We start from the raw sequence: 43,831 nt of genomic DNA on the forward strand, positions 1-43,831 counted from the left end.
CAAATGGCCCAATACAACCTTCCTTTGGAGCTACGAACCTGGGAAGTACCGTTTACCAGTCAGGACAGGGACGATCGAACGCAGAAAAAACATGTATATGCGGCGGTAAGCAGCCAGCGCGAGGTTCGTAGTGATCTGTCTTTGATTTATTTGCGGATCATGCGTGAGTTGGCCGTAGAAAATGCCGTGCCATTTGACGAGATTGACGAGGGAGAAAAGAGACTCGCGCTGCCAGACGAGCTCCTTCCAATTTACGAAAAACTCATGACCTATGCCTTGGGCAAAAGCAAAACGATTGGATTGAGCTCGCAAGAGGAAGAGTTACTTTTCCAGCGATATGTCCATCTGTCCGACAATTGGAATGCCGCCAAGAATTTGAATAACAGCGATCTAGACGTGGTCTTCATCAATCGCCCCACCGACAACTCTCTGCGCACGGTGCATCCTAATGAGTAAGTATTTGCGTATCTTCATCGTCGCTTTATTACTCAGTGCCTGCTCACTCGCCAACAGCGAATCTTTGCCTTATGACGCATGGCGTTTGGGTTTTTCGGCACCCAATTACATGGAAGTCTGGATCGAAACAGCTGATGTGGTGGATATTCAAGGACAGGTCTATAGACGAGCCATGAGTGGTAACGCTGCTATACAGAGGCCTTCCAACAACTCTGGCGATCCCAAAGGCTGGCCTGAAAGACCAGGTTGGGGTAAGGGTAAATACGTGACAGGAGCGGATCTGCCGAAAAAGATCTATGTCCGCTGGCAATCACTGGTCGAGCCGCAAACTTACCAGGTGGCTATCGACATACCCGAGTCGACAAGAGAGATCATGCGCAAGAAAGAAAAAGTTTTTTGCGCGTTTGATGGCAAATGGATAACGGACTACCGCGAAGCGTTAGTCGTGGGACTTGCCCCTGGTGGCATTGCCAAAGTCTGGGTACTTGGTCCCTGCCTGCCCCCATTCGAAGTCACACGGGTACAAGCCGAGATTGATCCGCGTGGACCATATGAAGGGGAATCTGGAGGTCATCACCGTCCCCTTTCGGCAATTTCAAAAGCCTATGTCGAGAAGTTTGGCGTGCCGTATGGTTCTTGGTAGCAGCAGTGCCCGACATTCCAGATGAGTAACTTCCTGCGTATCGCCGTCGTTGCGCTCTTGCTCGGTGGCTGCTCGCTCGTTGATAGTCGCTCTTTGCCCTATGACGCGTGGCGCTTGGGTTTTTCGGCCCCCAATTACATGGAAGTCTGGATCGAAACAGCTGATGTGGTGGATGTCCAAGGACAGGTCTATCGACGTGCCATGAGTGGCAATTCTGCAATACAAACACCTCCCAACAACTCTGGAGATCCCAAAGGCTGGCCTGAAAGACCAGGTTGGGGTAAGGGTAAATACGTGACGGGAGCGGATCTGCCGAAAAAGATCTATGTCCGCTGGCAATCACTGGTCGAGCCGCAAACCTACAAGATGGCTATCGATATACCCGAGTCAACTAGGGAGATCATGCGTAAGGGTGAAAAAACTTACTGTGCTGCCACCGGAAAATGGATGACGGGCTATCGCAAGGCGATCGTTGTAGGCCTTGCCCCCGGCGGCATTGCCAAAGTCTGGGTACTCGGCCCTTGTCTGACGCCAATCGAAGTCACGCGAGTACAAGCCGAGGTTGATCCAGGTGGGCCATATGAAGGGGAATCTGGAGCTCATCACCGTCCCCTTTCGGCAATTTCAAAAGCCTATATCGAAAAGTTTGGCGTGCCGTATGGCTCTTGGTAGCAGCAGTGCCCGACATTCCAGATGAGTAACTTCCTGCGTATCGCCGTCGTTGCGCTCTTGCTCGGTGGCTGCTCGCTCGTTGATAGTCGCTCTTTGCCCTATGACGCATGGCGCTTGGGTTTTTCGGCCCCCAATTACATGGAGGTCTGGATCGAAACAGCTGATGTGGTGGATGTCCTAGGACAGGTCTATCGACGTGCCATGAGTGGCAACTCTGCAATACAAACACCTCCCAACAACTCTGGAGATCCCAAAGGCTGGCCTGAAAGACCAGGCTGGGGTAAGGGTAAATACGTGACGGGAGCGGATCTGCCGAAAAAGATCTATGTCCGCTGGCAATCACTGGTCGAGCCGCAAACTTACCAAGTGGCTATCGACATACCCGAGTCGACCAGGGAGCTCATGTGCAAAAAAGAAAAAGTTTTTTGCGCTTTTTGATGGCAAATGGATAACAGACTACAGTGAAGCATTAGTCGTGGGCCTTGCTCCTGGTGGCATTGCCAAAGTCTGGGTACTCGCCCCCTGCCTGCCTCCAATCGAAGTCACACGGGTACAAGCCGAGGTTGATCCGCGCGGGCCCTATGAAGGCAAATCAGGGGGAGAGTACGACACGCTCTCCGACATATCCAAAGCCTATGTCAAAAAATTTGGTGTGCCGTATGGCTCTTGGTGACTAGACATGCTCCTGCAGACAATTAGCTAACAGGAGCCTGAAATGCTTCCCGGGAGAACCTCATCCGATTCCGCCTTAAAATCAGGGTTTGGTGTCAGATCGCTTGAGGCGTGGAGGTGCTCAGCTTCGTCGGCCGCAAAGCCCTCAACCAGCCGTTCTGTTTCAACATCGCACTTGCCTGCGATAGCATCACCTCGGTGTACCTGACATACCGAGGCGCCTGTATCGCGGACAAGCCCGGCTCCCAGCGCCCGTCCGGTATCTATTACCGCAAGATCAAGGATTGCTCCGCGAAGCTTCATGCTGCTCCCAACTCAATGCAAATCTTGAGGGATATGGTGAAATGAAAAACCTTCTGTTCAGCATTGGACTTGCCACATTCAGTATTCAGGCATTCGCAGCTCAACCTCAGTTAAATTCAGTCATCAACTGCGAACTGGCCGGACCAAATCATACTGCTTCACTGTTACGCAGCTCATCCATTGAAGACTCTTATGTCTATAAAATCCGCCACGACAAACAAACGAGATTCATGTACGACGACTCGACCGAATCGCGGGGAAGCGAGGTGCAGTGGCAGTGCACTTCCGGCGAGCAATATCTAAATGCACTCGTAATTTCTGGCGAGTTCACTTCAAATTTTATACAAGGTGTTTTGTTCTATTTCGACTCAGGTGACGGGAAAATAGAACGAATCGATTTCGCTGAAAGGAATCGTCCTCGTTGGGTAAAAATATCTGCAAAGGGCGCTCAAGTCATTTTTGAGAACACAGGCAATGAAAGCTCAAGCAAATATTTAAGCTATGGAAAACACGAGGCCTATCTTGAATTATCCGAGCTTCCCGCGACCTCTGCTGAAGCGGGTGAAACGCTGATTGATCTGAACAATGCAAAACAGTGAAGCGCCATTTTATTCCAGTTTAATCATTACCATCGGACATCTAGCTTCAAAGCCTACCCCACAAGAGGCAGGCTTTTCTGAAGGTACGGCGTCAGACCGGTGCCTTCCACCCCATCATCCGCTGCTGAGCAACCGTCAACAGATCGCAACCATCCTGAGTCAGCAAATAAAGCGCATGGGTAATGTGCGGAATGTCCTGAACATCGCCGTGCTTGAAGCACTGGCAATGGAGCGTTTCAAGTAACTGGCTGGAGGCTCGGATGCGCTGCAACGCAGCTTCGAGAATATCTTGCGGATTGGCTTCTGTGTCGATCACCAAGGGTTTTGAGTCGGTGACGCTGCTTTTGATTGAACGGTACCGTTCGGGGAATGGATTTATCGTTGGCATAGTAATTACTCGAGTATTAATTAGTAATCGCCAGCACCGTGACCAAACGATGGAGGCGGCTGTGTACAGGCTTGGTCAACCGCTAACACCCAAACGGCTCGCTCGAAAGCGTCCTGCACACAGCCACCATTGCAACGCACTACGAGACGTAGAAGTCCGCAGAGCGAATGATGGCACATATATGTGCAGTGTTAGTCAGGTGACCAAACCTGTTCGCTGATTTTGCAGCGAAGCCAAACAGTAAACGCTGATAACCAGCCAGCGAAAGACGACAAGGCGTCCAAGCTTGTAGGAACGAGCCGAAGCTCCCTCAGTTTTTTTACCTGCATGAAACCTCTGTCAGAAACCGCCTCACGACAGGCGGCATGCAACTGGGTTAACCATCGCTTAACCCCACGGTCCAAAACTTTACTGGACCGCACGCCCTCAGCTCCCTCTGACGCCCAGTGCGGCAGGTTCGACGTTCTTCAGTCGAACTGACTTCCCCTCTGCACTGGAGACTCACCATGAACATGCGAACACTCCTGATAACCACCGCCCTCGCCTGCACCGCGTTCGCAGGTTTCGCTCAGGCCAACGATACGTCGTCCCAGGCCGTGCCCTATCACTACGGCATGCCGCTGCACGTGGCCAAGGTCGTTTCCCTGACTGAGCCATCGACGCTGGAATGCCAAGTGGTGACGGCTGACATGAAGTACATCGACAAGTCGGGCAAGCCTGCGGAAATTACCTACCGAAAACTTTCTGACGCGTGCAGTTATCAGAACTGACAGAAGATTCTGATTCGGTGTTTGGCGGTAGGCCTGTGAGGGTTCTGACGCTATGCTTTGGCGTCTCCCTCACTGCTGAAAGGATTCGCCATGCAGTTCTCGTTTCGCACGCTGTCGACGTTCACCGCCGTCCTTTGTTTTCTGCTGGCGCTGGTCTGGGGTTTGATGCCCCAATGGTTGCTGGCGATCTGGAGTATCGAGTACTCGTCCGCGGCAGGTTTTGTCGCCCGGCGCAGTGCGGTGCTGTTCGCCGCGTTGGGGGTGATGTTTTATCTCGTGCGGCAGGCACCGCCCTCGGCGGCGAGAAGCGCGATGTGCAGCGGCTTTATGGTGGGGTGTTTCGGCTTGGCGGCACTGGGCTTCGGCGAATGGCTCAATGGTCAGGCCGGGCCGGGTATTTTGTTGGCGATTGCGGTGGAGTTGGCACTGGGCCTGGGGTTTATCCAGACCCGGCGCGTGTCGGTCGAACTGGGTGAAACGGCCGGTTAATGGGCTTTTGACTTTGGACAGAACAGCTGGCTGTGCGTGCTATGCGCAAGGTCGGTGCGTAACTCGGCGATCAGATTGTTGATCTCCCTACATCCATTGAGGCGTTGAGCATCTATGCCGGTAACAAACAGGTCCAGATGGTCAGTCTCAACGTCCGAATACACCTTGACGGTCATCGACAGGTCCGGCGACAGCGTGCATTGGCAGCGTTTCGGGAGAAAACTGCTTTCAACGATATTGCGTAGTTCCAAGGCAGAAAGAAACATGGCCACCCTCTCGGTAGTGTGCGATTGCCAATCGAAAATCAATGTCGGTCGGAGCTCAAATCGCCCGTTCTTTTTCTTCCGTGCGGGCCTCATCGTTCCAACGTCCGACCGCTTTCTTGTTTCAGCGCTGACTCAGTGGGAATCGTGGTCAGCTCAAGACAGCTTCAGCATAAAACATGCCCAGAATTTCGCCCTGCGGCTCGTCGGCCAATCAAGGGTTTAACGAAGCAGGCAACACATCGCGTCATGCAAAATGCAAGAAAGGACTGTTTTCGATACCTGCATTTTGCAACCCATCTCTGATGGCGGGTTTGCATTGACCGAGGACGACAGTGAAAATGCGGCCCATCTATTCAGTATCCGCTGACCCCGCACACACGCAAGGAGGCATCATGGGTGCTTTGCCGCTTAACACGACCGTCGGGCTGATAGTTGCCGTTCTGTCGTCCGTAACCCAGGCTGCGACCCTCGAAGACGTCGCGCCCTATCCCAAACCTGAGAGCGGTTTTACCCGCCAGGTCATTCACCTCGCCCCGCAACAACAGGAAGACGGCTATCAAGTCGAGATCCTGGCTGGCAAGACCCTGGCCGTCGACTGCAACCGTCAGCGTCTGGGTGGCAGGCTCGAGGAAAAGAACCTCGAGGGCTGGGGCTACCCGTTTTACCGGCTGGAAAAAGTCACCGGTCCGATGAGCACGCTGATGGCCTGCCCGGATGGCCAGCGCAAACAAGACTTCGTACCGGTGGTCGGTGACGGTTTCAGGCTGCGTTACAACAGCAAGTTGCCGATCGTGCTCTACGTGCCACAGGACGTCGAAGTGCGTTACCGAATCTGGTCGGCGTCGAGTCAGGTCGAGAAAGCCGCTCAGGAATAACCAGTCCAGCCCTCACGCCAACGCGGCACGCTCGGCCACATGCCGCAAACTGTCGAAATTGATATTTGCGCCGGAATCGATGGCCACCAGGGTCTGCCCCCGTGCGCCGGTTCGTGCCACGTACTGCTTGATCCCGGCCACAGCCAAAGCGCCGGAAGGCTCGGTGATCGAGCGAGTATCGTCGTAGATATTCTTGATGGCAGCGCAGAGTTCGTCATTGCTGACGGTCATTACCTCATCGACGCAAAACCGGCAGACCTCGAAACCGTGGGCGCCGATCTGAGCGACGGCCACGCCATCGGCAAAGGTGCCGACGCTGGGCAGGATAACCCGCTCACCGGCCTGTAATGCTGCCTGCAAACAGGCGGAATGTTCTGACTCGACGCCGATGATGCGAACTTCAGGGCGCAGGTATTTGACGTACGCGGCGATACCGGCGATCAAGCCACCCCCGCCCACCGGAACGAAGATCGCATCCACCGGCCCTTGATGCTGGCGAAGGATTTCCATGGCGACGGTGCCCTGCCCCGCGATCACGTCCGGGTCGTCGAAGGGCGAGACAAAGGTGCGACCGGTTGTCCGTGCCAGGTCCAGCGCATATTCCAGGGCAAACGGAAAACTCTCGCCATGCAGCACCGCATCGGCACCCCGACTGCGGACACCCAGCACCTTCAGTTCCGGCGTCGTGCAAGGCATGACGATGGTTGCGGCGATTCCCAGTTCACGGGCCGCCAACGCGACGCCCTGGGCATGATTGCCCGCCGAGGCGGTGATCACGCCACGTGCCTTCTGTTCATCGCTCAGGTGCACCAGCTTGTTGTAGGCGCCGCGGATCTTGAAGGAAAAGGTCGGTTGCAAATCTTCACGCTTGAGCAGGATCTGATTGCCCAACGCCTCGGACAAGGCTGGTGCCGCTTGCAACGGCGTGCGCACGGCGAGTTCATACACCGGCGCGGCGAGGATCTTTTTCACGTAGTGCTCAAGCAAGCTCTGCTGGGCGGGGGTGCTGCTCATGGTCGTCTCCTTTACGGTATCCGGGTTTACGCGGTCGGCGCAGGAGCTGCCGAAGGCTGCGATCTTTGCGTTTCAAGATCAAAAGATCGCAGCCCTCGCAGCTCCTGCCCCGGTTGCGTGTGCCCGGTAAGCTCAAACCCAGGAGACGGAAAGTAAAAACCCGCCTCTAGGGCGGGTTGGGTGCTGCAGTCGTGAGCTAGCCCGCCAAATAAGGAATGGCGGTAATAATGCTTGGCTGGCAGCGCAATACGGTGGAAGTCATGGCTGGAAATTAGCCGGACGCTGATGGCAAGTCAACGGCCAATTTTCAAGGGCCGCCGTAGGCTGGCGATTCTGCTCATTGTCCCAAGGAAGGAAACCATGAAGTCTGTCGCCCTGCCCCTCATTGCTCGCGGGGGTTTCAACGCCGCAAGAACGCCATCGATGCCACTCAACAAGCTTGATTCAGGATTGTTGTGATTTTTCGATAGCTATCGCGAGCAGGCTCGCTCCCACAGGGAGGGCTGCGCTGGACTCGGACCTTGGGGCAACCCGGATCAAAATGTGGGGGCGAGCCTGCTCGCGAAGGCGATCTGACAGCCGCCAAAGTCACCTCGCCAGGCGCTTGAGGCCGATCACCATCACTCCCGCCCCCAGCATCATCACAGTCAGAAACAACGGATAGGAAATCCACCACGGCGTGCCGGCGGTCATCATGCTGAACTCGGACATACCGCCAATGCTCGCAATCAGGTTCAACGGCAGAAACACCACGTTGATCAACGTCAGTTTGCGCAGCAGGTTATTCATGCTGTTGTTCATCAGATTGCCCCGCGCGTCGATCAGCCCGGAGAACACCGTGGAGTAGATTTCCGCCTGCTTGTAGCACTGGTTGTTTTCGATGATCAGATCGTCGATCAAACCAATGGCTTCAACGCTGAAGTGTTCCTTCGCCGCATGATTACGCAGCCGGGTCAGGACCGCGCCGTTGCTGTGAATGGCGTTGATGTAATAGATCAGGCTTTCGCTGAGGTTGAACATCTGGATCAGATGCTGGTTCTGCATCGAGGCATTGAATTTTTGTTGCAACTCCCGGGCAACCATCTTGATCACCTTGAGGTGCCCCAGATAGTGGTGAATGTTGTTGAACAACAGGTCGAGCAACACATCCAGTGGCGTCTTCAGTGACTGCCGCGTGCCGAGGCCGCTGAGCGGCGAGTCGTCGGTGGCGATCACCAGCAGACGCCCCGGAGAAAACAGCAAGCCGCAGGACGACACCTCGAAGGCCAGGCTCCCACCGCCGGAGTAGTTTTCCGGGCGCTTCCAGATCAGGAACAGATTGTCGGGGTGGAACTCGATGCGCGACACCTCGTCGGGGTCCAGGGCCGAGGCCAGAGCATGTTCATCGAGCTTGAAATGGCTGTGCAACAGATCCCGTTCGGGCGCATCGGGGTTACTGAATAGCATCACGTCGGCGTCTAGCCGTTCGACCGCTTGCAGGGCGCCGTGGCTCAGCTCAAAACTCTTGATCATCGGCCGCTCACCACGCCTGGCCGCGGCGTTTGAGCTCCAGCCGACGGACAAACTCTTCCAGCACCAGGGAATACAAATCGTCCTGCAAGTAGGCGTCTTCGATGCCGGCGTCCATGTTCGGGTTGTCGTTGACTTCGATCACCACCACTTTGTCGCCGGACTGTTTGAGGTCGACGCCATAGAGACCGTCGCCGATGAGATTCGCGGTTTTCACCGCCAGTTCAACCACGGCTCGCGGTGCTTCATGAACCGCCAGGGTGCGGCATTCGCCGTTGATGTCCAGGCCTTTGGCCTTGTGGTTGTAGATCTGCCAATGGCCCTTGGACATGAAGTACTGGCAGGCAAAGATCGGTTTGCGGTTGAGCACGCCTATGCGCCAGTCATATTCGGTGTAGAAGAACTCCTGAGCCAGCAGCAACACCGAGTGCTCGAACAGTTCGGCAGTCGCCTCGAGCAAGGCTTGCTGGCTTTCGACTTTAATGACGCCCTTTGAGAAACAACCGTCGGGGATCTTCAGCACCAGTGGAAACCCCAGGCGCTCACCTACCCGCTCGAAATCTTCCGGTCGTTCCTTGTAGAGGATTTCAGTGGCGGGCATGCCCAGTTGATGGCTCTTGAGCAAATCCGTCAGATAGACCTTGTTGGTGCAGCGCAGGATCGACGCAGGGTCATCCATCACCACCAAACCTTCGCTCTCGGCTTTTTTGGCGAAGCGGTAGGTGTGGTTGTCGACGCTCGTTGTCTCGCGAATCAGGAGCGCGTCGTACTCGGCGATTCGGGCGTAGTCCTTGCGTTCAATCAGCTCGACGTCGATGCCTAGTGTCTTGCCGACCCTGACGAAGTTGTCCAAAGCCTTGGGATTGGAGGGCGGTAATGCTTCTAGCGGATCGTGCAGAATGGCCAGGTCATAACGGGCCAATCGCCTGGAGCGCGGCATGCGCCAGATCTTGCGACTGAAACTGTCGAGTGCATTAGCGAACTGATCCTCCTGATCTTCACGCAACTTATGCAAGGCGCCAAACTTTACACCTTCGATGTGCCAACCGTTAGTTCGACGAAACTCAACTAGCAATATAGGACAAGGGAAAACCTCGAATAACTGTCGGGCCAGATCCTGTAATGGCTCGATCGAGGTTTTTCCAAAGTACAGTGTCAGGGTAAACCCTTCGGTATCGCTGTAAAGGTGATTGCTTAGGGCCTTTTCCAGGGTTCTATCCAGATCATCCAGGGCCAGCCCATACAGGGATTTGCGGGTCAGTTCGCTGATGGTCCGCACCGTCGGAATAACCTTGTGCCCCCGCGCTTCGGCCAGCAGCGAGCAGTAATAACCGTGCCCGAGGTACTTGTAGCTGCGACACAGGTTGATCACCTGAACCCGTTTGCCCTGCTCGTTGTCGCGGGCCTGTTCGAGGTATTCCTGGGCGGTGACGATGTCTTCACTCGGAAAGTAGGAGGCCCAGTCTTCCTTGCGCTCGACGATGATCATCAACTGGCTGGAAGTTCTGATCGAGCCATTTAAATAGTTTGCAGAAGTTATTGCTGTTGGCAACTTTTGCTCAGATACTTCGCGCCAATGACCTTGTACCGCTGACATAGTGATTGATCCATTGAAGAACAAGACCATTCCTATTAAGCACGAACTTTTTTGAAAGTCCCGTTTCGTTACGCAACTTTTACGGTGGTCATATGAATTCTGTTTTTCGCTTGGCGGTCGTTGAGGACATACCGGCACTGCTGGCACTCGAACAGCAATGTTTCACCACGGACCGGCTCAACAGTCGCAGTTTTCAATGGATGATCACTCGGGCCCACGGGCAACTGTTGGTAGCCCAATGCGGCGAGCAATTGGTGGGCTATGCGGTGGTGCTGTTCCACCGGGGCACTTCATTGGCGCGCCTATACTCGATTGCGATAGCCCTTGATGCTCGCGGCAATGGGCTGGGCAAGCAATTGCTCGAACGTGTCGAGACCTGCGCCATTGAGCATGACTGCGCCTACCTGCGGTTGGAAGTGCGTATCGACAATCCGACGGCGATTGCTCTCTATGAGCGCAACGGCTACCGACGTTTTGCGCTGATTCACGACTATTACCAGGACCATGCCGACGCGCTGCGATTGGAAAAACGTATCCTCCAGCACCGCGATTCACGCAACATCAAGGTGCCTTACTACCCGCAGACCACCGAGTTCACCTGTGGCCCGGCCTGCCTGCTGATGGCCATGGGCGCGCTGCAAGAAGATCGAGCGCTGGAGCGCGGCGAAGAACTGCAAATCTGGCGCGAGGCGACCACGGTGTTCATGACGTCTGGCCACGGTGGCTGCAGCCCTCAAGGTCTGGCGCTGGCAGCGTGGCGCCGTGGCTTGCGGGTGCGGCTGCAACTGAGCATGGCCGGGCCGCTCTTTCTCGATGGTGTGCGCGATGCGCATAAAAAAGACGTAATGCGCCTGGTACACGAGGAGTTCACGGCGCAGTTGCAAGCCACCGATGTGGAGCGAATGATCGGCGGACCACTGGATCTGCCACAGTTACTGCACGATGGCGGGCAGCCACTGGTATTGATCAGCAGCTATCGCTTGACCCGTTCCAAGGCGCCGCATTGGGTGATCGTCACCGATTGCGATGAAGAGTTCGTCTACCTGCACGATCCGGATGTGGATCACAGCCAGCATCGTCAGCCAATGGATTGCCAGCACTTGCCGGTCAGCCATGGGGAATTCGACAAAATGTGCAGTTTCGGACGAGACAAGCTGCGGGCAGCGGTGATTCTCTACCGGCGGGGGTAAACCTATGGTGAGGGAGCTTGCTCCGGTTCGAGTGCGAAGCAGTCGATTGCATGGGCGCGCTTCACACCCCAGCGGGAGCAAGCTCCCTCGCCACAGGATATGCGCATTACTTCAGGCCAACTTTGTACAGCACCCCGTCATCCTCATCGGTCAGTACATACAAATAACCATCCGGTCCCTGCCGCACATCGCGAATACGTTTGTTGAGCTCACCGAGCAACCGTTCTTCGTGAACAACCTTGTCATCCTTCAATTGCAGGCGGATCAGTTCTTGATTCACCAGCGCACCGATAAACACGTTGTGCTGCCAGGCCTTGAAGCGATCGCCGTCGTAGAAGGCCATACCGCTGAGGCCGGGGGATTTTTCCCAGACGTGGTGCGGGGCCACGGTGCCTTCGGCGGTTTCGCCCTTGGCTTCCGGGATCGGCAGACCGGAATAATTGATGCCGTGGGTTGCGATGGGCCAACCGTAGTTTTTGCCTCGTTCGATGAGGTTGATCTCGTCGCCGCCCCGAGGGCCGTGTTCGTTTTCCCAGAGTGTGCCGCTCCAGGGGTTGAGCGCCGCGCCCTGCGGGTTGCGATGGCCGTAGGACCAGATTTCCGGGCGAACACCTTTTTGCCCGACAAAGGGGTTGTCGTTCGGTACCTTGCCGTCCGGATAGATCCGCACGACCTTGCCTTGCAGCTTGTCGAGGTCCTGAGCGGTGGGTCGGTCGTTATTCTCGCCCAGGGTGATGAACAGGTAGCCGTCGCGGTCGAATACCAGTCGCGAGCCGAAGTGATTGCCGACGGAGAGCTTGGGTTCCTGACGGAAGATCACCCTGAAATCCTTGATCGCCGTCAGGTCTTGCGACAACCGTCCGCGACCGACCGCCGTGCCAGCCTTGTCGCCCTCACCGCCACCTTCGGCGTAAGACAGATAGACCATGCGGTCTTGCTTGAAGTCAGGCGACAACACCACATCGAGCAATCCGCCCTGCCCCTTGGCCCAGACCTGAGGCACGCCACTGAGCGGGTCCGAGAGTTTGCCGTCGGTGCTGACCACCCGCAGGTTGCCGGGGCGTTCGGTCACCAGCATCCCTTGGCGGTCGGGCAGAAATGCCAACGCCCAAGGGTGTTCCAGGCCTTTAACGATCGGCGTGACCTCAAGGGTGCCCTGCTCGCTTTTCAAATCCTGCGTCGGCGCCGCGAAAACAGACGCCGTGGCTGTAAGCAAAGCACTGGCACAGACAGTGGCCAAGAAGGTTTTACGCAACATGCACGATTCCTTTTGTCGTCAAAATGGCTGGCAAGACCTCTGTCCTACCGTTCAACGGTAGTTGCGGTCCGAGTCCCGGGGCGCTGGATTGGGAATGAATTTCGGTTGGCTGGTGGGCGCCGGTCGATCTTGTGGATAGCGGTTGCCAATGCCGCCGTTGTCCAGGGTTGGCGGCCGTGGCACAGGCACCGTGCTCGGCCCGCGAATCACCGGGATGCTGGGTTGGGTGCCTTGCATGCTGTTGGGATTGGCCCGGTGAATCGGGCTGTTGTAAGGATTGTTATTGGTGCTGCCCGGCAGGTTCTGGGCCAGCAGCAATGACGAGGATGGCGGTGCGGTGTCGGCCAGAGCCAAAGGGCTCAACACACCACTCAATACCAGCGCGATGACGCCGAGCACACATCGGTTCATGAGGACCTCTCTAAATGAGCATGCGACGCTTCATGGATGAATAGAACCACGCTACGCCCGGGGTTCGGATTTGTTAACTAAAACCTCTTCCAGAAGATGTAACACGAGTTGACCACACCGCTGATCCGCCCGCAGGACCGGGCCGCCGCCGACTGAAACTTTTGCCCTCGGCCACAGGTCACCAGAACATCAACCGACGAGATCACGACGATGGCACGGGCAATCTGGAAAGGCGCAATCAGTTTCGGTCTGGTGCACATCCCCGTGGCGCTGGTCTCGGCAACGTCTTCCCGAGGGATCGATTTCAACTGGCTCGACAGCCGCAGCATGGACCCGGTCGGCTACAAGCGCATCAACAAGGTCACTGGCAAGGAAGTCACCCAAGAGCACATCGTTAAAGGGATCGAGTACGAGAAGGGACGTTACGTCGTGCTCAGCGAAGAGGAGATTCGCTCAGCCCACCCAGTGTCGACCCAAACCATCGACATTTTTGCCTTTGTCGACAGCAAGCAGATCCCTTTGCAAAACATCGACACGCCCTACTACCTGGCGCCAGACAAACGCGGCGGTAAGGTGTATGCGCTGTTGCGCGAAACCCTCAGCAAAACCGACAAGGTCGCCCTGGCCCGCGTTGTTTTGCATACCCGCCAGCATTTGGCGGCCCTCATGCCGCTGGAATCAGCCCTGGTGCTGGTGATGCTGCGCTGGCCCGCCGAAGTGCGCAGCCTCGATCAACTGGAATTGGGCAGTGACGTGACCAAGCCGGATCTGGCCAAAGGTGAGCTCGAGATGGCCAAACGGCTGGTGGAGGACATGAGTGCCGACTGGACGCCCGAGGAGTACCGCGACAGCTTCGAAGACAAGATCATGGCACTGGTCGAGACGAAGGCGAATGAAGGCAAGATCGAAGATGTCGAAACCGCTACGGGCGAAGAGGCGCGTAAAACTGCCGATGTTATTGATCTGACTGAACTGCTCAAACGCAGTCTGGGTGGCAAGGGGGGCGGTAAAGCGGCCAGTAAACCAGCTTCGAAAGCCAAACCTGCCGCGGAGAAAAAAACCACGAAACGGTCCAGCGGCTAACCGACTCCTGGAGCATCCATAAGTTATGCGATGGAAATACCGGCCCCATCGCGAGCAGGCTCGCTCCCGCATTGGCCGTGTGAACGACATAGAACAAAGGTGGGAGCGAGCCTGCTCGCGATGGCTTGATGCGCCACAACACAAAACTCAGATCAAAACAAAAACCGCCAGCACCCCACCAAAAATCACCCATTTCTCCAAGTAGTAGCGGGTGCGGTTCCGCTTCTTGAGCGCTTTGCCGCGCAGGCGAATCTTGTAGATTTTGGCGAACAAGCGGTTGATAGCGCCGGTCTTGTCCCCGGCATCGTTCGGTGCGCCCGCCGCCGCCATTACCGTACGGCTGAACCATCGGTTAAACGCCGCCGCCCAGCGATACTTCATCGGCCGCTCGACGTCACAGAACAGAATGATGCGGTTCTGCGCGGTGGCGTTTTCAGCGTAATGAATGAAGGTTTCATCGAACATCACCGCCTCGCCGTCGCGCCAATGGTAGTTCTCACCGTCGACATTGATGTAGCAACCGGCATCGTTCGGCGTTTCCAGGCCCAAGTGATAACGGTAAGAACCGGCATACGGATCGCGGTGACGAACCAGTTTCGAACCCGGTGGCAACTCGGCGAACATCGCCGCCTTGATAGAGCCAATGCTTTGCACCAGTTCAGTCGTGCGCGGGCAGAGCTTTGCGGCCGAAGGGTGACTGTCGCCGTACCACTTGAGATAGAAACGCTTCCAGCCACTTTTGAAAAACGAGTTGAAACCGACGTCGTCGTACTGATTTGAACGCTTGATCTCTCCGGCCTTGAGCAGCTTCTGGCCTTCAGCACGGATTTCTTCCCAATGAGCCTGCAAAGGACTCAGGTCGGAGAAATCCGCCGGATTGAGGTAAGGCTTGTTGGGAAGTTTCGAGAACAGATACAGGAAGCAATTGATCGGTGCGAGGAAGGTCGAGTGGTCGCTTAGTTGACGACCCAGCTTATGGCGCACTCGGCCGCGCAAGTGGACATACATAATGGAGATGACATAAATAGCGGCAATGAAAAGTTTCACGAAAATCGTCACACGTCAGAAATGAACACTGCGTCCCGATGGCGCGTTCTTGAGCCATGCCAACGTCCGGCACGGACTCTAAAAATGACATTTTAGCGACAGTTTGTAACTAATAGTTAACGTTCAACTGTGAAAATGTGTCTACGCTTTTTTGTAGGGCGGGTCCGCCGCTCATCCCGCGTGGGAACGTGCTCTCCCAACGGTGGCCTCCTGCCACGCCACCATTCGTCGCATATGAAAACGTGGGACGCAATACACGGCCATGTCTGGCTTGGGCCTTGCAAAAGCCGGGCGTAGCAGCCCCAGAACGACGTATTTCTGACGCGGCGGCAATCAAACTAATGCTTAAGGACTCCAGCGATACGCTTGGTCAGTCACCGGGAGATGTAACGTGTCAACTCTCAACGAAATCGCAGCGAATCACGCGAGAATGGCTAAGGCAAAAGAAGAAGAGTCGACCAGACTGAGAGAGCGACACCTTCAAATAGTGGGAAGTTTCGAAATACCATCCACTGATGAGCAACAGCACATGCCACTGCACCTCATTACTGGAGTGCAGGACAATCATCTCGGACAAGCCACTGGCTACTTGCTCTGAGTCTCTATCTGGTCAGTCGCCGGTTTGTCGAACGCAGTTCAACGTGCGGGGAAGCCAGACTTTCACCCGCGACCAGCGAGTCGTTTACAGCGGGCAGGTAGCGACAACTATATTGTCACTGCCTGCAGAGGTGATTTGCACGGTCCAGCCTTGCGTAAAACCATGTCGTGATCTTCGACGATGGCTGGAGAGACGAATCTGAACAGGTGCCCACCCTGACCAAGTGCTGGCCATTCAGCAATCCATCTGAAACACACCTGGCCGGGCAAGCGGTGATGACTTTACCCAGAGCCACACCAAGTGTCTCGAACACAACGCTGAACAAAAATAACATTGAGAGGCCTCTACGTTTCCCTGTCTATCCAGGATGAGCCCCCTCATCCAGACCCCGATTCTGCAAAAACCTGGACCGAACCTTAAAGAAGCTGGCGACACGTTATCGCCCGCCGTACAACTGCCGTCACACTTATGCGACAATATGCACAATGTCTGGCATGAATCCCGCCTTTATTGCCCAACAGCTTGGACACAACGTCCAGATGCTGCTCTCGACTTATGCGCGCTGGTTGAACTCTAGCGGTGACTGGGGAGAGATGGAGAGGAACTCCAAAATGCCCCAGGAATGGCCCAAGCGCCAAATGCGCAGCTCGCAACCCATTGATAGGTAAAGTAATTGATCTCCACAGCTAACATCACGATGCAGTTCGGCGCCAAGCCGCTATTCGAAAACGTTTCGGTCAAATTCGGCGCCGGTAACCGCTACGGCCTGATCGGCGCCAACGGTTGCGGCAAGTCGACCTTCATGAAAATCCTCGGTAGCGACCTCGAGCCGTCCGGCGGCCAGGTCATGCTCGAGCCGAACGTGCGTCTGGGTAAATTGCGTCAGGACCAGTTCGCCTACGAAGAATTTACCGTGATCGACACCGTGATCATGGGTCACGAAGAGCTGTGGAAGGTCAAGGCCGAGCGCGATCGCATCTACTCGCTGCCGGAAATGACCGAAGAAGACGGCATGGCCGTGGCCGAGCTGGAAACTGAATTCGCCGAAATGGACGGCTACACCGCCGAATCCCGCGCCGGTGAATTGTTGCTGGGCCTGGGTATCGGCATCGAGCAGCACTTTGGCCCGATGAGTGAAGTGTCCCCGGGCTGGAAACTGCGCGTGTTGCTGGCGCAGGCGCTGTTCTCCGACCCGGAAGTGCTGTTGCTCGACGAACCGACCAACCACCTGGACATCAACACCATCCGCTGGCTGGAAAATATTCTGACCCAGCGCTCCAGCCTGATGATCATCATCTCCCACGACCGTCACTTCCTGAACAGCGTGTGCACCCACATGGCTGACCTGGACTACGGCGAGCTGCGCCTGTTCCCGGGCAACTACGACGAGTACATGACCGTGGCGACCCAGTCCCGCGAGCAACTGCTGTCGGACAACGCCAAGAAGAAAGCGCAAATTTCCGAGCTGCAATCGTTCGTCAGCCGCTTCTCGGCCAACGCCTCGAAAGCCAAGCAAGCGACCTCCCGTGCCAAGGCGATCGACAAGATCCAGCTGGCCGAAGTCAAGCCTTCGAGCCGTGTGAGCCCGTTCATCCGTTTCGAACAAACCAAGAAGCTGCACCGTCAGGCGGTCATCGTCGAGCGCATGGCCAAAGGCTTCGACGGCAAGCCGCTGTTCAAGGACTTCAGCTTCCAGGTTGAAGCCGGCGAACGCGTAGCGATCATCGGCCCGAACGGTATCGGTAAAACCACCCTGCTGCGCACTCTGGTCAACGAATTGACTCCGGATGCCGGCACCGTGAAATGGACCGACGCCGCGGAACTGGGCTACTACGCCCAGGACCACGCCCACGACTTCGAAGACGACTGCAACCTGTTCGACTGGATGGGCCAATGGACCCAGGGCGGCGAGCAACTGGTTCGCGGCACCCTCGGCCGTATGCTGTTCTCCAACGACGAAATCCTCAAGTCGGTCAAGGTCATCTCCGGTGGTGAGCAAGGTCGCATGCTGTTCGGCAAGCTGATCCTGCAAAAGCCGAACGTGCTGATCATGGACGAACCGACCAACCACTTGGACATGGAATCCATCGAAGCGCTGAACCTGGCGCTGGAGAACTACCCGGGCACGCTGATCTTCGTCAGCCACGACCGTGAGTTCGTATCGTCCCTGGCCACCCGCATCATCGAGTTGAGCGCCGATGGCGTGATCGACTTCAGCGGCACCTATGACGATTACCTGCGTAGTCAGGGTGTGTTGATGTAAGACGGCTTCCAGCTGCAAGCTTCAAATGAAAAGCCCTGTCCTGGTGACGGGGCTTTTTGCATTTCAGATTCAAAACACTTCGGTGTTGAGACCATCGCGAGCAGGCTCGCTCCCACAGTAGAGCTCCAGTGAACATACATTCTGCGTACGCCGTTATCCAATGTGGGAGCGAGCCTGCTCGCGATGAGCCAAATGCTGAAGGCCTATGCTGATCTGCAATCCACTTCGTTAGCCTGCTTCCTTTTATCCCCCGCCCACGCCATGATGCAGTTCTCCTACCGCCGCCCGCGAACGAGCTCTCATGTCTGTGCAGCAGCTTCCCCCACAAAGCTCCATGGCGATCACCCTGCAGATCGTGTCCATCGTTTTCTATACCTTTATCGCCTTCCTCTGCATCGGCCTGCCGATTGCGGTGTTGCCGGGGTATGTCCATGAACAGCTGGGGTTCAGCGCCATCGTGGCGGGGCTGACCATTGGTTCCCAATACCTGGCCACCCTGCTCAGCCGCCCCATGGCCGGGCGTCTGTCGGACAGCATTGGCACCAAACGGGCGATTGTTTACGGCTTGTCGGGGATTGCATTGAGCGGCGTGCTGACATTGCTGTCGACCCTGCTGCAAAGTCTGCCGTTGTTGAGCCTGGCTATCCTGATCGCCAGCCGTTTGCTGCTGGGCATCGCTCAAGGGTTGATCGGGGTCGGCACGATCAGTTGGTGCATGGGCCAGGTGGGGGCCGAGCACACGGCGCGTTCGATTTCCTGGAACGGGATCGCCTCGTACGGCGCCATCGCCATTGGCGCGCCGCTGGGCGTGGTGATGGTCGCTGAACTGGGGTTCACCAGCCTCGGGATTGCGCTGTCGTTACTGGCCTTGATGGCGTTGCTGTTGATTCGCAACAAACCTTCGGTGCCGGTGATTCGCGGTGAGCGCCTGCCGTTCTGGGCGGTGTTCGGCCGTATTGCCCCCTTTGGCGCGAGCCTGAGCCTGGCGTCCATCGGGTACGGCACGCTCACCACTTTTATTACCCTGTATTACGTCAGCCTTGGCTGGAGCGGCGCGGCTTATTGCCTGACGGTGTTCGGGGTCTGTTTCATTCTGGCGCGACTGTTGTTCATTTCCAGCATCAGCCGTTTCGGTGGTTTCACCTCGGCCATCGCCTGCATGAGTATTGAAACCGTGGGGCTGATCCTGCTGTGGCTGGCGCCTTCGACGGGTTATGCCTTGATCGGCGCGGGCCTGACCGGGTTCGGTCTGTCGCTGGTCTACCCGGCGTTGGGGGTGGAAGCGATCAAGCAGGTTCCCAATTCCAGTCGCGGAGCGGGTTTGAGTGCCTATGGAGTGTTTTTTGATCTGGCACTGGCGATTGCCGGACCGCTGATGGGCGCGGTGGCGTTGAACCTGGGGTATTCGTGGATTTTCTTTAGTGCGGCGGTGTTGTCGATAACCGGACTGGGTTTGACCTTATTACTGAAACACCGCGCAATGGCCTGACTTCCACCCGCAGCTCCTACGGGGACCGCGTTGGATTCATTGATCTGCGGTTTGCAAGCCGGCGCGGGAGGGTTTGCCCAAGGCATGGGAGAAGAACCGTCCGGCTTCGGAAATCATGTTGCGGTGAATATCCTTGCGGTCGACGCCGTCGGCATCGGTGCACAGTGCCGGCATGGCGGCGATCTGTTCTTCGTTGCACGGCGCCAGGAATACGAAGTGCCCTGCCCCGGCCAGCAACTTGAAGTCCGGGGCGGTCGGCAGTTTGCGTGCAAGCGCTGCGGCGTTTTTATCGAACGCCACCAGTTTGTCGCCATCGCCGCTGTACAACAGCACCGGCACATGCACGTCGGCCAGGGTGTGGCGGCCGAACTTCAGACTCAGCGGCGCCATCAGCAGCAAGGCATGCACGCGCGGGTCTGCCACTGGCTGCAAATCATCACGATCGACGATCAGTTCACCTTGCGTGTTGCAAGCATCGCGATCATCCGGACGCTCATGGCAATAACGACGCAGACGATCCAGGTCCGGGGTGGCGCCGGACAGGATCAACGCCGTCTCACCGCCCGCCGAATAGCCAATCACTCCGACTTGATCGGCATTGACGAAGGGCGCGAGCATACGGTCGCTCAATGTCGCGGTAATGGCTTCGGAAATCTGGATCGGCCGCCCATAAAGGTTGCTCAAGGTGCCGAGGCGGCTGTGGTCCTTGGAGTTGTCGCCGGGATGGATCACCGCCACCACCACAAAGCCCTTGCGTGCCAGCGAGGTGGCGAGGTCGTGCAGGGCCAGCGGGGTTCCGGTATTGCCGTGGGACAGCATCAGCATCGGAAAGCGCCCGATGGCGACTTTGGTGTCTTCACCGGCTTCGACGGTGTAGTTCTCGAGCGTGCTGGAATGTTCCTTGTCGCTGGACGGGTAAAAGGCAATGGCGCGCATCGGCTGCAAATCCAGCGGATCGAGAAATGTCATCTCATGGAAGCCGACACTCCAATGAGGGTGCGGCGCAGGCATGGCGTGCACTGAATTCAGGCTGCCCAGCAGACAAATCAGTAGCGTTGCACAAAGACGCATCATGGGATGCCCCACCTTATTACCTGACCGCAGATATTAACCCTCGACTGCATAACCTGGGCCAGAAACTGATCACCGCCAGAAACAAAAAACTCCGTATCTGGCCATCACGATGACCAGAATACAGAGTTTCAGGGGTATTGCCTGAGCTGTTTACGACTTTTACGCAAGCCTTACGCGGCAGCGAACAATTGCTCGCTGATCTGCACGTGGGCGTCGCTCATGGCTTTGGTGCGCACTTCATCACCGTAGGCCAGGCCATGGGCGCGGACGAACTCGATGTCGGTGATGCCGAGGAAGCCGAACAGCACTTTCAGATAGTCTTCGTGAGCAGTGCCGGTTGGTTGGCCAACGTGCAAACCGCCAGACGTCGAAACGATGACCACTTTTTTGCCGCCGCACAGGCCTTCAGGGCCGGCTTCGGTGTAGCGGAAAGTCTGGCCGGCCACGGCAATGCGGTCGATCCAGGCCTTGAGTTGGGTCGGAATGGTGAAGTTGTACATCGGCGCGGCAATCACGACGGCATCGGCGGCGATGAATTCGGCCAGCGCCTGCGCGCTCAGATCGGCTTCGTGCTGTTGCGCGGCGTTGCGCAGCTCAGCGGCGGTGCCGGCGGCGACCAGGGTGGTGGCGGAGAAATGGCTGATGGCATCGGCGGCCAGGTCGCGGTAAGTCACCACAACGCCGGGCTCGGCGGCTTGCCAGGTTTTGACGACTTCGCCGCTCAACTGACGGGAAGCCGAGTTGTCACCCAGAATGCTCGAATCGATATGCAGTAATTTCATGTGGAATCTCCAAGGTGAGGACCGCCACCCGGCGATCTGTTGGAGACAATCCTATAGACGAAACCAATAGCTGATTAGCCAGCAATAATGCGATAGTTCGTCTCACTGATAGAACAGTCGAGTTTGAACATGCAAGACCTCAACGATCTCTATTACTTCGCCAAAGTGGTCGAAGCCGGTGGCTTCGCGGCGGCCGGGCGTTTGCTGGGGATTCCCAAGTCACGCTTGTCGCGACGCATCGCCGAGCTGGAAGAACGCCTGGGCGCACGCCTGCTGCAACGCACTACCCGCCAACTCAACCTGACCGCCGTGGGCGAGCGCTACCTGCGGCACTGTCAGGCCATGCTGCTGGAGGCCGAGATGGCCGACGAAGCAGTGGCCAGCATGTCCAGCGAACCCCGAGGGCGCTTGCGAGTGTCCTGCCCCGTCGGGTTGGCCCATGAAATCTTGCCTGGGGTAATCAGTCACTTTCTGGAGAAATTCCCTCAGGTTCAGCTGGAGGTGATGTTGCTCAACCGTCGGGTTGACCTGATCAACGAAGGCGTCGATGTCGCCTTGAGAGTGCGGGATCCGGGTGATGAAGATCCATTGCTGGTCACCCGCCGCCTGCGTCAGGCCCAAACGTTGTTGGTTGCCAGCCCCGCATTTCTGCTCGGCCGTGACATAAATCATCCCGAAGACCTGAAAAACCTGCCAGTGCTCGGCGCTCTGGAAGCCGACCGCATGGTGCACATCCGCATGCTGGATCAAACAGGCAAAAGCTACGACCTGAGTCTCGAAGCACGATTGGGCATCGACGATTTCATCGTGCGCAAAGCCTGCACCCTCAATGGCCAGGGCTTTACTCTGCTGCCAATGATGTATTGCGAGCAGGAGCTGGAAAACGGTTCGCTGGTGCGACTCCTGCCCGGCTGGTCATTGCCGGGCGGCTGGCTGCAAGCGGTCTACCCTCATCGACGCGGGGTGATGCCGGCGGTGCGCGCCTGGATCGACCATTTGATCGAATCATTCAATGACTGCGGGGACCGATTGATATGAAGGCAAGACCCATGAGCGAAGAAGACGTCGCGCAATTCTGTCTGGCGTTGCCCGGCGCGCGGGAAGACTACAAATGGGGCGGCGTGCGGGTGTTTTCGATTGCCGGGAACAAGATGTTCGCCTTGCAGAACCTGCGGGGACAGTCCCTGGCCTTCAAGGTCGACAAGGACCTGTTCCTGGGCCATTGCGACCGACCAGGCATTCACCCGGCGCCGTATCTGGCCCGGGCTCAGTGGATCATCATGGAAACGCCCTACCCGCTGGGCACCGAAGAGCTGCAAGGCTTGCTGCAACGGTCCCACCAACTGGTGGTGAGCAAGTTGCCCAAACGCACGCAGGTCGGCTTGCTGCTTTAGGCCTTAAAACAGCGCAAACAGATGGGCGCCCAGAAACAGCTGATCGATCCAGAACACTTGATGCATCAGCACGATGAGCCAAAACACCAGCTGAAAGGAAACCTTGCGGGTCTTGTGCCGAAACACTTGCTGGGCCAGCAAGGCGCCCGGCCAACCACCCGCCAGTTCCACCGCGTGCAAGACGTTCTCCGGCGTGCGCCAGCTGTCGGCGCGGGCCTTGCGCTTGTCGCTCCAGTACAGCAAAAACGCCAGCACGCTAACGATGCCGTAGGCCGCCAGGGGAATCACCGAGACCCCGCGCAGCCACAGCGACACCGAGCCAAACAACGGCACTGCGCACAGCGCAGCGAACACCAGCAGTTTCAACCGTAGGTTTTGAATGGCTCCCCCGGAGTTGCGACCGGGGTTGTTGTTGCGCGCGCTGGAGTCGTTCATGGCTTGGCCGCAGTCCAGTCGACCCAGCCAAATTGCCAGGTGGCGAGGATCACCAGACCGAACGCAATGCGATACCAGGCGAACGCTGCGTAGCTGTGGCTGGCGATGAACTTGAGCAAGGCCCGCACGGCAATCATTGCAAAGATGAAAGCGGTGACGAAGCCGATGGCGAATACCGGAAAGTCAGCCGGCACAAACAAATGACGGTATTTGTAGCCCGAATACACCGCCGCACCGACCATGGTTGGCATGGCGAGGAAGAACGAGAACTCGGTGGCCGTCTTGCGCGACAACCCGAACAGCAAACCGCCAATGATCGTCGAGCCGGAACGCGAGGTCCCCGGGATCATCGCCAGGCATTGGGCGAAGCCGACTTTCAGGGCTTCTTTCCAGGTGATGTCATCGACGCTTTCGGCATGCACGACATGCTGGCGACGTTCAGCCCACAACATGATGATCCCGCCCACAACCAATGCGGTGGCCACGGTAATCGGATTGAACAGGTACTTGTGGATCAGGTCGGCGAAAATCACCCCCAACACCACCGCTGGCAGGAAGGCAATCAACAGATTCGCAGTAAAGCGTCGAGCGCTGGGCTGCGTCGGCAAACCGATGATCACATCGAAGATCTTGCGGCGAAACTCCCAGACCACCGCCAGGATCGCCCCGAGCTGAATGATGATGTTGAAGGCCATGGCCCGCTCACCACCGAAATCCAGCAAGTCCGCCACAATGATCTGGTGCCCGGTACTGGAAATGGGCAAGAACTCCGTCAGCCCTTCTACAACGCCTAAAATCAATGCCTGAAAGGCCGTCCAAAGATCCATCAATCCCCCAAGAAGCAATGCCCCAGGCATGCCCCGTTAATATATTTTGAGCGTTCACTGCGATCAGCGTAGCTGACATCCCGCGCGCACAAAGATCCCCACAAAACCGTAAAAATTCCGTGAAAAACAAACTGGAACTCAGGTTTTTTCGCGCGGGGCCGAAATCCTATCAGACACGCCCTGTTTTCGCTGCTGCGGAATAGGACCTGAGTCGGATAGGCCCGATCGGCAAAGTGTGGTTGGATGCTGGCGATCATTTATGACAAGAACAAGAAACCGGAGTAACCGCGTTATGAACAGCTTGCGCAGTGTCTCGATCAGCCGACGCTTGTGGCTCATCCTGATCGTGGCCGTGATGATGCTATTGACGTTGGGCGTGTTGATGCTCAAGCAGATTCACGACGACCTCTATCATGCCAAGGCTCAGAAAACCCAGCATGTGGTGCAGACCGCCAGTGGCATCCTGACCTACTACCACAGCCTGGAAACCGCCGGCACCCTCACCCGCGACGCCGCGCAAAAACAGGCACTGACCGCCGTGCGCGGTTTGCGTTATGACCAGAATGACTATTTCTGGATCAACGATCTGACGCCCGTCATGATCATGCACCCGACCAATCCGAAGCTCGAAGGCCAGAACCTCTCGACGATCCGCGACCCGGACGGTTTCGCGCTGTTCAACGAGATGGTCGCCATCGCCAAGGCCAAGGGCGCCGGCATGGTCGACTACCGCTGGCCGAAACCGGGCGCCAGTGCACCGGTGGAAAAAACCTCCTACGTGAAACTGTTCGAGCCCTGGGGCTGGGTGATCGGCTCGGGCGTGTACATCGATGACATGCAAGCCGAGTTTTATACTCAGGTCTGGAAGGCCTCTTTCGTGGGCCTGGTGATTGCCCTGATCATGGCGTTGCTGGTGATCATGATTGCCCGCAGCATCGTGCGCCCGCTCCAGGAAACCGTGAATGCCATGGCCAACATTGCCAGCGGTGAAAGCGACCTGACCCGCAGCCTCGATACCCATGGCCAGGACGAAGTCACGCAACTGGCCCGGCATTTCAACGCCTTTACCGCCAAACTGCGCCTGGTGATCAGTCAGTTGCAAGCCAGCGCCAGCGCGCTGGGTCAGTCATCCAGCGAACTGGGCAACGATGCCGCGCAGGCCCAACAACGCAGTCAGCAGCAGTCCCAGCAGATGGAACTGGTGGCGACCGCGATCAACGAAGTGACTTACGGCGTGCAGGACGTAGCCAAAAACGCCGAGCATGCGGCCAGCGAAATGCGCGATGCCGAGTCTCAAGCGCAACAGGGGCAGGTCAATATCGACGGCAGCTTGCAGCAGATCGACAAGCTGTCGTCGACCATCGATCAAGCCGTTGAGGTGATTCGCACACTGGCCGCCGAAAGCACGCAAATCGGCAGCGTTCTGGAAGTGATCCGTTCCATCGCCGAGCAAACCAACCTGCTGGCCCTTAATGCCGCCATCGAAGCCGCCCGGGCCGGCGAACAAGGTCGCGGTTTTGCGGTGGTCGCCGACGAAGTGCGCCTGCTGGCCCAGCGCACCCAGAAGTCCACGGCAGAAATCCAGTCGATGATCGAACGCCTGCAAAGCCATTCCGAAGCGGCGGTCAAGGTGATTGGCGACAGCAGCCGGGCCTCGCAACTGACCATTGAACAGGCCGGTCTGGCCGGTGCCAGCCTGAATGCCATCGGCCAGGCCTTGCGCAACCTCAACGGCTTGAACGCATCGATTGCCAGCGCGACCTTGCAGCAGGCCCACGTGGTGGAAGACATCAATCAGAACGTCACCCAGGCAGCCGGGTTGTCTCATAGCACGGCACTGGCGGCCGAGCAGTCAAGCGTGGCCAGCGTTCACCTCAAGGAATTGAGTGAACAGTTGAACGGGTTGCTCAAGCAGTTTCGGGTGTAACTCTTCTCCGTACCTGGCACTGTCCCCCTGTAGGAGCGAGGCTTGCCCGCGAAGAACGCACCGCGGTTTTTCAGGTACTGCGCGTCATCGTTCTTCGCGGGCAAGCCTCGCTCCTACAGGTATTGCGTTTGACTGGCTGCCATTGGCAAACCTCATTCCTCGCAACAAGCCCATTACCCACAATCCGGGTACAATTCGCCCCCCTCATTTTTACGACACCAAGGAACCTCCATGTCCGGGCTTGAACTGTTTGCCGCCGCCCTCGGTGTGATTGCCGTCTGGCTGACAGTCAAACAGAACCCCTGGTGCTGGCCAATCGGTCTGGTCATGGTGTTGCTGTATAGCTGGATTTTTTTCGAGGTAAAGCTGTATTCGGACATGCTGCTGCAAGTGATTTACGCCGCGTTGCAGCTTTATGGCTGGTGGCAATGGACTCGTGCGGACGCGGTTCGTGGCAAGCGGCAAGTCAGCACGCTCGATGGGAAATCAATCGCGCTCGGTCTGGCCATCGGCGCGCTTGGCAGTCTGTTGCTGGGCGCCGCAATGGCTCACTGGACCGATGCCGCCCAACCCTGGCTCGATGCCGCGCTGACCGGCTTCAGTCTGGTGGCGCAGTTATGGATGGCGCAAAAACGTCTGCAATGCTGGCCACTGTGGATCGCACTGGACATCATTTTTGTAGGCCTGTTCATCTACAAAGCGCTGTACCTGACCGCTGGCCTCTATGGATTATTTGCGCTGCTGGCCGTGCAAGGCTGGCGCACATGGCGTGCCGACCCGGCGTTGCGCACATGAAGGTTCTGGTACTCACAGGCCCTGAATCCAGTGGCAAAAGCTGGCTGGCCGCCGAACTGCAACAGCAATTCGGCGGCGTGCTGGTGGGCGAATACGTGCGCTGGTTCATCGAGCAGCAGGCGCGGGACACCTGCCCCGCCGACATCCCCGAAATCGCTCGCGGCCAGCTGCAATGGGAAGACGAAGCCCGCGCCCTGAAGCCACGATTGCTGATTCTCGATACTCACTTGCTGAGCAATATCCTCTGGAGCCAGACCCTGTTCGGCGATTGTCCGACCTGGATTGAGCAGGCACTGCTGGCCCGGCAGTACGACCTGCATTTGCTGCTGTCACCCGAACAGGTCGACTGGACCGATGACGGTCAGCGTTGCCAGCCCGAACTCGATGAACGCCGGGCTTTTTTCAACGCGACCCAGGCATGGCTGGAACAGCATCGGCAGCCTGTTCAAGTGGTTCAGGGCGATTGGGCAGAACGCCGGGTTCGGGCATTACAAGCCGTCACTCTGCTGCTCGGACGCTGACCTTATTAGAACCAACACCAATCCCTGTGGGAGCGGGCTTGCCCGCGAAAGCGGTGTGTTAGGCGACATCAATATTGGCTGTGCCGCCGTCTTCGCGAGCAAGCCCGCTCCCACACTGATTGCGCTGAACTGACGGGCACCGGCCAAATACTCCAGCATTTGTTGCGGTATTTTTGCAAATGCGTCCGTTTCTGAAACACACCTCCCCTCTCGAACAGCCCGTTTCAACGCCCGTCATCTTCTTGTCATGCGATGTGTTAAAAAGCTGATACATCCCCGAACACAGCTTGGATCCAGAGCTTTTATGATCCCTTATCCCATTGCCGCCCGGGCGGTTGTCTCAGACCTGAAACACCTCACGTTATCGTTCCCTCGCCTTGATCGATAACCCTTTGAATCAAAACAACAATCAAAAAGCGGCACAGCTTTCGCTCTCTCCTTCACAAGGCTGACTAGGGCCAGCCCACATCAAAGAAGGAATCGCCGCCGTGGGGACTTTTTATAGAGGCTTGACGCGCCTCCTGCTGCTCGGATGTGCCGCCGGTTCGGTACTCAGTTTTAACGTTCAGGCTGAAGGCAATGGCGTCATTGTGCTCACTCGTGATGTACAGCCCCACACCGTCGGCAGGCCGCCGTTTCAGAAAGACCCCTACCCGACCACTGTCAACGCCAACCCTTCGGATCGTGTCAACACGACACTCAGCAACACCGAGTTAAGCGATGGTGAGTTCGCCAGCGTGGCGAGCGGTTCGTCCATCCGCAACAACATCAACCAAAACGGTGCAAGTGTGCCTGGCAGCCTCAGTGTCATCACCAATCCCAACGGCATGCCCGGCATGAGCGCCGGTCACGGGGGCGGCAGTGGTGGCGCGATTTCGGGAACCATCAACCGTTCCATGACTTCCGGCCTTGCTCCGTTGGGCAGACTGGCGGGAGGTCAATGACATGAGCCGTTCCCTGATCCTGCTCGCCCTGCTCGCCAGTGTAGGTACAAGCGCCGTGGCCGACTCCAGCGTTCCGGTGGTCAACACCGCCAGCATCCTGGATTCCGGCGCCCGGTACAAAGGCAACTTCAACGTTAACCAGGCATCCGGCGATCAACAGCAACAGGCCAACACCCGCGCTATCGCCATCGGCACCGATGCCTCGGCGACCACTCGCGTAATCCAGAAACTCGACACACCCGCCAACCCGTCGATGAACGCGACGGCCACCATCGGCGGCACCTCTTTCAGTCATGGCAACGGTGCACTGGGTGTCAACCAGGGCGCCGGGGCCAATAACCAGATGGCCAACGCAATGCGCATCAGCATCAGTGCTGCGCCGCAAAGCGTCGACGATAGCGCCCTTTCTCAACAGAACGTGGCGTTGCTACCAAGCTCAGGGGCAACTGACGCTTCAAAAGGCAGTCGCCAGGTCGTGACAAGCGACCAGGCCTTCACCGGCAGCCGAGGAGTGATTCAGGTGAACCAGAGTGCCGGGGTGGGGAACCGAATGGCTAACACCCTGAGCATACGGGTCGCTGACTGACCCAAACGCAGTGCGATTAGAAAGTAACCAACACTTAACCAACTAATAAGCACGGAGAAACACCATGAAACCCACAATGGCACTCAAGCCGCTGGTTTTCGCCCTGGCAGCCGTCATGGCGATGGCGGCACAAGCCGGCAATAACGATCACGACCGCGATCACCACCATCACGGGCCCACAGGACCCACCTGGGAACAACAACTCTCCATCGACTCCGCCGCAAGCGCCTATGTAGGGGATACACAGGACAGCAGCGGCAACTCGGTACTCAACCAAGGCACCGAAAACACTGCCGAAGCTGACAACTCACTCAACGGCTCCAACGGCAACATGGGCGCCAACGTTGCGGGTGGCGATGGCAACCAACAAGACAACGCCGCGGCGCTGGCTACCGCTGATGAAAGTTTCATCTTCGGTTCTGCCGAGGCGACCTCCACCGCGTATCAGTACAACACCAACAATTACGTTAAAAACCGCTCTACTCAAAATAACGCCACGCTCAACAATGCTGGCAACAATGGCTCCGGCAACATTGGCATCAACGTGACTGCCGGCAACTTCAACCAACAGAAAAACAACCTGGCAATTGCCGTGTCTGGCGGGCGCGTGGCAACAGCCTCGGCTGATGCTTACCAGTCAACCACCGGTCTGGATGTAGACAACAAAGCTGACCGGACCCACGTCATCAACACGCTCACCGATACCACTACCTCCTCAGGCAGCTTCAAGGCCAAAGGTACCGGGACGATCGACGATAGTGGCTGGGGTCACAGAGGTGACGACAAGTTCAAATTCACCGCTGTGGGCACCTTCGATCTGGCTGGCGTCACCACCCATCAAGTGCTGACTCCAGACGGCTGGAAAAACCCGGTCGTGAACAACGCCTCCATGACCAACTCGATGAACAGCTTCTCCGGCAACGGCGGTGCCAACGTGTCGGCGGGTGTGGGCAACCAGCAAAGCAACTCGCTGTCCATCGCTGCCGGCTGCAGAGCCTGCATGTAATCGCGATCGAAATGAAGCCCCGGCAACGGGGCTTTTTTCCACGGTTCCCCCAAGGCGTATCGATCATGCGTACGACAGCCTTTTTTGCCCTGCTGTGCCTGTGTGGCCTGACTCAGGCGGCGCAGATGCCGGTGGCCGCCTTGCCGGGCGGCGTGCTGATCTACAAGCAGGTGCAAAGTGTGCGTGAGCGCAAGTTCAGCGACATCGTCGAACAGAAAACCGATTTCAGCTGCGGCGCCGCCGCACTGGCCACGGTGCTGCGCCAGGCTTACTGGCTCGACGTCGACGAGGAGCACATCATCAAAGGCATGCTGGTCAATGCAGACCAGAACCTTGTCCGTACTCAAGGTTTTTCCATGCTGGACATGAAGCGCTACATAGAAGCCATCGGCATGCGCGCTCGTGGCTACCGGATACCGCCCGAGAAACTCGAAGCGGTGACCATTCCGGTGGTGGTACTGATGGAAATTCGTGGCTACAAGCATTTTGTGGTGTTGCAGCGCGCGGACAAGGACTGGGTCTATATCGGCGACCCGGTGCTGGGGCACAAACGCTTCGCCCATGATGACTTTGTCAAAGGCTGGAACGGCATTGTCTTCGCAATCGTGGGTCCCGGTTACGACAAAACCAATGCATTGCGCAGCCCACCGGAACCGCTGACGGCCAAGAACAAGCTGGATACGTTCAACCCGGTCAAAGATGCCGAATTGATGGACTTTGGCTTCATACAGAGCGACTTCTTCTAATCGCCCACTGATGATAGAGAGGGCCGGATGCCCCGGGAGCAGCAGATGAAAACCTCATACTGGCTGGCCGCCGCTTGCCTGGCAGCAAGCGCATCGGGTTATGCCAATGCAGGATTCAAACCCATCGAACTCAAGGACCAGGAGCTCGCCGAGCTACGCGGTCGTTATGTCATGCCGGGGCGGATCATCAGCTTCGGCATCATCATGAGCAGCACCTGGCGCAATGCCAGTGGCGACCTGATCGGGGTGGCGACATCGATGCAGATCCAGGCCACTACCGTAAAGCCGCAATTTTACGTGTCGACCATTAAAGAAACCGGTAACGGCAGTACGCCGACATCGGGCACCGGAAATGTAATCGGTGGCGCCGGACTCACCACCACCCAGGGTGTCACTCAAACTGTGCGCGCCGCCGGTGACGGCAATACCGCATACAACAATGTCGCGATCAACGTCCAGGAGGCCAACCAAGCGCCGGCGCCGAGTCCCGCCCAAGGACAGGTGCTGACAAGCGGGCAAACCATTACCGACAGCAATGCCGCCGGTAGCGTCGCGGTGGCGGCCACCGGTGGTGGCGTACAAACAGCCATCCAGGCCAGCAACAATCAAGGCACGGCCATGCAACAGGTGGCCCAGGGGGGGCTGGTACAGAACACCCGGCTTCTGGGCAACAGCAACAGGGTCAATAACTTGACGCAACTTAATGTGGTGCTTAACAACAACGGCCGAAATGCCGGAGCAGTCAACTGCAATCTGAATCAACTCAAAGCACTACACAGCCTGGGATATTGAACTACGCTGATGCTCGATCATTGAGCGTCATGGGGGGCGGCTTATCATGTATCGGTCAGTATCACTGCGCGCAGTCGTTTGTCTGAGCACTCTGTTTCCCGCGGCGCTGCTGCAAGCAGCACCCGATGCGGATGTAGAGGCTCTGAAACAGGAGCTGATGGAGCTCAAGCAACGATACGAAGTACAACAAAAAGCCCTGGCGGTACTCGAACAACGGGTCCGCCAGGTGGAGGAACAACCGGCGGCGGCACCGCCTAAACGTCTGGCCAAATCACCCGCGGACATGAGAGGCAACCCGCAAGTGGCCACCGGCACGGGAGCGGCCGCTGCTTCGGGAGGCGCCGCCGGGGGCAGCGGCAGTTCATATGGGCAATCGCTGGCGGATGATTCTCAACCGGCCCAGAGTGTTTCCAACCTGTATGACGAGGCCAGCGGGTTCTTCGGCGGCGGCAAGTTCAGCCTCGAAACCGGGCTGACCTATTCGCGCTATGACTCCCGCCAGCTGATCCTCAACGGCTTCCTCGCACTCGATTCGATCTTCCTGGGCAACATCAACCTGGACCGGATCAAGGCCGACACCTGGACGCTGGACCTCACCGGCCGCTACAACTTCGCCAATCGCTGGCAGTTCGACCTGAACGTGCCGGTGGTGTACCGCGAATCGACCTATCAGTCCGGCGGCGCCAACAACGGTGCCGCGGGGGTGACCAGTGAAGAAACCGTGACCCGGGATCCGACGCTGGGCGACGTCAATTTCGGCATTGCCTACAAGTTCATGGACGAATCGGTCAGCACTCCGGACGCCGTGGTCACCTTGCGCGTCAAGGCGCCAACCGGCAAGGACCCGTTCGGCATCAAGCTGCACCAGAGCGACGCCAATACCAACCTGTTCGTGCCTGACACCCTGCCGACCGGCAACGGCGTCTGGTCGATCAGCCCCGGCATCTCGCTGGTCAAGACCTTCGACCCGGCGGTCCTGTTCGGTAGCCTGTCCTATACCCACAACTTCGAAGAATCCTTCGACGACATCAGCGCCACTGTCAATCAGAAAGTCCCGGGCAAAGTGCGGATCGGCGACAGCTTCCAGATCGGCGCGGGCATCGCGTTCGCGCTGAACGAAAAGATGAGTATGTCGTTCTCGATGTCTGACTTGGTGCAACGCAAAAGCAAGCTCAAACCAGATGGCGGAGACTGGGAGTCCGTGGTGTCCAGCGATGCCAACGCCGGTTACTTCAACGTCGGCATGACCATCGCGGCCTCAGACAACCTGACCATCGTCCCCAACCTGTCCATCGGCATAACGGACGATGCACCGGACTTTTCCTTCAGCCTGAAATTCCCGTATTACTTCTGAACCGCCTCTCGTAAACGGAAAAGGCCCGCGACGATATCAATCGCCGTGGGCCTTTTTTGTTTCACCGCCCTAGCGGATCTGGTGCTTGTGCAGCAATCGGTAAAAGGTCGGCCGCGATACGCCCAGGACTCTGGCGGCGACGCTCAGGTTATCGCTGTGTCGATTCAACACATCGCACAGCGCCTGGCGTTCGGCGCGGGTCTTGTAGTCTTCAAGGGTACCCATTGGCATAACGGTGGCGTGTTGACTGATCAGGCCCAAGTCACGTGCCTCGATCTGCCGTCCTTCAGCCAGTACCAGACCGCGCCGTACCCGGTTGGCCAATTCACGGACATTGCCTGGCCAGTCATGCTTGCTCATGGCGACCAGCGCGTCCTCACTGAAACTGCGAGGACGACGGCCGGTTTCATGACTGTAGAAGTGGGAAAAGTGGTTGGCCAGCATTGAAAGATCGCCATGACGTTCACGCAGCGGCACGGTGACCACTTGCAGAACATTCAAGCGATAGTACAAATCTTCGCGAAAGCGCTTCTTTTCAATGGCCGCCTCAAGGTCGACGTGCGTGGCCGCCAATACCCGCACATCCACCGGGATGGGCTGATGACCACCCACACGCTCGATGTGTTTTTCCTGCAGGAAGCGCAGCAGATTGGCTTGCAGTTCCAGAGGCAAATCGCCGATTTCATCGAGAAACAGCGTTCCGCCGTTGGCTGCCTCAATTCGCCCGACCTTGCGCTGATGAGCGCCGGTGAAGGCCCCCTTCTCGTGGCCAAACAACTCGGACTGGATCAAGTGTTCGGGAATCGCGCCGCAGTTGATCGCCACGAACGGTTTGTCGTGTCGCTGGGATTGTCGATGCAGGGTGCGGGCGACCAGCTCCTTGCCGGTCCCGCTCTCGCCGCGAATCAGCACCGGAGATTCGGTCGGCGCCAGTTTGCTCAGTAATTTGCGCAGTTCACGAATCGGTTTGCTGTCGCCGAGCAATTCGTGTTCAGGCTGATCGATATGAACCGTGCCCTGCCCGCGCAAGCGAGCCATGCCGAACGCTCGCCCCAACGTCACCTGGACCCGCGAGACGTCAAACGGCAAGGTATGGAAGTCAAAAAACCATTCGCAGACGAAGTCCCCGACATTCTGCAATCGCAGGACTTCCTGATTGAGCACCGCGATCCACTCGGTACCGCTATGGGTGATCAATTCCTTGACCGTTTCGGGGCGTTGCAGATGAAACGGCTGCAAGCGCAACAGGCCGACGTCGCAAGTTCGTTCCATGGCGTTTTCCAGGGTACAGCTGTCAACATCCCAGCCTACAGCGCGCAAACCCGGCAGCAAACGGTGGCAGTCGTCGCAAGGATCCACTACTAAAAGACGTCGAAAGGCAGGCGCTTCGATCATGACTGTTCCTTGGCGCCAAATTTAAGGAAATATTATTAAAAACAGTCATTTGGCGGTCTTGGCTGTAACACTAGCAAGAATTTGACGCAAGCTTGTATCGTTTGCTTATAGAGGTATTGGTTTATTAGTTATAAGTAGTTTGTTGCTTAGTTGCCTAACGAGTTGAACCTTTCATTCCGCTTTCAAAAACACCGGAAATGCCTGCTCCCTGAAAGAAAGTTGAAATTTCTTCTGATTCTGTGTGACCCACACCCCGGTTGAGGACATCAGTACAAGTAACCAGCCGCACGGTAAGCCCAACCGCCGGCACATCACTTGATTGGGCATATAGAGAGAAGATCCCATGAACGCCCCGCTCCGTATCAACGAAGCTCTTTTGATTGCCGACCGCGCATTCCAACCCTTTCAATGCGTGGCCTGGGCACCACAAGACGGCAATGGCGAGCTCAGCCTGACCATCATCGATCGCACTAACACTCGCATCAGCCGCAAACAAATTCCAAGCAGCGCCTATTCCGATCCAGAGCAACTCGAACACTTGCTGGAACAAGCCCGTGCCGAGTTGAGTGAGGAAGGTTACACGCTGCAATCGTGGTCCATGCCGCACTAAGCGTTTTCGCGGATTACCGCCCGGTAATCCGCGTCCCCTCTTCCCCTTAGTTGACTGTTTCCTGCAGCCAGCTGCACCCCCCCCCACCTGTTGAGACGTCTGACACGCTAAATTACCTGGCACGCTTGTCAGTGGTTCGAAAAGACACTGTTCTGGCACAAAACGACGCACTTGCAGAGCGTTATTACAGTTGTGCGCCGCGCCATTGAGGGATTGAATGTTTTGCTCATCAGTCGCCATCCGGGCACCGGATAACGTCGACTGAGAAGGAGATGCGTGCATGCCCATCCAGAGCGCTTTTGCCTTGACGTCAACCCTCCATGACGCCGGGCAACTTGATAAGAACTTCGCTGTCGGCGGCAAGGCTCAAGTGTATTTCGCTGGCAGTACTTCCAGCATGGCCAACGGCGTCGCGATTGACCCCGCTGGCCGGTTGCTGGTGGCGGCAAAGGTAGGTACGCCAGGCGGCAGCCGCTTCGGTCTGGCTCGCCTGCATAAAGATGGCTCGGCGGATCTGGCATTCGGCAAGCAAGGCAGCATCATGGGGCAGTTCGAATGTGGTTACGAGGCCATGGCGGCCACCGTGCGGGTGATGGCCGACGGGCACATTCTGGTAGCCGGCCTGCACTATGAAAATGCTCGCCGTACGCTGCCGGCCCTGGCGATGTTTGACTCGCAAGGCCACCCGGTCGCGCATTTTGGCGACAATGGACGCCGCGTGGTGCGCCTGCCGGGTGATCTTTCTCTGGGCGCTCGCGGTGCATCGCTACCACCCGGTATGCCGGGCGGCGAAACCTGTGATGCCTGCGTGCAGGACGACGGTCGAATCCTGCTGCTGGCCAATCATCATTTCGAACTGACGGATCACGTCGGCATGCTGATACGGCTCAACGCCGACGGCTCTCTGGACTCCACCTTCAACGGTCGCGGCTTTGTCATGGTCAGGCACTTGCTGATGAATACCTGGCTCAGAAGCCTGACGATACAACGCGATGGCCGAATTCTGGTGAGTGGATCAATCAATTTCCCCGAGGAAGGTTTGCTGGCTCGCTATCACAGGGATGGCCAGCTGGACGACGGTTTCGCCGAGGATGGTTTCATGACGTTCAAGGCTCAAGGTCGCAACGCTCAGATCTGCCAGATCCTCCAGCACGAAAAGGGTGACTTGCAGTGTTTCGGCACCAGTTGCGAGCCGATGCATTGCCTGGCCCTGAACATTCACAGCAATGGTCGGCCGGACATTCACTGCAACTGTGGCCAGCCAAAGCTCCTGAAAATCGGTCGCAGCGGTTGCCACTGGAGCGCCGCCGGGGTTCAACCGGATGGTCGTGTGCTGAGCGTCGGGGCGACTGTCGGTGGCATTGAAGCCGATTTCATTGTTGCCCGGCACTTACCCAATGGGCGGCTGGATCGCACTTTTGGCAAGGGCATCGGCTGGGTTCGCACACGCCTGAGTCGCGGCCCGGACACCGCCACTTCACTGGCCGTGCAGACCGACGGTGGCATTGTCGTCGGGGGCTATTCGCTCGATGGAAACTACCGTGCCGTGGTGGTGCGCTATCGGGGATAAGTCAAAGTACTTTCTGCGCTTGATCTTCCCTTCTGCTTACGGCAAGTTGCGCGCTTCTTAATACAAGGAGTAGCCGATGTCCGGTTCAATGGCCCAGGCCTTCGCGCACAACTTTCTGGGGCACTCGCCCCGCTGGTACAAGGCGAGCATTGTCGGCTTCCTGATTCTCAACGCTCTGGTGTTATGGACGGTCGGTCCAGTGGCCGCTGGCTGGCTATTGGTGGTGGAGTTCATCTTCACCCTGGCCATGGCGCTCAAATGTTATCCGTTGATGCCCGGTGGTTTGTTGCTGATCGAAGCACTGCTGCTGAAGATGACCACGCCCCAGGCGCTCTATGATGAGCTGGTGCACAACTTCCCGGTGATCCTGCTGCTGATGTTCATGGTGGCAGGGATCTATTTCATGAAAGACCTGCTGTTGTTTCTGTTCTCACGCCTGCTGTTGGGGGTTCGTTCCAAAGCCCTGCTGGCGTTGATGTTCTGTTTTCTGTCCGCGTTCCTGTCGGCCTTTCTCGATGCGTTGACCGTGACGGCGGTCATCATCAGTGCCGCCGTGGGATTCTATTCGGTGTATCACCGCGTCGCCTCGGGCAGCGATCCGCGCCAGGACAGCGAGTTCAGCGACGACCGGCATTTACCTACCCTTCATCATGCCGACCTCGAACAGTTCCGCGCCTTCCTGCGCAGCTTGCTGATGCACGGCGCAGTCGGCACCGCGCTGGGCGGTGTGTGCACGCTGGTCGGTGAACCGCAGAACCTGCTGATCGGCCATGAAATAGGTTGGCACTTCGCCGAGTTCTTTCTGAATGTGGCGCCGGTGTCGTTGCCGGTGCTGGCAGCCGGTCTGCTGACTTGCGTGCTGCTGGAGAAACTGCGCTGGTTCGGTTATGGCACGCTGCTGCCGGATAATGTGCGTGCGGTGTTGGCCAACTACGCCGCCGAAGACAATGCCGAACGCACCTCACGCCAGCGCGCTGCGTTGCTGGTTCAAGGAGTGGCGGCGCTGATTCTGATTGCCGGGCTGGCGTTTCACATCGCCGAAGTCGGTCTGATCGGTTTGATGGTGATCGTGCTGATCACCGCATTCACCGGCATCACCGATGAACACCGTCTGGGCAACGCCTTCAGAGACGCCATGCCGTTCACGGCGTTGCTGGTGGTGTTTTTCGCGGTGGTGGCAGTGATTCACGATCAGCAACTGTTCGTACCACTGATCCAATGGGTGTTGGCGCTGCCGGCAGATCAACAGCCGGGCATGTTGTTTATTGCCAATGGCTTGTTATCGGCCATCAGCGACAACGTGTTCGTGGCGACCATTTACATCACCGAAGTGAAACAGGCGTTCCTCTCCGGCCACATGAGCCGTGAGCATTTTGAAACCCTGGCCATCGCGATCAATACCGGCACCAACTTGCCAAGCGTGGCGACGCCCAATGGCCAGGCGGCGTTCCTGTTCCTGCTGACCTCGGCGATTGCACCGCTGATTCGCCTGTCGTATGGGCGGATGGTGTGGATGGCGCTGCCTTACACCGTGGTGATGGGTGTTCTTGGTTGGTACGCAGTAAGCTACTGGTTGTAACAGCGCAACACTCACTGTAGGAGCTGTCGAGTGAAACGAGGCTGCGATCTTTTGATTTTGATTTTTTAAGATCAAAAGATCGCAGCCTCGTTTCACTCGACAGCTCCTACAGTCTGTTGTGTGTTCAGTGTTTGAGGATGTACTTCTCGATCGCCTGGGCCGCACCGTCTTCGGTATTGGCCCCGGTCATCACATCGGCCTGCCGCTTCACCGCCTCCTCCGCCTGCCCCATGGCAATCGACAACCCGGCGCGATGAAACATCGCCGGGTCATTGCCGCCGTCACCGAGGGCGGCGGTCTGTTCCAGCGGCACCCCGAGAAACTCGGCCAGAGTCGCCAATGCCTCGCCCTTGTTGGCTTTCATCGCAGTCACGTCCAAATAGATCGGTTGTGAGCGCGAGACCTGCGCCTGTCCTTCGACCTTGGGCAGCAACTGCGCTTCCAGCTCGATCAACAGTTCGGTGTTGTTGCTGGCGGCGACAATCTTGTCGATACGCGCCATATAAGGCTCAAACGTCTCGACCACCACCGGCGGATACCCCAGGCCATGCTGTTCTCGAGGAACCATCGGGCCATACGGATCTTTGAGCAGCCAGTCGTCACTGCTGAACACCCAGACTTCAATGTCGGGCTGATCGGCAAACAGCGCCAAAGCCGTCAGCGCCGCCGTTGCCGGCAAATAATGCGCCACCAGCAAACTGCCGTCCGGGTTTACGATCGTGCCTCCATTGAAAGCCGCTGTCGGCAGGTCGACACCCAGGGCTTCGATCTGCTGCAACATGGCTTTGGGTGGCCGCCCGGTGGCCAGGCTGAACAGCACGCCGGCCTCGCGCAAAGCACGGACCGCCTCGATCGTGCGCTGGCTGAGACTGTGATCGGGCAGCAATAACGTGCCGTCCATGTCACTGAGCAGAAAACGGATGGAGTGTTGCGTCACGTCACTCATCCGACGCTGTGCCAGACGCGGCCATCGCGGGTCAGCAGCTCGTCAGCGCTCTGTGGCCCGTCTTCACCGGCCGCATAGCTCTGCACCGTCGCGTCCTGTTGCCAGGCGTCGAGAAAAGGCTGCACGGCGCGCCAGCCGTTCTCGATGTTGTCGGCGCGCTGGAACAGCGTCTGATCACCGGTCAGGCAATCGTAGATCAAGGTTTCGTAGCCGGTGGACGGCTGCATGACAAAGAAATCCTTGTAGGCAAAACCCAGCTCGATATTGGTCATGTTCAACGCCGGCCCCGGGCGTTTGGCCAGCAAGTCAAACCACATGCCTTCGTTGGGTTGAATCTGGATCCGCAAGTAGGTTGGCTGCAACTCCTCGACCTCGGTATCGCGGAACTGCGCGTACGGCGCCGGTTTGAAGCAAATGACGATCTCGGTGTCGCGCGCGCTCATGCGCTTGCCGGTGCGCAGGTAGAACGGCACGCCGACCCAGCGCCAGTTGTCGATCATCACTTTGAGCGCGACATAGGTTTCGGTGGTGCTGTCGGGCGCCACGTTGGCTTCCTGGCGATAACCGGGCAGCGGTTCGCCATCGATCTCGCCCGCCGTGTATTGGCCACGCACCGAGTTGGCTCGCGCCTCCTCGGTCGACCAGGGGCGGATTGCGCCGACAACTTTGGCTTTTTCACCGCGTACCGCGTCGGCACCAAAGGCCGCCGGCGGTTCCATGGCCACCATCGCCAATAATTGGAACAGGTGATTGGGCACCATGTCCCGCAGGGCGCCGGTAACTTCATAAAAACTGCCACGGGTTTCCACGCCGACGGTTTCGGCGGCGGTGATTTGTACGTGGTCGATGTAATGGTTGTTCCAGAAAGCTTCGAACAGGCTGTTGGAGAACCGGCTGACCAGAATGTTCTGCACGGTTTCCTTGCCCAGATAGTGATCGATCCGGTAGATCTGCTTTTCCGTCATCACTTTGAGCAAGCACGCGTTCAAGGCTTCGGCGGTATGCAGATCGGAGCCGAACGGTTTTTCGATCACCACCCTTCTGAACGCTTCGGGGGTTTCTTGCAGCAACCCGGCAGCACCGAGACGCCGCACCACTTCGCTGAAAAAGCGCGGCGCGGTGGCCAGGTAGAAAATCGCGTTGCCGGTGCCGCTGGCGGCGATTTTCGCCGCCAGCGCTTCGTAGGTGCGTTCGTCGAGGAAGTCACCCTGGACGTAGCTGATGTGTTTCGCCAGTTTGGCCCACAACGCCGGATCAAGGGCTTGATCGCCCTTGCCGACCTTGGCCGCCACTTCCGCCCGAATGAAATCTTCGAGTTTTTTGGCGAAGGCTTCGTCACTGATGGCGTTGTGATCAACGCCGATGATCCGCAGTCCATTCCCCAGCAAACCGTCGCGACTCAGGTTGTACAGTGCCGGCATCAGCAGGCGCTTGACCAGATCACCATGGGCACCGAACAGAAACAGCGTGGTGGGTGGTGCGGGTTCTGCCTTGGATTTCCTGCGGATCACATGGGTCATTTTTTCGAAGTCTCCACATGGCCGCCGAAGCCGAAGCGCTGGGCCGAGAGAATCTTGTCGCCAAAGGTGCCCTGCCCGCGCGAACGGTAGCGAGAGAACAGCGAGTTCGACAGCACCGGTACCGGCACCGATTGCTCCATGGCGGCTTCGATGGTCCAGCGCCCTTCACCGCTGTCAGCCACCGAACCTGAATAGCCGTCGAGCTTCGGATCGCTGGCCAGGGCATCGGCGGTCAGGTCGAGCAGCCAGGACGAGACCACGCTGCCACGACGCCAGACTTCGGCGATGTCGGCGACGTTCAGATCGAAGCGCTGATCTTCCGGCAGGTTGGTGCTGGCCTTGGTCTTGAGGATGTCAAAGCCTTCGGCGAAGGCCTGCATCATTCCGTATTCGATGCCGTTGTGAATCATCTTCACGAAGTGGCCGGAACCCGCAGGGCCTGCGTGGATGTAACCGCGCTCGGCGCGATCGTCATCGGACTTGCGGTCCTTGGTGCGCGGGATGTCGCCAAGGCCCGGGGCCAGGCTTTCGAACAGCGGGTCGAGACGCTTCACGGTCTCGGCATCACCGCCGATCATCATGCAGTAACCACGTTCCAGCCCCCAGACGCCGCCGGAGGTGCCGACGTCGATGTAATGCAGGCCTTTCTCCGCCAGGGTTTTCGCCCGGCGGATGTCATCCTTATAGAAGGTGTTGCCGCCGTCGATGATGGTATCGCCTGCATCAAGCAAAGTGCTGAGCGTGTCGATGGTCTCTTCGGTCGGTGCGCCGGCGGGCAGCATGACCCACACCGCGCGCGGTTTGGCCAGGCCAGCGACCAGGGCTGGCAAGTCGGCAACACCGGTGGCGCCGTCTTCAGCCAGGGTGTCGACAAAGGCGGTATTGCGGTCGTAAACAACGGTGGTATGCCCGTTGAGCATCAGGCGCCGCGCAATATTGCCGCCCATGCGGCCCAGTCCAATAATCCCGAGTTGCATGTACTGATGCTCCCTACTACAAATAAAGTGTGTCAAAGGTTATAGCCCAACGCGACTAATGAGGGTTAGTCCAGAGCGCTGGCACATAGTTTCCGGGCATTGTGCCCGATCCTGATTGATAACGTCGGTAATCGCACCGAAGACACAACGACCATGAAAAATAAAAAAGTTCCCTTCGGGGGCAAAAGAAACCAAAATTGGCGCCGATAGTAAGTCAGCACCCGATCTGCGGAGCGGGCTTACAGTTGAGACAGCCATTTGCGAGGTGAGCAATGGGCACCGTACACACAGCACTGCCAGCACAAACCCTTTACGTCACGATCCGTCGCGATGAACTGCGCCAGTTGAAAGACGAACGCGACCAATTGAAGCGGGAAGTCGCGCAATTGCGCCTGCTGACCCAGGGCAATCAGGCTCAGCCCTTGCCCGTCACCCAACGTGTTCCCCACGCCTGACCGCCTCGCTTGAACCGGAAACAGCCACCGCTGTTTCCGCTCTGCCGCAAGCCTTCCAGCCCGATAATCACAAAGTTTTCACATTTGCTTGTTGATACTCCCGCGCCTTGTGGCCGCTCGGTATCCGTGCGGCGTCTGTTCGTCTGTGACAAGGAGAGTGCCGACGGCCGAAGTAATCATCAGGCTGGAGTGCTGAATGGCTTTGTTTAAACGCAGCAAAACGTCTGCGAGCGGTTTTGATTGGGCAGGATTTCTCTGGTTATTTCTGTTCTTCTGGTATTTTTCCGGTATCACCCAACTACTGATTCAACTGACGGGCACTTCCGGTTTTACCGGGTTCCGCCAGGCCTTTGTGATGAGCGCCATCTGGCTCGCGCCGATGCTGTTGTTCCCCAAAAAGACACGAGCGATGTCCGCGCTGATCGGCGTGGTGCTGTGGGCCTGTTCGATGGCCAGCCTCGGCTATTTCTTCATCTATCAGCAGGAATTCTCCCAGAGCGTCATCTTCATCATGTTCGAATCGAACGTGTCTGAAGCGGGCGAGTACATGACCCAGTACTTTGCCTGGTGGATGGTGTTGGCGTTCCTGGCCCATACCGCCTTCGCGTATTTCCTCTGGACCCGCGTGCGTCCGGTGTACCTGCCACGTGGCCAGGCGTTGATCGCGGCGACGGCGATTGTGCTGGCGGTGGTCGGTTACCCGCTGATCAAGCAGACTGCGCAAACCGGCAGCCTGGCGGACGGCTTCGAGAAATTCGAAACCCGCATCGAGCCCGCCGTGCCTTGGCAGATGGCCGTGGCCTATCACCGTTACCTCGGGACCCTGGCCAGCATGCAAGACATGCTCAACAGCGCCAGCAAGATTGCACCGCTGCGCAACTTCAAGGATGCGATGGCCGATCAGCCGGCAACCCTGGTGCTGGTAATCGGCGAGTCCACCAATCGTCAGCACATGAGCCTGTACGGCTATCCTCGGGAAACCACCCCGGAACTGGACAAACTCAAGGATCAACTGGCGGTTTTCAATAACGTCATTACGCCTCGCCCCTACACCATCGAAGCCTTGCAACAGGTGCTGACGTTCGCCGACGAAGAAAACCCGGACCTCTTCCTGACGACGCCGTCGCTGGTCAGCATGATGAAACAGGCGGGTTACAAGACGTTCTGGATCACCAACCAGCAGACCATGACCAAGCGCAACACCATGCTCACGACCTTCTCCGAGCAGGCCGACGAGCAGGTGTACCTGAACAACAACCGCAACCAGAACGCCGCCCAGTACGATGGCGACGTGATCGAGCCGTTCAATAAGGCTTTGGCTGACGCGGCGCCACGCAAGCTGATTGTCGTGCATTTGCTCGGCACGCACATGAGCTACCAGTACCGTTACCCGCCGACCTTCAACAAGTTCACCGACCGTAAAGGTGTTCCGGACGGCGTGCGTGATGACCAAGTGCCAACGTACAACAGCTATGACAACGCGGTGCTGTACAACGACTTCGTGGTGTCGAGCCTGATCAAGGATTACGCCAAGGCAGATCCGAACGGCTTCCTGCTGTACCTCTCCGACCACGGCGAAGACGTCTTCGACTCCGCGGGCCATAACACCCTGGGCCGCAACGAAAACAAACCGACGGCACCGATGTACACCATTCCATTCATAGCCTGGGCCTCGCCGAAATGGCGCGAAACCCACGACTGGAGTTTTGCCAGTGATCTCGGACGGCCGTACAGCAGTTCTCAGCTGATTCACACCTGGGCGGATCTGGCTGGCCTGAGTTTCGATGAACTGGACCGCAGCAAAAGCCTGGTCAGCGACAGCTTCAAGCCTCGGCCATTGATGATTGGTAACCCTTATGAGCGTCAGCAGCGGCCGTTGATCGACTTCAGCCTGATGAAGCCCAAAGTCACGCCTGCTGACCCGGCAGTCGTTCAGCAGTAATTCTTTTGTAGGAGCCAGGCTTGCCGGCGAAGGCGCACTTAAGGACGCCTTCGCCGGCAAGC

44 protein-coding genes and 3 pseudogenes (1 of these 47 only partly in view) are annotated in these 43,831 nt (G+C 57.6%); 31 read left to right on the forward strand and 16 right to left on the reverse strand.

Annotation, left to right across the window (positions count from 1 at the left end; all coding sequences use genetic code 11):
* The 6 genes and pseudogenes from KGB14_RS06500 to KGB14_RS06525 all read left to right on the forward strand — a co-directional run.
* Positions 1 to 456, forward strand: partial view of a DUF2235 domain-containing protein gene (locus KGB14_RS06500; RefSeq protein WP_317851015.1) — the final stretch only. The gene continues 630 nt to the left of window position 1, outside the view; 456 of the gene's 1,086 nt are visible here — the last part of the coding sequence; the start codon falls outside the window, past its left edge; its stop codon occupies positions 454 to 456.
* Positions 449 to 1,099, forward strand: a complete 651-nt coding sequence (locus KGB14_RS06505; RefSeq protein WP_223484956.1) for a DUF2931 family protein — start codon at positions 449 to 451, stop codon at positions 1,097 to 1,099. The genes KGB14_RS06500 and KGB14_RS06505 overlap by 8 nt, the downstream gene beginning before the upstream one ends.
* A 21-nt stretch (positions 1,100 to 1,120) precedes the next feature.
* Positions 1,121 to 1,771, forward strand: coding sequence for a DUF2931 family protein (locus KGB14_RS06510; protein ID WP_223484958.1), 651 nt, complete (start codon positions 1,121 to 1,123; stop codon positions 1,769 to 1,771).
* 21 nt (positions 1,772 to 1,792) lie between these two features.
* Positions 1,793 to 2,444 (forward strand): annotated as a pseudogene (locus KGB14_RS06515) (DUF2931 family protein).
* Positions 2,445 to 2,560: 116 nt separating this feature from the next.
* A complete protein-coding gene (locus tag KGB14_RS06520) occupies positions 2,561 to 2,791 on the forward strand; it encodes a hypothetical protein (RefSeq protein ID WP_223484960.1) in 231 nt (76 codons plus the stop codon).
* Positions 2,788 to 3,345: a hypothetical protein gene (locus tag KGB14_RS06525; RefSeq protein WP_223484962.1), complete on the forward strand. Its 558-nt coding sequence runs from the start codon at positions 2,788 to 2,790 to the stop codon at positions 3,343 to 3,345. Before KGB14_RS06520 ends, KGB14_RS06525 begins: the two co-directional genes overlap by 4 nt.
* A 91-nt stretch (positions 3,346 to 3,436) precedes the next feature.
* Here KGB14_RS06525 and KGB14_RS06530 read toward each other — a convergent pair whose 3' ends face one another.
* Entirely contained in the window at positions 3,437 to 3,733 is a 297-nt protein-coding gene (locus KGB14_RS06530) for a hypothetical protein (RefSeq protein ID WP_223484965.1), read from the reverse strand.
* A 506-nt stretch (positions 3,734 to 4,239) separates the two neighbouring features.
* On the opposite strand from KGB14_RS06530, the gene KGB14_RS06535 reads away from it, so the two are divergent.
* The gene (locus KGB14_RS06535; protein WP_223484967.1) at positions 4,240 to 4,503 is read left to right on the forward strand and encodes a DUF2790 domain-containing protein; all 264 of its coding nucleotides are present in this window, start codon (positions 4,240 to 4,242) and stop codon (positions 4,501 to 4,503) included.
* A gap of 90 nt (positions 4,504 to 4,593) precedes the next feature.
* Entirely contained in the window at positions 4,594 to 4,992 is a 399-nt protein-coding gene (locus KGB14_RS06540) for a hypothetical protein (RefSeq protein ID WP_223484969.1), read from the forward strand.
* Here KGB14_RS06540 and KGB14_RS06545 read toward each other — a convergent pair.
* Positions 4,989 to 5,258 carry a DUF1652 domain-containing protein gene (locus tag KGB14_RS06545; protein WP_223484971.1) on the reverse strand — a complete coding sequence of 90 codons (270 nt, stop codon included), beginning with the start codon at positions 5,256 to 5,258 and terminating at the stop codon, positions 4,989 to 4,991. The two genes, KGB14_RS06540 and KGB14_RS06545, sit on opposite strands and share 4 nt — an antisense overlap.
* A gap of 392 nt (positions 5,259 to 5,650) precedes the next feature.
* On the opposite strand from KGB14_RS06545, the gene eco reads away from it, so the two are divergent.
* Entirely contained in the window at positions 5,651 to 6,133 is a 483-nt protein-coding gene (gene eco / locus KGB14_RS06550; RefSeq protein WP_223484973.1) for a serine protease inhibitor ecotin, read from the forward strand.
* An 18-nt stretch (positions 6,134 to 6,151) separates the two neighbouring features.
* On the opposite strand, the pseudogene ilvA reads toward eco, so the two are convergent.
* The 3 genes and pseudogenes from ilvA to KGB14_RS06565 form a co-directional block, all read right to left on the reverse strand.
* Positions 6,152 to 7,147: pseudogene (gene ilvA, locus KGB14_RS06555) on the reverse strand (threonine ammonia-lyase, biosynthetic); the annotation flags it as partial.
* Positions 7,148 to 7,735: 588 nt separating this feature from the next.
* Complete coding sequence (locus KGB14_RS06560; protein WP_223484977.1) at positions 7,736 to 8,659, reverse strand: magnesium transporter CorA family protein; 924 nt, start codon at positions 8,657 to 8,659, stop codon at positions 7,736 to 7,738.
* Between the two features lie 7 nt (positions 8,660 to 8,666).
* The gene (locus tag KGB14_RS06565) at positions 8,667 to 10,145 is read right to left on the reverse strand and encodes a RimK family protein (RefSeq protein ID WP_223485052.1); all 1,479 of its coding nucleotides are present in this window, start codon (positions 10,143 to 10,145) and stop codon (positions 8,667 to 8,669) included.
* A gap of 200 nt (positions 10,146 to 10,345) precedes the next feature.
* Between KGB14_RS06565 and rimI the strand changes: the two genes are divergently transcribed.
* Positions 10,346 to 11,443, forward strand: a complete 1,098-nt coding sequence (gene rimI, locus KGB14_RS06570) for a ribosomal protein S18-alanine N-acetyltransferase (protein WP_223484979.1) — start codon at positions 10,346 to 10,348, stop codon at positions 11,441 to 11,443.
* A gap of 106 nt (positions 11,444 to 11,549) precedes the next feature.
* On the opposite strand, the gene KGB14_RS06575 is transcribed toward rimI, so the two are convergent.
* Together KGB14_RS06575 and KGB14_RS06580 are read right to left on the reverse strand one after the other, a co-directional pair.
* Positions 11,550 to 12,701, reverse strand: coding sequence for a PQQ-dependent sugar dehydrogenase (locus KGB14_RS06575; RefSeq protein ID WP_223484981.1), 1,152 nt, complete (start codon positions 12,699 to 12,701; stop codon positions 11,550 to 11,552).
* Positions 12,702 to 12,752: 51 nt separating this feature from the next.
* A complete protein-coding gene (locus KGB14_RS06580; protein ID WP_223484983.1) occupies positions 12,753 to 13,112 on the reverse strand; it encodes a hypothetical protein in 360 nt (119 codons plus the stop codon).
* 210 nt (positions 13,113 to 13,322) lie between these two features.
* Here KGB14_RS06580 and KGB14_RS06585 point away from each other — a divergent pair, with 210 nt between their 5' ends.
* The gene (locus KGB14_RS06585; RefSeq protein ID WP_223484985.1) at positions 13,323 to 14,195 is read left to right on the forward strand and encodes a Ku protein; all 873 of its coding nucleotides are present in this window, start codon (positions 13,323 to 13,325) and stop codon (positions 14,193 to 14,195) included.
* A gap of 147 nt (positions 14,196 to 14,342) precedes the next feature.
* Here KGB14_RS06585 and lpxO read toward each other — a convergent pair whose 3' ends face one another.
* On the reverse strand, positions 14,343 to 15,242 hold the full coding sequence (lpxO, locus tag KGB14_RS06590; protein ID WP_223484987.1) for a lipid A hydroxylase LpxO: 900 nt from the start codon (positions 15,240 to 15,242) through the stop codon (positions 14,343 to 14,345).
* 391 nt (positions 15,243 to 15,633) lie between these two features.
* Here lpxO and KGB14_RS28535 point away from each other — a divergent pair, with 391 nt between their 5' ends.
* The 4 genes and pseudogenes from KGB14_RS28535 to KGB14_RS06610 all read left to right on the forward strand — a co-directional run bounded on the left by KGB14_RS28535 (position 15,634) and on the right by KGB14_RS06610 (position 19,592).
* Complete coding sequence (locus KGB14_RS28535) at positions 15,634 to 15,840, forward strand: hypothetical protein (protein WP_223484988.1); 207 nt, start codon at positions 15,634 to 15,636, stop codon at positions 15,838 to 15,840.
* Positions 15,841 to 16,253: 413 nt separating this feature from the next.
* Positions 16,254 to 16,508, forward strand: a pseudogene (locus tag KGB14_RS06600) (integrase); the annotation flags it as partial.
* Positions 16,509 to 16,513: 5 nt separating this feature from the next.
* On the forward strand, positions 16,514 to 18,103 hold the full coding sequence (locus tag KGB14_RS06605; RefSeq protein ID WP_223484991.1) for an ABC-F family ATPase: 1,590 nt from the start codon (positions 16,514 to 16,516) through the stop codon (positions 18,101 to 18,103).
* A 301-nt stretch (positions 18,104 to 18,404) separates the two neighbouring features.
* Positions 18,405 to 19,592 carry an MFS transporter gene (locus tag KGB14_RS06610; RefSeq protein ID WP_223484993.1) on the forward strand — a complete coding sequence of 396 codons (1,188 nt, stop codon included), beginning with the start codon at positions 18,405 to 18,407 and terminating at the stop codon, positions 19,590 to 19,592.
* Between the two features lie 36 nt (positions 19,593 to 19,628).
* Here the strand turns inward: KGB14_RS06610 and KGB14_RS06615 are convergent, their stop codons facing one another.
* Both KGB14_RS06615 and KGB14_RS06620 read right to left on the reverse strand, forming a co-directional pair.
* Positions 19,629 to 20,666: an alpha/beta hydrolase family protein gene (locus tag KGB14_RS06615; protein WP_223484995.1), complete on the reverse strand. Its 1,038-nt coding sequence runs from the start codon at positions 20,664 to 20,666 to the stop codon at positions 19,629 to 19,631.
* 170 nt (positions 20,667 to 20,836) lie between these two features.
* Complete coding sequence (locus KGB14_RS06620) at positions 20,837 to 21,448, reverse strand: FMN-dependent NADH-azoreductase (RefSeq protein WP_223484998.1); 612 nt, start codon at positions 21,446 to 21,448, stop codon at positions 20,837 to 20,839.
* Between the two features lie 129 nt (positions 21,449 to 21,577).
* On the opposite strand from KGB14_RS06620, the gene KGB14_RS06625 reads away from it, so the two are divergent.
* Both KGB14_RS06625 and KGB14_RS06630 read left to right on the forward strand, forming a co-directional pair.
* Positions 21,578 to 22,486 (forward strand): LysR substrate-binding domain-containing protein, encoded by a 909-nt coding sequence (locus tag KGB14_RS06625; protein ID WP_223485000.1) that lies wholly within the window; start codon positions 21,578 to 21,580, stop codon positions 22,484 to 22,486.
* Entirely contained in the window at positions 22,483 to 22,842 is a 360-nt protein-coding gene (locus KGB14_RS06630; RefSeq protein WP_223485002.1) for an MmcQ/YjbR family DNA-binding protein, read from the forward strand. Before KGB14_RS06625 ends, KGB14_RS06630 begins: the two co-directional genes overlap by 4 nt.
* 3 nt (positions 22,843 to 22,845) lie before the next feature.
* On the opposite strand, the gene KGB14_RS06635 is transcribed toward KGB14_RS06630, so the two are convergent.
* Together KGB14_RS06635 and KGB14_RS06640 are read right to left on the reverse strand one after the other, a co-directional pair.
* The gene (locus KGB14_RS06635; protein WP_223485004.1) at positions 22,846 to 23,277 is read right to left on the reverse strand and encodes a DUF1294 domain-containing protein; all 432 of its coding nucleotides are present in this window, start codon (positions 23,275 to 23,277) and stop codon (positions 22,846 to 22,848) included.
* Positions 23,274 to 24,104: an undecaprenyl-diphosphate phosphatase gene (locus KGB14_RS06640; RefSeq protein WP_223485006.1), complete on the reverse strand. Its 831-nt coding sequence runs from the start codon at positions 24,102 to 24,104 to the stop codon at positions 23,274 to 23,276. Before KGB14_RS06640 ends, KGB14_RS06635 begins: the two co-directional genes overlap by 4 nt.
* 292 nt (positions 24,105 to 24,396) lie before the next feature.
* Between KGB14_RS06640 and KGB14_RS06645 the strand changes: the two genes are divergently transcribed.
* The 9 genes from KGB14_RS06645 to KGB14_RS06685 all read left to right on the forward strand — a co-directional run bounded on the left by KGB14_RS06645 (position 24,397) and on the right by KGB14_RS06685 (position 32,775).
* Positions 24,397 to 26,031: a methyl-accepting chemotaxis protein gene (locus KGB14_RS06645; RefSeq protein ID WP_223485008.1), complete on the forward strand. Its 1,635-nt coding sequence runs from the start codon at positions 24,397 to 24,399 to the stop codon at positions 26,029 to 26,031.
* A gap of 231 nt (positions 26,032 to 26,262) precedes the next feature.
* Positions 26,263 to 26,826, forward strand: a complete 564-nt coding sequence (pnuC, locus tag KGB14_RS06650) for a nicotinamide riboside transporter PnuC (protein WP_223485011.1) — start codon at positions 26,263 to 26,265, stop codon at positions 26,824 to 26,826.
* Positions 26,823 to 27,347: an AAA family ATPase gene (locus KGB14_RS06655; protein ID WP_223485013.1), complete on the forward strand. Its 525-nt coding sequence runs from the start codon at positions 26,823 to 26,825 to the stop codon at positions 27,345 to 27,347. Before pnuC ends, KGB14_RS06655 begins: the two co-directional genes overlap by 4 nt.
* Before the next feature lie 488 nt (positions 27,348 to 27,835).
* Positions 27,836 to 28,291 carry a hypothetical protein gene (locus tag KGB14_RS06660; protein ID WP_223485015.1) on the forward strand — a complete coding sequence of 152 codons (456 nt, stop codon included), beginning with the start codon at positions 27,836 to 27,838 and terminating at the stop codon, positions 28,289 to 28,291.
* Position 28,292: 1 nt separating this feature from the next.
* On the forward strand, positions 28,293 to 28,877 hold the full coding sequence (locus tag KGB14_RS06665) for an adhesin (protein WP_223485017.1): 585 nt from the start codon (positions 28,293 to 28,295) through the stop codon (positions 28,875 to 28,877).
* Positions 28,878 to 28,941: 64 nt separating this feature from the next.
* Entirely contained in the window at positions 28,942 to 29,883 is a 942-nt protein-coding gene (locus KGB14_RS06670) for a heme utilization protein (protein ID WP_223485018.1), read from the forward strand.
* A 65-nt stretch (positions 29,884 to 29,948) separates the two neighbouring features.
* On the forward strand, positions 29,949 to 30,629 hold the full coding sequence (locus KGB14_RS06675; protein ID WP_223485020.1) for a C39 family peptidase: 681 nt from the start codon (positions 29,949 to 29,951) through the stop codon (positions 30,627 to 30,629).
* A gap of 45 nt (positions 30,630 to 30,674) precedes the next feature.
* Complete coding sequence (locus KGB14_RS06680; protein WP_223485022.1) at positions 30,675 to 31,421, forward strand: hypothetical protein; 747 nt, start codon at positions 30,675 to 30,677, stop codon at positions 31,419 to 31,421.
* Positions 31,422 to 31,467: 46 nt separating this feature from the next.
* On the forward strand, positions 31,468 to 32,775 hold the full coding sequence (locus KGB14_RS06685; protein ID WP_223485024.1) for a hypothetical protein: 1,308 nt from the start codon (positions 31,468 to 31,470) through the stop codon (positions 32,773 to 32,775).
* Between the two features lie 69 nt (positions 32,776 to 32,844).
* Here the strand turns inward: KGB14_RS06685 and KGB14_RS06690 are convergent, their stop codons facing one another.
* Entirely contained in the window at positions 32,845 to 34,170 is a 1,326-nt protein-coding gene (locus tag KGB14_RS06690) for a sigma-54 dependent transcriptional regulator (protein WP_223485026.1), read from the reverse strand.
* Between the two features lie 343 nt (positions 34,171 to 34,513).
* Between KGB14_RS06690 and KGB14_RS06695 the strand changes: the two genes are divergently transcribed.
* The 3 genes from KGB14_RS06695 (at position 34,514) to nhaB (ending at position 37,929) form a co-directional block, all read left to right on the forward strand.
* Positions 34,514 to 34,780, forward strand: a complete 267-nt coding sequence (locus tag KGB14_RS06695; RefSeq protein WP_223485028.1) for a hypothetical protein — start codon at positions 34,514 to 34,516, stop codon at positions 34,778 to 34,780.
* A gap of 280 nt (positions 34,781 to 35,060) precedes the next feature.
* On the forward strand, positions 35,061 to 36,350 hold the full coding sequence (locus KGB14_RS06700; protein ID WP_223485030.1) for a hypothetical protein: 1,290 nt from the start codon (positions 35,061 to 35,063) through the stop codon (positions 36,348 to 36,350).
* Positions 36,351 to 36,426: 76 nt separating this feature from the next.
* Positions 36,427 to 37,929 (forward strand): sodium/proton antiporter NhaB, encoded by a 1,503-nt coding sequence (gene nhaB, locus KGB14_RS06705; RefSeq protein ID WP_223485032.1) that lies wholly within the window; start codon positions 36,427 to 36,429, stop codon positions 37,927 to 37,929.
* 124 nt (positions 37,930 to 38,053) lie between these two features.
* On the opposite strand, the gene KGB14_RS06710 is transcribed toward nhaB, so the two are convergent.
* From KGB14_RS06710 to gnd, 3 genes are read right to left on the reverse strand one after another with little or no spacing between them, the layout of a single operon-like run.
* Positions 38,054 to 38,875, reverse strand: coding sequence for an HAD family hydrolase (locus KGB14_RS06710; protein WP_223485034.1), 822 nt, complete (start codon positions 38,873 to 38,875; stop codon positions 38,054 to 38,056).
* Positions 38,872 to 40,395, reverse strand: a complete 1,524-nt coding sequence (zwf, locus tag KGB14_RS06715) for a glucose-6-phosphate dehydrogenase (protein WP_223485036.1) — start codon at positions 40,393 to 40,395, stop codon at positions 38,872 to 38,874. Before zwf ends, KGB14_RS06710 begins: the two co-directional genes overlap by 4 nt.
* Complete coding sequence (gnd, locus tag KGB14_RS06720) at positions 40,392 to 41,372, reverse strand: phosphogluconate dehydrogenase (NAD(+)-dependent, decarboxylating) (protein WP_223485038.1); 981 nt, start codon at positions 41,370 to 41,372, stop codon at positions 40,392 to 40,394. Before gnd ends, zwf begins: the two co-directional genes overlap by 4 nt.
* A 272-nt stretch (positions 41,373 to 41,644) precedes the next feature.
* On the opposite strand from gnd, the gene KGB14_RS06725 reads away from it, so the two are divergent.
* Positions 41,645 to 41,827, forward strand: coding sequence for a DUF6026 family protein (locus tag KGB14_RS06725; protein ID WP_030130313.1), 183 nt, complete (start codon positions 41,645 to 41,647; stop codon positions 41,825 to 41,827).
* A 196-nt stretch (positions 41,828 to 42,023) separates the two neighbouring features.
* On the forward strand, positions 42,024 to 43,769 hold the full coding sequence (locus tag KGB14_RS06730; protein WP_223485040.1) for a phosphoethanolamine transferase CptA: 1,746 nt from the start codon (positions 42,024 to 42,026) through the stop codon (positions 43,767 to 43,769).
* The last annotated feature ends 62 nt before the right edge of the window (positions 43,770 to 43,831 follow it).

The sequence above is a fragment of the Pseudomonas sp. A-RE-19 genome (genome assembly GCF_019956555.1).
Classification (GTDB): Bacteria; Pseudomonadota; Gammaproteobacteria; order Pseudomonadales; family Pseudomonadaceae; genus Aquipseudomonas.

Excerpts from the sequence above, each read along its gene's own strand:
- KGB14_RS06505 (WP_223484956.1), top strand. The coding sequence starts at position 449 with ATGAGTAAGTATTTGCGTATCTTCATCGTCGCTTTATTACTCAGTGCC.
- KGB14_RS06510 (WP_223484958.1), top strand. The coding sequence starts at position 1,121 with ATGAGTAACTTCCTGCGTATCGCCGTCGTTGCGCTCTTGCTCGGTGGC.
- KGB14_RS06525 (WP_223484962.1), top strand. The coding sequence starts at position 2,788 with ATGAAAAACCTTCTGTTCAGCATTGGACTTGCCACATTCAGTATTCAG.
- KGB14_RS06530 (WP_223484965.1), bottom strand. The coding sequence starts at position 3,733 with ATGCCAACGATAAATCCATTCCCCGAACGGTACCGTTCAATCAAAAGC.
- KGB14_RS06535 (WP_223484967.1), top strand. The coding sequence starts at position 4,240 with ATGAACATGCGAACACTCCTGATAACCACCGCCCTCGCCTGCACCGCG.
- KGB14_RS06540 (WP_223484969.1), top strand. The coding sequence starts at position 4,594 with ATGCAGTTCTCGTTTCGCACGCTGTCGACGTTCACCGCCGTCCTTTGT.
- KGB14_RS06545 (WP_223484971.1), bottom strand. The coding sequence starts at position 5,258 with ATGTTTCTTTCTGCCTTGGAACTACGCAATATCGTTGAAAGCAGTTTT.
- eco (WP_223484973.1), top strand. The coding sequence starts at position 5,651 with ATGGGTGCTTTGCCGCTTAACACGACCGTCGGGCTGATAGTTGCCGTT.
- KGB14_RS06560 (WP_223484977.1), bottom strand. The coding sequence starts at position 8,659 with ATGATCAAGAGTTTTGAGCTGAGCCACGGCGCCCTGCAAGCGGTCGAA.
- KGB14_RS06565 (WP_223485052.1), bottom strand. The coding sequence starts at position 10,145 with ATGATCATCGTCGAGCGCAAGGAAGACTGGGCCTCCTACTTTCCGAGT.
- rimI (WP_223484979.1), top strand. The coding sequence starts at position 10,346 with ATGAATTCTGTTTTTCGCTTGGCGGTCGTTGAGGACATACCGGCACTG.
- KGB14_RS06575 (WP_223484981.1), bottom strand. The coding sequence starts at position 12,701 with ATGTTGCGTAAAACCTTCTTGGCCACTGTCTGTGCCAGTGCTTTGCTT.
- KGB14_RS06580 (WP_223484983.1), bottom strand. The coding sequence starts at position 13,112 with ATGAACCGATGTGTGCTCGGCGTCATCGCGCTGGTATTGAGTGGTGTG.
- KGB14_RS06585 (WP_223484985.1), top strand. The coding sequence starts at position 13,323 with ATGGCACGGGCAATCTGGAAAGGCGCAATCAGTTTCGGTCTGGTGCAC.
- KGB14_RS06610 (WP_223484993.1), top strand. The coding sequence starts at position 18,405 with ATGTCTGTGCAGCAGCTTCCCCCACAAAGCTCCATGGCGATCACCCTG.
- KGB14_RS06615 (WP_223484995.1), bottom strand. The coding sequence starts at position 20,666 with ATGATGCGTCTTTGTGCAACGCTACTGATTTGTCTGCTGGGCAGCCTG.
- KGB14_RS06620 (WP_223484998.1), bottom strand. The coding sequence starts at position 21,448 with ATGAAATTACTGCATATCGATTCGAGCATTCTGGGTGACAACTCGGCT.
- KGB14_RS06625 (WP_223485000.1), top strand. The coding sequence starts at position 21,578 with ATGCAAGACCTCAACGATCTCTATTACTTCGCCAAAGTGGTCGAAGCC.
- KGB14_RS06630 (WP_223485002.1), top strand. The coding sequence starts at position 22,483 with ATGAAGGCAAGACCCATGAGCGAAGAAGACGTCGCGCAATTCTGTCTG.
- KGB14_RS06635 (WP_223485004.1), bottom strand. The coding sequence starts at position 23,277 with ATGAACGACTCCAGCGCGCGCAACAACAACCCCGGTCGCAACTCCGGG.
- KGB14_RS06640 (WP_223485006.1), bottom strand. The coding sequence starts at position 24,104 with ATGGATCTTTGGACGGCCTTTCAGGCATTGATTTTAGGCGTTGTAGAA.
- KGB14_RS06645 (WP_223485008.1), top strand. The coding sequence starts at position 24,397 with ATGAACAGCTTGCGCAGTGTCTCGATCAGCCGACGCTTGTGGCTCATC.
- pnuC (WP_223485011.1), top strand. The coding sequence starts at position 26,263 with ATGTCCGGGCTTGAACTGTTTGCCGCCGCCCTCGGTGTGATTGCCGTC.
- KGB14_RS06655 (WP_223485013.1), top strand. The coding sequence starts at position 26,823 with ATGAAGGTTCTGGTACTCACAGGCCCTGAATCCAGTGGCAAAAGCTGG.
- KGB14_RS06665 (WP_223485017.1), top strand. The coding sequence starts at position 28,293 with ATGAGCCGTTCCCTGATCCTGCTCGCCCTGCTCGCCAGTGTAGGTACA.
- KGB14_RS06670 (WP_223485018.1), top strand. The coding sequence starts at position 28,942 with ATGAAACCCACAATGGCACTCAAGCCGCTGGTTTTCGCCCTGGCAGCC.
- KGB14_RS06675 (WP_223485020.1), top strand. The coding sequence starts at position 29,949 with ATGCGTACGACAGCCTTTTTTGCCCTGCTGTGCCTGTGTGGCCTGACT.
- KGB14_RS06680 (WP_223485022.1), top strand. The coding sequence starts at position 30,675 with ATGAAAACCTCATACTGGCTGGCCGCCGCTTGCCTGGCAGCAAGCGCA.
- KGB14_RS06685 (WP_223485024.1), top strand. The coding sequence starts at position 31,468 with ATGTATCGGTCAGTATCACTGCGCGCAGTCGTTTGTCTGAGCACTCTG.
- KGB14_RS06690 (WP_223485026.1), bottom strand. The coding sequence starts at position 34,170 with ATGATCGAAGCGCCTGCCTTTCGACGTCTTTTAGTAGTGGATCCTTGC.
- KGB14_RS06695 (WP_223485028.1), top strand. The coding sequence starts at position 34,514 with ATGAACGCCCCGCTCCGTATCAACGAAGCTCTTTTGATTGCCGACCGC.
- KGB14_RS06700 (WP_223485030.1), top strand. The coding sequence starts at position 35,061 with ATGCCCATCCAGAGCGCTTTTGCCTTGACGTCAACCCTCCATGACGCC.
- nhaB (WP_223485032.1), top strand. The coding sequence starts at position 36,427 with ATGTCCGGTTCAATGGCCCAGGCCTTCGCGCACAACTTTCTGGGGCAC.
- KGB14_RS06710 (WP_223485034.1), bottom strand. The coding sequence starts at position 38,875 with ATGAGTGACGTGACGCAACACTCCATCCGTTTTCTGCTCAGTGACATG.
- zwf (WP_223485036.1), bottom strand. The coding sequence starts at position 40,395 with ATGACCCATGTGATCCGCAGGAAATCCAAGGCAGAACCCGCACCACCC.
- gnd (WP_223485038.1), bottom strand. The coding sequence starts at position 41,372 with ATGCAACTCGGGATTATTGGACTGGGCCGCATGGGCGGCAATATTGCG.
- KGB14_RS06725 (WP_030130313.1), top strand. The coding sequence starts at position 41,645 with ATGGGCACCGTACACACAGCACTGCCAGCACAAACCCTTTACGTCACG.
- KGB14_RS06730 (WP_223485040.1), top strand. The coding sequence starts at position 42,024 with ATGGCTTTGTTTAAACGCAGCAAAACGTCTGCGAGCGGTTTTGATTGG.